The sequence below is a fragment of the Cellulosilyticum ruminicola JCM 14822 genome (assembly GCF_001311925.1).
Taxonomy (GTDB): Bacteria; Bacillota; Clostridia; order Lachnospirales; family Cellulosilyticaceae; genus Cellulosilyticum; species Cellulosilyticum ruminicola.
The window spans coordinates 1-57,671 of the sequence record NZ_BBCG01000011.1 but is presented as its reverse complement, the minus strand read 5'-3'; the positions used below and the strand labels follow the sequence as shown (position 1 = coordinate 57,671).

General features: G+C 32.9%; 57 protein-coding genes and 6 pseudogenes (1 of these 63 running past the window's edge). 59 read left to right on the top strand and 4 right to left on the bottom strand.

The features are described from left to right. The 12 genes and pseudogenes from JCM14822_RS06065 to nrdR form a co-directional block, all read left to right on the top strand. Nucleotides 1–975: the 3' portion of a UDP-N-acetylmuramoyl-L-alanyl-D-glutamate--2,6-diaminopimelate ligase gene (locus JCM14822_RS06065; protein ID WP_054740590.1), read on the top strand. Its footprint begins 477 nt before the window's first position; only the last 975 of its 1,452 coding nucleotides appear in the window; its start codon lies beyond the left edge, outside the window; its stop codon occupies nucleotides 973–975. Further along, on the top strand, nucleotides 975–2,327 hold the full coding sequence (locus tag JCM14822_RS06060) for a UDP-N-acetylmuramoyl-tripeptide--D-alanyl-D-alanine ligase (RefSeq protein WP_054740587.1): 1,353 nt from the start codon (nucleotides 975–977) through the stop codon (nucleotides 2,325–2,327). Before JCM14822_RS06065 ends, JCM14822_RS06060 begins: the two co-directional genes overlap by 1 nt. A 24-nt stretch (nucleotides 2,328–2,351) precedes the next feature. Continuing rightward, nucleotides 2,352–3,305: a phospho-N-acetylmuramoyl-pentapeptide-transferase gene (gene mraY / locus JCM14822_RS06055; RefSeq protein ID WP_054740586.1), complete on the top strand. Its 954-nt coding sequence runs from the start codon at nucleotides 2,352–2,354 to the stop codon at nucleotides 3,303–3,305. Nucleotides 3,306–3,348: 43 nt separating this feature from the next. Then, complete coding sequence (gene murD, locus JCM14822_RS06050; protein WP_172674776.1) at nucleotides 3,349–4,716, top strand: UDP-N-acetylmuramoyl-L-alanine--D-glutamate ligase; 1,368 nt, start codon at nucleotides 3,349–3,351, stop codon at nucleotides 4,714–4,716. 5 nt (nucleotides 4,717–4,721) lie between these two features. Then, nucleotides 4,722–5,930 (top strand): FtsW/RodA/SpoVE family cell cycle protein, encoded by a 1,209-nt coding sequence (locus JCM14822_RS06045; RefSeq protein WP_054740583.1) that lies wholly within the window; start codon nucleotides 4,722–4,724, stop codon nucleotides 5,928–5,930. 73 nt (nucleotides 5,931–6,003) lie between these two features. Further along, nucleotides 6,004–7,269 carry a UDP-N-acetylglucosamine 1-carboxyvinyltransferase gene (murA, locus tag JCM14822_RS06040; RefSeq protein WP_054740582.1) on the top strand — a complete coding sequence of 422 codons (1,266 nt, stop codon included), beginning with the start codon at nucleotides 6,004–6,006 and terminating at the stop codon, nucleotides 7,267–7,269. A gap of 6 nt (nucleotides 7,270–7,275) precedes the next feature. Beyond that, on the top strand, nucleotides 7,276–7,995 hold the full coding sequence (locus JCM14822_RS06035) for a cell division protein FtsQ/DivIB (RefSeq protein ID WP_054740581.1): 720 nt from the start codon (nucleotides 7,276–7,278) through the stop codon (nucleotides 7,993–7,995). A gap of 48 nt (nucleotides 7,996–8,043) precedes the next feature. Then, nucleotides 8,044–9,171 (top strand): cell division protein FtsZ, encoded by a 1,128-nt coding sequence (ftsZ, locus tag JCM14822_RS06030; RefSeq protein WP_054740578.1) that lies wholly within the window; start codon nucleotides 8,044–8,046, stop codon nucleotides 9,169–9,171. A gap of 139 nt (nucleotides 9,172–9,310) precedes the next feature. Beyond that, nucleotides 9,311–10,159: a sigma-E processing peptidase SpoIIGA gene (locus tag JCM14822_RS06025; protein WP_306307301.1), complete on the top strand. Its 849-nt coding sequence runs from the start codon at nucleotides 9,311–9,313 to the stop codon at nucleotides 10,157–10,159. A 3-nt stretch (nucleotides 10,160–10,162) separates the two neighbouring features. Further along, nucleotides 10,163–10,906, top strand: a complete 744-nt coding sequence (gene sigE / locus JCM14822_RS06020; RefSeq protein ID WP_083461299.1) for an RNA polymerase sporulation sigma factor SigE — start codon at nucleotides 10,163–10,165, stop codon at nucleotides 10,904–10,906. 83 nt (nucleotides 10,907–10,989) lie between these two features. Next, nucleotides 10,990–11,764, top strand: a pseudogene (gene sigG / locus JCM14822_RS24445) (RNA polymerase sporulation sigma factor SigG). 108 nt (nucleotides 11,765–11,872) lie between these two features. Then, complete coding sequence (gene nrdR, locus JCM14822_RS06010; RefSeq protein ID WP_054740573.1) at nucleotides 11,873–12,331, top strand: transcriptional regulator NrdR; 459 nt, start codon at nucleotides 11,873–11,875, stop codon at nucleotides 12,329–12,331. A 41-nt stretch (nucleotides 12,332–12,372) separates the two neighbouring features. Here nrdR and JCM14822_RS06005 read toward each other — a convergent pair whose 3' ends face one another. Beyond that, nucleotides 12,373–13,884 carry a YifB family Mg chelatase-like AAA ATPase gene (locus tag JCM14822_RS06005; protein WP_054740572.1) on the bottom strand — a complete coding sequence of 504 codons (1,512 nt, stop codon included), beginning with the start codon at nucleotides 13,882–13,884 and terminating at the stop codon, nucleotides 12,373–12,375. 114 nt (nucleotides 13,885–13,998) lie between these two features. Between JCM14822_RS06005 and dprA the strand changes: the two genes are divergently transcribed. From dprA to codY, 3 genes and pseudogenes are all read left to right on the top strand, one after another. Continuing rightward, nucleotides 13,999–15,078, top strand: a complete 1,080-nt coding sequence (dprA, locus tag JCM14822_RS06000) for a DNA-processing protein DprA (protein ID WP_054740569.1) — start codon at nucleotides 13,999–14,001, stop codon at nucleotides 15,076–15,078. A gap of 14 nt (nucleotides 15,079–15,092) precedes the next feature. Continuing rightward, nucleotides 15,093–17,167 (top strand): annotated as a pseudogene (gene topA / locus JCM14822_RS05995) (type I DNA topoisomerase). A gap of 228 nt (nucleotides 17,168–17,395) precedes the next feature. After that, nucleotides 17,396–18,152: pseudogene (gene codY, locus JCM14822_RS24440) on the top strand (GTP-sensing pleiotropic transcriptional regulator CodY). A 342-nt stretch (nucleotides 18,153–18,494) separates the two neighbouring features. Here the strand turns inward: codY and JCM14822_RS05985 are convergent. Together JCM14822_RS05985 and JCM14822_RS05975 are read right to left on the bottom strand one after the other, a co-directional pair. Next, nucleotides 18,495–19,613: a hypothetical protein gene (locus tag JCM14822_RS05985; RefSeq protein WP_157047650.1), complete on the bottom strand. Its 1,119-nt coding sequence runs from the start codon at nucleotides 19,611–19,613 to the stop codon at nucleotides 18,495–18,497. Between the two features lie 187 nt (nucleotides 19,614–19,800). Next, complete coding sequence (locus JCM14822_RS05975) at nucleotides 19,801–21,033, bottom strand: nucleotidyltransferase (RefSeq protein ID WP_054740563.1); 1,233 nt, start codon at nucleotides 21,031–21,033, stop codon at nucleotides 19,801–19,803. Between the two features lie 182 nt (nucleotides 21,034–21,215). Between JCM14822_RS05975 and pta the strand changes: the two genes are divergently transcribed. The 44 genes and pseudogenes from pta (at nucleotide 21,216) to JCM14822_RS05755 (ending at nucleotide 57,015) form a co-directional block, all read left to right on the top strand. Then, complete coding sequence (pta, locus tag JCM14822_RS05970) at nucleotides 21,216–22,211, top strand: phosphate acetyltransferase (RefSeq protein WP_054740561.1); 996 nt, start codon at nucleotides 21,216–21,218, stop codon at nucleotides 22,209–22,211. 36 nt (nucleotides 22,212–22,247) lie between these two features. After that, nucleotides 22,248–23,444 carry an acetate/propionate family kinase gene (locus tag JCM14822_RS05965; protein WP_054740559.1) on the top strand — a complete coding sequence of 399 codons (1,197 nt, stop codon included), beginning with the start codon at nucleotides 22,248–22,250 and terminating at the stop codon, nucleotides 23,442–23,444. Nucleotides 23,445–23,508: 64 nt separating this feature from the next. Then, the gene (locus tag JCM14822_RS05960) at nucleotides 23,509–24,012 is read left to right on the top strand and encodes a YceD family protein (protein ID WP_054740558.1); all 504 of its coding nucleotides are present in this window, start codon (nucleotides 23,509–23,511) and stop codon (nucleotides 24,010–24,012) included. Nucleotides 24,013–24,032: 20 nt separating this feature from the next. Further along, nucleotides 24,033–24,209 (top strand): 50S ribosomal protein L32, encoded by a 177-nt coding sequence (gene rpmF, locus JCM14822_RS05955; protein WP_054740556.1) that lies wholly within the window; start codon nucleotides 24,033–24,035, stop codon nucleotides 24,207–24,209. A 76-nt stretch (nucleotides 24,210–24,285) separates the two neighbouring features. Next, complete coding sequence (gene plsX, locus JCM14822_RS05950) at nucleotides 24,286–25,287, top strand: phosphate acyltransferase PlsX (RefSeq protein WP_054740554.1); 1,002 nt, start codon at nucleotides 24,286–24,288, stop codon at nucleotides 25,285–25,287. Nucleotides 25,288–25,351: 64 nt separating this feature from the next. Next, on the top strand, nucleotides 25,352–25,588 hold the full coding sequence (acpP, locus tag JCM14822_RS05945) for an acyl carrier protein (protein ID WP_054740552.1): 237 nt from the start codon (nucleotides 25,352–25,354) through the stop codon (nucleotides 25,586–25,588). A gap of 71 nt (nucleotides 25,589–25,659) precedes the next feature. Next, entirely contained in the window at nucleotides 25,660–26,382 is a 723-nt protein-coding gene (gene rnc, locus JCM14822_RS05940; RefSeq protein ID WP_054740550.1) for a ribonuclease III, read from the top strand. An 8-nt stretch (nucleotides 26,383–26,390) separates the two neighbouring features. After that, nucleotides 26,391–27,584 carry a chromosome segregation SMC family protein gene (locus tag JCM14822_RS05935; RefSeq protein ID WP_054740548.1) on the top strand — a complete coding sequence of 398 codons (1,194 nt, stop codon included), beginning with the start codon at nucleotides 26,391–26,393 and terminating at the stop codon, nucleotides 27,582–27,584. Further along, complete coding sequence (locus tag JCM14822_RS05930) at nucleotides 27,581–28,675, top strand: coiled-coil domain-containing protein (RefSeq protein WP_054740546.1); 1,095 nt, start codon at nucleotides 27,581–27,583, stop codon at nucleotides 28,673–28,675. Before JCM14822_RS05935 ends, JCM14822_RS05930 begins: the two co-directional genes overlap by 4 nt. A 202-nt stretch (nucleotides 28,676–28,877) precedes the next feature. Then, the gene (locus tag JCM14822_RS05925; protein WP_408606182.1) at nucleotides 28,878–29,978 is read left to right on the top strand and encodes a coiled-coil domain-containing protein; all 1,101 of its coding nucleotides are present in this window, start codon (nucleotides 28,878–28,880) and stop codon (nucleotides 29,976–29,978) included. Between the two features lie 79 nt (nucleotides 29,979–30,057). Then, nucleotides 30,058–31,245 carry a signal recognition particle-docking protein FtsY gene (ftsY, locus tag JCM14822_RS05920; RefSeq protein ID WP_306307298.1) on the top strand — a complete coding sequence of 396 codons (1,188 nt, stop codon included), beginning with the start codon at nucleotides 30,058–30,060 and terminating at the stop codon, nucleotides 31,243–31,245. A gap of 152 nt (nucleotides 31,246–31,397) precedes the next feature. After that, nucleotides 31,398–31,751: a YlxM family DNA-binding protein gene (gene ylxM, locus JCM14822_RS05915; protein WP_054740542.1), complete on the top strand. Its 354-nt coding sequence runs from the start codon at nucleotides 31,398–31,400 to the stop codon at nucleotides 31,749–31,751. A 12-nt stretch (nucleotides 31,752–31,763) separates the two neighbouring features. Next, nucleotides 31,764–33,101, top strand: coding sequence for a signal recognition particle protein (ffh, locus tag JCM14822_RS05910; protein WP_054740540.1), 1,338 nt, complete (start codon nucleotides 31,764–31,766; stop codon nucleotides 33,099–33,101). A gap of 34 nt (nucleotides 33,102–33,135) precedes the next feature. Then, a complete protein-coding gene (gene rpsP, locus JCM14822_RS05905; RefSeq protein ID WP_054740538.1) occupies nucleotides 33,136–33,381 on the top strand; it encodes a 30S ribosomal protein S16 in 246 nt (81 codons plus the stop codon). Nucleotides 33,382–33,405: 24 nt separating this feature from the next. After that, on the top strand, nucleotides 33,406–33,636 hold the full coding sequence (locus JCM14822_RS05900) for a KH domain-containing protein (protein WP_054740536.1): 231 nt from the start codon (nucleotides 33,406–33,408) through the stop codon (nucleotides 33,634–33,636). A gap of 213 nt (nucleotides 33,637–33,849) precedes the next feature. Continuing rightward, nucleotides 33,850–34,365 (top strand): ribosome maturation factor RimM, encoded by a 516-nt coding sequence (rimM, locus tag JCM14822_RS05895; protein ID WP_054740534.1) that lies wholly within the window; start codon nucleotides 33,850–33,852, stop codon nucleotides 34,363–34,365. Continuing rightward, nucleotides 34,362–35,105: a tRNA (guanosine(37)-N1)-methyltransferase TrmD gene (gene trmD / locus JCM14822_RS05890; RefSeq protein ID WP_054740532.1), complete on the top strand. Its 744-nt coding sequence runs from the start codon at nucleotides 34,362–34,364 to the stop codon at nucleotides 35,103–35,105. The genes rimM and trmD overlap by 4 nt, the downstream gene beginning before the upstream one ends. 93 nt (nucleotides 35,106–35,198) lie before the next feature. Continuing rightward, nucleotides 35,199–35,546: a 50S ribosomal protein L19 gene (gene rplS, locus JCM14822_RS05885; RefSeq protein ID WP_054740530.1), complete on the top strand. Its 348-nt coding sequence runs from the start codon at nucleotides 35,199–35,201 to the stop codon at nucleotides 35,544–35,546. A gap of 104 nt (nucleotides 35,547–35,650) precedes the next feature. Continuing rightward, nucleotides 35,651–36,500: pseudogene (ylqF, locus tag JCM14822_RS05880) on the top strand (ribosome biogenesis GTPase YlqF). A gap of 44 nt (nucleotides 36,501–36,544) precedes the next feature. Continuing rightward, nucleotides 36,545–37,099, top strand: a complete 555-nt coding sequence (gene lepB, locus JCM14822_RS05875) for a signal peptidase I (RefSeq protein WP_054740528.1) — start codon at nucleotides 36,545–36,547, stop codon at nucleotides 37,097–37,099. 22 nt (nucleotides 37,100–37,121) lie between these two features. Beyond that, nucleotides 37,122–37,676, top strand: a complete 555-nt coding sequence (lepB, locus tag JCM14822_RS05870; protein WP_054740526.1) for a signal peptidase I — start codon at nucleotides 37,122–37,124, stop codon at nucleotides 37,674–37,676. Nucleotides 37,677–37,709: 33 nt separating this feature from the next. After that, nucleotides 37,710–38,246: a signal peptidase I gene (gene lepB / locus JCM14822_RS05865; protein ID WP_054740524.1), complete on the top strand. Its 537-nt coding sequence runs from the start codon at nucleotides 37,710–37,712 to the stop codon at nucleotides 38,244–38,246. A gap of 9 nt (nucleotides 38,247–38,255) precedes the next feature. Beyond that, entirely contained in the window at nucleotides 38,256–39,014 is a 759-nt protein-coding gene (locus tag JCM14822_RS05860) for a ribonuclease HII (RefSeq protein ID WP_054740522.1), read from the top strand. 14 nt (nucleotides 39,015–39,028) lie between these two features. Continuing rightward, a complete protein-coding gene (locus JCM14822_RS05855; RefSeq protein WP_054740520.1) occupies nucleotides 39,029–39,676 on the top strand; it encodes a hypothetical protein in 648 nt (215 codons plus the stop codon). Nucleotides 39,677–39,867: 191 nt separating this feature from the next. After that, on the top strand, nucleotides 39,868–40,536 hold the full coding sequence (gene fliK / locus JCM14822_RS05850) for a flagellar hook-length control protein FliK (RefSeq protein WP_054740518.1): 669 nt from the start codon (nucleotides 39,868–39,870) through the stop codon (nucleotides 40,534–40,536). Between the two features lie 9 nt (nucleotides 40,537–40,545). Beyond that, nucleotides 40,546–40,827, top strand: coding sequence for an EscU/YscU/HrcU family type III secretion system export apparatus switch protein (locus JCM14822_RS05845; RefSeq protein ID WP_054740515.1), 282 nt, complete (start codon nucleotides 40,546–40,548; stop codon nucleotides 40,825–40,827). Beyond that, a complete protein-coding gene (locus tag JCM14822_RS05840) occupies nucleotides 40,811–41,158 on the top strand; it encodes a YraN family protein (protein WP_242861418.1) in 348 nt (115 codons plus the stop codon). The genes JCM14822_RS05845 and JCM14822_RS05840 overlap by 17 nt, the downstream gene beginning before the upstream one ends. A 12-nt stretch (nucleotides 41,159–41,170) precedes the next feature. Continuing rightward, nucleotides 41,171–41,992: a peptidoglycan editing factor PgeF gene (gene pgeF, locus JCM14822_RS05835; RefSeq protein ID WP_054740509.1), complete on the top strand. Its 822-nt coding sequence runs from the start codon at nucleotides 41,171–41,173 to the stop codon at nucleotides 41,990–41,992. Nucleotides 41,993–42,005: 13 nt separating this feature from the next. Then, nucleotides 42,006–43,334 (top strand): DUF512 domain-containing protein, encoded by a 1,329-nt coding sequence (locus JCM14822_RS05830; protein WP_054740508.1) that lies wholly within the window; start codon nucleotides 42,006–42,008, stop codon nucleotides 43,332–43,334. After that, nucleotides 43,334–44,659: a ribosome biogenesis GTPase Der gene (gene der, locus JCM14822_RS05825; RefSeq protein WP_054740506.1), complete on the top strand. Its 1,326-nt coding sequence runs from the start codon at nucleotides 43,334–43,336 to the stop codon at nucleotides 44,657–44,659. The genes JCM14822_RS05830 and der overlap by 1 nt, the downstream gene beginning before the upstream one ends. A gap of 2 nt (nucleotides 44,660–44,661) precedes the next feature. Further along, entirely contained in the window at nucleotides 44,662–45,282 is a 621-nt protein-coding gene (plsY, locus tag JCM14822_RS05820) for a glycerol-3-phosphate 1-O-acyltransferase PlsY (RefSeq protein WP_054740504.1), read from the top strand. Nucleotides 45,283–45,299: 17 nt separating this feature from the next. Then, nucleotides 45,300–46,286, top strand: a complete 987-nt coding sequence (locus JCM14822_RS05815; RefSeq protein ID WP_054740502.1) for an NAD(P)H-dependent glycerol-3-phosphate dehydrogenase — start codon at nucleotides 45,300–45,302, stop codon at nucleotides 46,284–46,286. Nucleotides 46,287–46,420: 134 nt separating this feature from the next. Continuing rightward, complete coding sequence (spoIVA, locus tag JCM14822_RS05810) at nucleotides 46,421–47,899, top strand: stage IV sporulation protein A (RefSeq protein WP_054740500.1); 1,479 nt, start codon at nucleotides 46,421–46,423, stop codon at nucleotides 47,897–47,899. Nucleotides 47,900–48,060: 161 nt separating this feature from the next. After that, on the top strand, nucleotides 48,061–49,845 hold the full coding sequence (locus tag JCM14822_RS05805) for an HlyD family efflux transporter periplasmic adaptor subunit (protein WP_054740498.1): 1,785 nt from the start codon (nucleotides 48,061–48,063) through the stop codon (nucleotides 49,843–49,845). 9 nt (nucleotides 49,846–49,854) lie between these two features. Continuing rightward, a pseudogene (locus tag JCM14822_RS05800) lies at nucleotides 49,855–50,549 on the top strand (YggS family pyridoxal phosphate-dependent enzyme). Nucleotides 50,550–50,569: 20 nt separating this feature from the next. Further along, complete coding sequence (locus JCM14822_RS05795) at nucleotides 50,570–51,016, top strand: cell division protein SepF (protein ID WP_054740496.1); 447 nt, start codon at nucleotides 50,570–50,572, stop codon at nucleotides 51,014–51,016. An 18-nt stretch (nucleotides 51,017–51,034) separates the two neighbouring features. Next, nucleotides 51,035–51,796, top strand: a complete 762-nt coding sequence (locus JCM14822_RS05790; RefSeq protein ID WP_054740493.1) for a YlmH family RNA-binding protein — start codon at nucleotides 51,035–51,037, stop codon at nucleotides 51,794–51,796. A 13-nt stretch (nucleotides 51,797–51,809) separates the two neighbouring features. Beyond that, entirely contained in the window at nucleotides 51,810–52,433 is a 624-nt protein-coding gene (locus JCM14822_RS05785) for a DivIVA domain-containing protein (protein ID WP_054740491.1), read from the top strand. Continuing rightward, nucleotides 52,430–52,657 (top strand): hypothetical protein, encoded by a 228-nt coding sequence (locus JCM14822_RS21640; protein ID WP_054740489.1) that lies wholly within the window; start codon nucleotides 52,430–52,432, stop codon nucleotides 52,655–52,657. The genes JCM14822_RS05785 and JCM14822_RS21640 overlap by 4 nt, the downstream gene beginning before the upstream one ends. Continuing rightward, nucleotides 52,567–53,511 carry a 3-dehydroquinate synthase gene (gene aroB / locus JCM14822_RS05775; RefSeq protein WP_242861423.1) on the top strand — a complete coding sequence of 315 codons (945 nt, stop codon included), beginning with the start codon at nucleotides 52,567–52,569 and terminating at the stop codon, nucleotides 53,509–53,511. The genes JCM14822_RS21640 and aroB overlap by 91 nt, the downstream gene beginning before the upstream one ends. Before the next feature lie 39 nt (nucleotides 53,512–53,550). After that, nucleotides 53,551–54,033 carry a signal peptidase II gene (gene lspA, locus JCM14822_RS05770; RefSeq protein ID WP_054740485.1) on the top strand — a complete coding sequence of 161 codons (483 nt, stop codon included), beginning with the start codon at nucleotides 53,551–53,553 and terminating at the stop codon, nucleotides 54,031–54,033. 3 nt (nucleotides 54,034–54,036) lie between these two features. Next, nucleotides 54,037–54,948: an RluA family pseudouridine synthase gene (locus JCM14822_RS05765; protein WP_054740483.1), complete on the top strand. Its 912-nt coding sequence runs from the start codon at nucleotides 54,037–54,039 to the stop codon at nucleotides 54,946–54,948. 199 nt (nucleotides 54,949–55,147) lie between these two features. Continuing rightward, nucleotides 55,148–55,693 (top strand): bifunctional pyr operon transcriptional regulator/uracil phosphoribosyltransferase PyrR, encoded by a 546-nt coding sequence (pyrR, locus tag JCM14822_RS05760; RefSeq protein ID WP_054740642.1) that lies wholly within the window; start codon nucleotides 55,148–55,150, stop codon nucleotides 55,691–55,693. Further along, nucleotides 55,694–57,015 (top strand): annotated as a pseudogene (locus JCM14822_RS05755) (uracil-xanthine permease family protein). Between the two features lie 256 nt (nucleotides 57,016–57,271). Here the strand turns inward: JCM14822_RS05755 and JCM14822_RS05750 are convergent. Continuing rightward, on the bottom strand, nucleotides 57,272–57,544 hold the full coding sequence (locus JCM14822_RS05750) for a hypothetical protein (protein WP_157047648.1): 273 nt from the start codon (nucleotides 57,542–57,544) through the stop codon (nucleotides 57,272–57,274). Nucleotides 57,545–57,671 lie beyond the last annotated feature (127 nt).

The window sequence follows — 57,671 nt, the reverse complement described above, 5'->3', positions numbered from 1 at the left end:
CTTCAAGCACTTTTCCAAAAGATGGTTGAAAGTAATGTGGATTGTGCATTAATGGAAGTCTCATCTCATGCTTTAGAATTAAACCGTGTAGATGGTTCAAGCTTTGGTGTTGGTATTTTTACAAACCTTACACAAGATCACTTAGATTTCCATATTACAATGGAAAACTATGCAAAAGCAAAAGCAAAATTATTTAAAAAGTGTAAAGTTGGTATTATTAATAAAGATGCAGATTATGTAGATGTTATCAGTGAGGGGGCAACTTGCCAGGTTGTAACTTATGGCATTGATCATGAGGCAGATTACCATGCTACTAATATTCACATACATGCTGCTGGCGTAGAATATACTTTAACATGCTCACAAGGAACATTTGAGATAGAAGTACCTATTCCAGGGAAATTTACAGTATATAATACACTAGCTGTCATTGCAGCAGCGGTAAACCTAAATATTCCAATGACACATATTATTGAAACATTAAAAACAGTAAAAGGTGTACCAGGACGTGTGCAAGCATTTAAATCAACACATGGTTATAGTGTACTTGTAGATTATGCACATACACCAGATGGACTTGAAAATGTACTTGAAACAATCAAAGAATTTGTAAAAGGTAAAGTTATTACTGTATTTGGTTGTGGTGGAGACAGAGATAAAACAAAACGTCCAATAATGGGAAGTATTGCTGCAAAATATTCAGATGATGTAATTATTACATCTGATAATCCAAGAACAGAAAATCCACTTCAGATTTTAGATGAAGTAGAAGTTGGTGTAAAAGACACTGGCGTAGACTATGTAAAAATTGAAGATCGTAAAGAAGCAATTTTAACTGCTTTAAAGAAAGCACAAAAAGACGATGTTGTTTTAATTGCTGGTAAAGGCCATGAAAATTATCAAATATTAAAAGACCGCATTATTCACTTCGATGATTCAGAAGTTGTAGCGGCTTATTTACAGGGGGAAGTTTAATGAAGCTCTGTTTAGAAGATATTTTAAAAGCGGTTAAAGGAAAATGCTTAAATCAAGAAGCATTTGATACCAATAAACAAATACTAGATATTGTGACAGACTCAAGAGCAATTACAGATTCCAGTTTATTTGTACCACTTAAAGGTGAGAATTTTGATGGGCATGTGTTTATCAAAGATGTTTATGATAAAGGTAGCATTGTAACACTTACGATGAATGAAGAAGTAGTGGATTCACGTCTTTGTACTATTTTAGTAGAAGATACAGGAAAGGCACTATTAGAACTTGGACACTATTATCGTAATTTATTTAGCATTCCTGTTATTGGTATTACAGGTAGTGTTGGTAAAACAAGCACAAAAGAGATTGTGGCAGCTATTCTAAGTGGACGTTATAACGTGCATAAGACACAAGGAAACTATAATAATGAGATTGGTGTACCTTTAACATTATTTAAATTGAAATCAGAACATGAGATTGCAGTTGTTGAAATGGGAATGAACCATTTTGGTGAAATTCATAATTTAAGTTATGTAGCAATGCCTAATATGGGAATCATTACAAATATCGGGACATCTCATATTGAAAACTTAGGTAGTCGTGAAGGTATTTTAAAAGCTAAACTTGAAATTCTTGATGGCATGGCAGAAGGCGGCAAATTAATCGTATGTGGTGATAATGATTTACTAGGTAGTATGCCAGCACAAAATATAGAAGTTATTCAGTATGGTTTTGCAGAAGGTAAGCCTTATAGAGCAACGAACATTGTAACAAATGGAGAATATACAAGTGCACATATTCAAACACCAAGTGAAAGTTATGATATCGAAATCAAAGCATTAGGCGAACATATGATTTATAACGTGCTTGCAGGAATTGCTGTAGCTGAAGCTTGTGGACTTACAGAAGAAGAAATCAAACGTGGTCTTAAAAACTATGCACCAGCTAAAATGCGTATGCATATTACAAAAGGTATCAATAATATGACATTAATTGATGATACTTATAATGCAAGTCCTGAATCAATGAAAGCTGCCTTAAAAGTCTTAAAAGACTATGAAAGCAAGGGTAGAAAAGTCGCTGTTTTAGGGGATATGTTAGAACAAGGTGAATTTGCCCCAGCTCTTCATGCAAGTGTTGGAGAAGCAGCAGTAGCTTTAGAGATTGATCTTTTATGTGCTGTAGGGCCACTTGCGCGTCATATTTATGAAGGTGCTAAAAAAGCAGGCAATATTCAAGTCGTTTATTATGAAACAAAAGAAGCTTGGATGCAAAACAAGGAGCAATTTTTACAAGATGAGGACACCTTATTATTCAAAGCTTCTAGAGGTATGCATTTCGAAGAATGGTAGAAGAGTTAGGAAAGGTGAAATCAGATGGAAAATAACGCGTTATATGCAGTTTTAATTGCATTCTTCTTAAGTATATTATTAAGCCCATTTGTAATCCCAATGTTACAACGTCTTAAGTTTGGGCAAAACGTAAGAGATGATGGGCCAAACAGTCATTTAAAAAAAGCAGGAACACCAACAATGGGTGGTGTAATCATTTTAGCAAGTATGGTCATTACGAGTTTATTCTTTATGAAAGGAAATCGTGAAGTGCACCTTATCTTATTAGTAACAGTAGGATTTGGAATCATTGGTTTCTTAGATGACTATATCAAAGTAGTTAAAAAACGTTCACTAGGACTTACAGCAATGCAAAAAATTGTAGGTCAATTAGTGGTAACAATTATTTTTGCTTATTTATTAAAGTCTTACTTAGGGCTTAATACAGAAATTATTGTACCATTTACAGGTGGAGAAGCATGGGATATGGGTATCCTTTATTGGCCATTCTTAGTATTTGCAGTACTTGCTGTAGTAAATGCTGTTAATTTAACAGATGGTCTTGATGGTTTAGCTTCAAGCATTACTGTATTAGTAGCAACTTATTTCGCAGCAATTGCATTAGGTGTAGGTAGTGGGGCATTCCCAATTGCAGCAGCAGCAGTAGGGAGTTTATTAGGATTCTTACTCTTTAATACTTATCCAGCAAAAGTATTCATGGGAGACACAGGTTCTCTTGCCCTTGGTGGGTTTGTTATTGCTACAGCATTTGTAATGAAAATGCCATTATTTATTTTAATTGTTGGTTTAATTTATGTTATTGAAAATGTATCTGTTATTTTACAGGTATTTTATTTCAAAAAAACAAAGAAAAGATTATTTAGAATGGCACCTATTCATCATCACTTTGAACTTGGTGGATGGCCAGAAACAAAAGTTGTTGCAGTATTTAGCATTGTAACAGCTATTATGTGTTTAATCGGACTTATTGCAAGATAAACATAAAGCATCATAAAAGAACTAGGAGGAAGAACTCATGAGCATGAATGGAAAAAAAGTTTTAGTTGTAGGAAATGCACGTAGTGGAATTGGTGCAGCAAAGCTAGCATATGATCACCATGCAGATGTTTGTATTTATGATAGTAAACCATATGAAAAATGGGATGAAAAAGCACAGGCACAAATTGAAGCACTTAAAGCCAGTGGGATTAAGTATATTTTAGGTGGCGAAGTAAAAGTAGAAGAATATAATTTATTCATTACAAGTCCAGGAATTTCATTAGAGATTGAACTTATTCAAGATGCTTTAAAAGCAGGTGTGGAGGTAACAGGTGAATTTGAATTTGCTTCTACATTTTGTAAGGCACCTATTGTAGCCATTACAGGTACAAATGGTAAAACAACAACGACTACATTAGTCGGTGAAATAATGAAAGCTTACAATGAAAATACTTTCGTAGTAGGTAATATTGGTCGTGCATTTAGTGAAGAAGTAGGGCATATTCCAGCAGATGGCATCGTTGTAGCTGAAGTAAGTAGTTTCCAACTTGAAACGGCTAAAACATTCCATCCTAAAGTAAGTAGTTTATTAAATATTACACCAGATCATTTAAATAGACATCATACAATGGAAAATTACTGTGATTGTAAATACAATATCTTTAAAAATCAAACAGCTGATGAATACTGTGTATTAAATACAAGAGATACTTATTATGAAGAAGCTAAAAAACTTTTATCTTGTAAAGAAATTGCATTCTCATTAACAGAAGTACCTGCATGTGGTGCTTATTTAAAAGATGGCATGTTAATGGAAAATATTAAAGGTGAAGAAACAGTTATTTGTAATAGTGATAATCTTTATATCAAAGGTTCACACAATATTGAAAATGCATTAGCAGCTACAGCAATGTGTCGTGCATTTGGTGTACCAGTAGATATTATTAAAAACGTACTTACAAGTTTTAAAGGTGTAGAACACCGTACAGAGTATGTAACAAATAAAGGTGGCGTAGATTTCTTTAATGATTCTAAAGCAACAAATACAGATGCAGCAAGAGCTGGCCTTGTAGGGCTTAGTGTGCTTAAGAAGCCTATTCGTCTTATTGCTGGAGGAATGGATAAACAAATTAGCTTCAAAGAATGGATTGCATTATTTGAAGGTCTAGTAGCTAAAGTATATATCATTGGTGAAACAAAAGCACAAATTGTTAAAGAATGTGCTGAGCAAAGCTACTATAATGTAGCAACATTTGAAACATTTGAAGATGCTATAAAAATGGCTTATGCTGAAAGTCATGAAGGTGATTGTATTTTATTATCACCTGCATGCGCAAGCTGGGATATGTTTGAAAGCTATGAACGAAGGGGAGAAATCTTTAAGGAAATCGTACACAATTTGGAAGGGTGAAATAAATGGGAGTAGAACAATCATCAAACCAAGTACGAAAGAAGAAAAAAGCAAACATGGCAACACCTGATTACATTATGATGGCAGTTATACTTTTGATATTTGCTTTTGGTGTTGTTATGGTATACAGTGCAAGTTTCTATTTTTGCGTGAACAATGGTAAGGCACCTGCAAACTTTGCTTTAAAGCAATTGGGAATTGGTGGAGTAGGTGTTGTAGTTATGTTATGGCTGACTTATAGATTTGATTATCATATCTTTTCAGTGCCAATTATTAACTGGGCGATTTATTTGGGTAGCATTACACTTTCTATTTTAGTTATGTTTATAGGAAAAGAAGTAAATGGTGCAAAAAGATGGATTGCTATTGGTCCTATTCAATTTCAACCGTCAGAAGTTGCTAAAGTAGCTGTTATTATTATGTTAGCTTCATATATTGTACGAAATAGGAAGAATTTTAATAATATCAAATATCGTTTAGGTGCTTGGGGAATATTTCTTATACCAGCAGGAATAGTTATGGTTGAGAATTTAAGTTCAGCTATTGTTATTGGTGGAATTGGATTTGTAATGTGCTTTATTTCTATGCCTAAAATAAAAATATACATAGTAATTGTTATATTAGGAGCTTGTGCTGTGTTTGGTGCCTATTCATTAGCAATGTCTACGCCAGAAGGTCAAGATCCTGCTAACCCTATTTTAAAAGTTGTATTACCAGCCTATAGACTGGAACGTATTCAAGTATGGCTAGATCCATGGATTGATCCAAAAGATTCAGGATATCAACCAATACAAGCATTATATGCAGTGGGATCTGGTGGATTGTTTGGTAAAGGTCTTGGTAATTCAGTTCAAAAGCAAAGCTTTTTACCAGAGCCGTATAATGATATTATCTTTGCAGTTATATGTGAAGAGTTAGGTCTTGTAGGGGCACTTGTATTAATTTCAGGTTATGCTATTTTAATTATACGGGGACTAAGTGTAGCTATGCGGTCAATAGACTACTTTGGCTCATTGATTGCGACAGGAATATCTTCAATGATAGCTATTCAAGTTATCATCAATATGGCAGTAAACACAAATACAATTCCTACAACAGGAATGCAACTTTCTCTTGTAAGCTATGGTGGTACAGCAGTTGCGGTATTACTTGCAACATTAGGTATATTACTTAACGTGTCTAAATCAGCGAATATTCAAAAAGTAAAAAAATAAATTGGTACCTTTTTACAGTTTGAGGCATAAATTGGTTGTATAGAAGCTTACCTATTTTAGGAGGTGCTCTTTAATGAGTGAAATTATGATCCAAGGAGGTAGGCGTCTAGAAGGTGAATTGCATATTGCAGGCAGCAAAAATGCAATTCTTCCTATTATTGCAGCAACTTTACTTTGTAGAGACACAGTATATCTTTATAATTGCCCTAAAATTTCTGATGTAGTATTAATGATACAGATTCTTAGGCAATTAGGTTGTAGAGTAATATGGGATGACAAAGTTTTAATGATTGATACAAGTACTTTAAATAGTAGTGATGTACCGGCTCATTTAGTTAGTCAAATGCGTTCATCAATTATATTATTAGGTGCGATTATAGGCCGTTGTAAAGAAGCTAGAATTGGCATGCCAGGTGGTTGTCAACTTGGCAAAAGGCCTATAGATATGCACTTAGATGGATTACGTAAAATGCAGGTAGAAATCACAGAATATGAAGACTTTATTCAGTGCATGACTTTAAACCTTCAAGGCGCTCAAATTCACCTTAATATGCCAAGTGTTGGAGCAACAGAAAATATTATGCTAGCAGCAGCTTGTGCACAGGGAACAACGACTATTCATAATGCTGCAAAGGAAGCTGAGATTGTTGATTTACAGGACTTTTTAAATGCATGTGGTGCAAATATAACTGGTGCAGGAACCAAAAAGATTATTATTCATGGTGTAAGTGAATTAAAAGGTATAACTTATCGGATTATTCCAGATCGTATTGTAGCTGGGACATATTTAGTAGCAGGTGCAATTACTAGGGGAAATATCATACTAAATGATGTATATAACAGACATATGCAAGCAACTATTAATAAGCTACGTGCTATAGGCTGTCATATTAATGAAGAACAAAATAAAGTAATCTTATCTGTTGCTAAACCACTTAAAGGAATAGGCTTAAAAACTGAAGTTTATCCAGGATTTGCAACAGATATGCAATCACAATTTTTGGCCTTACTTACAACGTGTAATAGTATTAGTCATGTAAAAGAGAATATATTTGATGCTAGATTTAAAACAGCAAAGGAACTTTGTAAGTTAGGCGCACACATTATTGTAGATGAGCGAAAACAAATAGCAACAGTTCATCCAACACCTCATTTAATAGGAACTAGTGTAGAAGCAATGGATTTAAGAGGTGGAGCTGCATTAGTTTTAGCAGGTCTTGTGGCTAAAGGGTGTACTAATGTTAAGAATATCTATCATATTCAAAGGGGATATGAAGATATTGTAAGAGATTTAAGTAAACTGGGCGCAAATATATGGTATACAGAGGAGAGGAAGTAGTTATATTTGAATAAATATAATATAAAAAAACCAAAGAAAAAAATATATATTGGTATGATAATAGGGTTGATTTTAATTGCCCTATTATCAATGCCAATTTGGAATATTAAAGACATTAAAGTTGAAAATAATGGTTACTACTCAAAAGAAGAAATTATTGAGGCTTCTGGTATAAAAACACATTCTATATGGGACTTATCTTTTTCTCATGCGAGAAAGGAAATTATGAAGTTGTCATATATTAAAAATGTAGACATAAAATATAATTTTCCAGGAAATGTCATTATTAAAGTGGTTGAGAATGCACCCTTTATGTATGTTCCTTTTTCTGGAAGTTATTTATGTCTAAATGAACAGGGACAAGTTGTTTCACAAACAAACAATCTAAGTAATCCTATTCCACTTGTAAGTGGACTTAATTTCTCAGAATTTAAAATAGGAGAAATATTAGCAATACAAAATGATGACGCATTTTTAGCAAGTAAGGAACTTATTAACACTTTACATGAGTATACCTATGAGGATAAGGTAAAAGAAATAGATGTTTATAACCTTGAAGAAATTCACTTGTATGTTGATAATTTAGATGTTATAATGGGTGGGATAGGAGATTTTGATAAAAAGCTTCAATGGCTCATTGCAACGCATAAAAACTACGACATGGGAATATTAGATTTATCTCAAGTAGTTAAAAGTGGACAAGCGTCGCTTAGGCCCATTACATAGAAAACTACACAATAAATAAATATACTTCAGATGAAGGGGGAGTCTACTTTGCTCGAAATATGGGAAAATGAATTACAAGGCGCACAAATAAAAGTTATCGGTGTAGGCGGTGGGGGTAATAACGCTGTAGATCGAATGATTGAAAAAGGATTAGATGGGGTAGAGTTTATTACAGTTAACACAGACCACCAAGCACTTGCACGTTCAGGTGCGCCAAGTAAAATTCAAATTGGTGAAAAGATGACACGTGGATTAGGTGCAGGTGCTAATCCAGAAATTGGAACAAAATCAGCAGAAGAAAGCCGTGAAGAGATTCTTCAAGCGATTAAAGGCGCTGACATGTTATTTATTACTGCCGGTATGGGTGGTGGAACAGGAACAGGTGCTGCTCCTGTTATTGCAAGTATTGCAAAAGAACAAGGTATTTTAACGGTAGGCGTTGTAACAAAACCTTTCAGTTTTGAAGGTAGAAAACGTATGTTAAATGCAGAAAAAGGAATTAATGAATTAAAACAAAATGTGGATACACTTGTAGTAATTCCAAATGATAAAATTTTACAAGTGATTGATAAGAAAACAACTATGGTAGATGCTTTCAGTAAAGCAGATGATGTCCTTCAACAAGGTGTACAAGGTATTACAGACCTTATCTCTAATCCAGGGATTATAAACCTTGACTTTGCCGATGTAAGAACAATTATGAATAATAAAGGTGTTGCACACATGGGTATTGGCCGTGCGACAGGTGAAAATCGTGCTGAAGAAGCTGTTAAATACGCAATTAGTAGTCCACTTCTTGATACAAGCATTAATGGTGCACGTTGTGTACTTGTTAACATGTGCGGTGGAGAAACTCTTGGACTTATGGAGGCAAATGTAGGTATGGGACTTATCAGAGAAGCAGTTGATCCAGATGCTGAAATCATCTTCGGTACATCTATTAATGAAGATTTAGGAGAAGAAATCATCATTACTGTTATAGCAACAGATTTTCAAAATCAAGATGTGAGTTTAAATACTTTTAAGCCTGTGCAAGCTATGAAAGAAGAACTACCAAGACAAACGCAAACAGCACCTTCTAGACCAGTAGTACAGCAAACAATTGAAGAAGAGAGATTTACACCTATTAAAGAAATTCAAGTGGAAATACCACAATTCTTAAGAAGAAATAGATAGTAAAGAAAAAAGATACGATGATGTCGTATCTTTTTTAATGTGCAACTTTGTTTTTACAAAATTTGTATGTAAGTTTAGATACAATAATAAGGCAAGTGAGAGGAAGAGGTGACAAAGTGCAAGTTATTTATATAGATGTATTGTTTTTAATAAACTTTATAATGGACATTATTATATTTTTATAACAACTATGATACTGAATAAACCACTGTATATTAAAAAACATTTAATAGGTGGAGGGATTGCAGCTTTGTTATATTGTATGCTACTTTTGTTGCCGGTATTACAGCATTTACCTTACAGCATATGTACGTTAATTGTACCTGTTATTTCTATTTTATACTTGTATAAACCCATTAAATTAAAGAGCTTTATAAAATACTATATGATAAGTATGGGAGTGGCAGCATTAATAGGAGGTATGAGCTTTACAATATTATATCAATTGCAGTATTATATACCTACTTACAAAGGTTCAACTGGCTATATACTTATGATAGGCGTATGTATAGGTGGTATTATATATTTTGCTTTTTATGCTTTAAGAAAGCGGCTTGTGATGCCACATTTTGAGTACGATTTGGAGATACACTATTGCGGAAAAATAGGCCATGTTTTAGGGCTTTTAGATACAGGAAATATGTTATATACACCAATAGGTCATAGACCTGTACTTGTTGTAACATATGACGCAATTAAAGAAATGTTGACAGAAGAAGAATGTAAGAATATAGAGAGTTGTTATAATGATATGGGAAAGTTACTACAAATGGAGAATGGACCTAAATATATTATACCTTTTCATAGCATGGGATGTGAGGAGGGATTATTATGGGGAATTGTGAGTGAATGTATTATTTTGCATAAAGGAACATTAGACAAAGAAATACCCAAATGTGTCATAGGCATTGCATTTGAAAAAATATGTGGAGATCGAATGTATAAGGCGTTGATTCATCCGGATTTTATAATAAGAGAGGGGGAGTAAGTGATGAAAAAAATCTGGCAGTATTTAAGAGTATTCATTCAGAAGATTATATATCATTACATAAGAAGGAATGGGCAGGCAATAGATTATATAGGTGGTAGTGAAGTATTACCACCGCCACTTACAAAAGAAGAAGAAGAAGTATTAATTACACAAATGGCAGAGGCAGAAGGAAATGAAGAGATTTTAAAAGGTATAAAGACAACACTTATTGAACGTAACTTAAGACTAGTTGTATATATTGCGAGAAAATTTGAAAATACAGGGATTCATATGGAAGATTTGATTTCTATAGGGACAATTGGACTTATTAAATCTATTAATACATTTAATCCGAGTAAAAAGATAAAACTTGCCACCTATGCTTCTAGGTGCATAGAAAATGAAATTTTAATGTTTTTAAGACGTACTAATAAATTAAAGACAGAAGTATCTATTGATGAGCCTCTTAATGTTGATTGGGATGGTAATGAGCTATTATTATCAGATATATTAGGAACAGAACCAGATATTATTTCTAGAAATATAGAAGAAGAGGTGGATAAAAAACTTCTTAAGCAAGCACTGTTAAAGCTTACTGACAGAGAGAGAGAAATTGTAGAACTTCGCTTTGGGTTTAGAGCACAAGGAAAAGAAAAAACTCAAAAAGAAGTAGCTGATCTTTTGGGAATTTCACAATCTTATATTTCAAGACTTGAAAAGAAAATTATACTTAGACTTAAAAAGGAAATTAATAGAATGAGCTAAAGTTTTGAATAAATAATGGTATTATGGAAAAGCTTATTTATAGACTTAACTTATGCTGGAATAGTATGCTAGGAGGCAAGGATATGGCTATAAATAAGGTGGAAATATGTGGGGTAAATACAGCAAAACTTCCCATTTTAACAAATGAACAAAAAGAGATTTTATTTAAACTTATTGAACAAGGTGATAATGCAGCGAGAGAAGAGTATATAAGAGGAAATTTAAGGCTTGTACTTAGTGTTATTCAGCGATTTAATAACCGTGGAGAGCATGTAGATGACTTGTTTCAAGTAGGATGTATAGGGCTTATTAAAGCAATTGATAATTTTGACATAACACAAAAATGTAAAATTTTCTACGTATGCAGTGCCAATGATTATTGGTGAGATTAGAAGATATTTGCGTGATAATAATGCCATTCGTGTAAGTCGATCATTAAGAGATACAGCTTATAAGGCGTTACAGGCAAAAGAGCAGCTCACACGAAAAAATGCAAAAGAACCTACGATTCAAGAAATAGCAGATGAATTAGGTGTAAAAAAAGAAGATGTTGTATTTGCGTTGGATGCAATTCAAGACCCTATTTCTTTATTTGAACCAGTATATCATGATGAAAGTGATACTTTGTACATTATGGATCAAGTAAGTGATGAAAAGAGTCAGGATGACATTTGGCTTGAGAATATTGCGCTAAAAGAAGCTATGAAACGTATTAATGAAAGAGAAAAGCAAATATTAATGCTTAGATTCTTTGCAGGGAAAACGCAAATGGAAGTAGCCAATGAGATAGGTATTTCACAAGCTCAAGTCTCTAGATTAGAGAAAACAGCACTTAAGCATATGAAAAAATATATTTAAATAAAAGTGAAAAGGTACAATGGTCAAGCGTTGTACCTTTTATAGGTATTGACTTTTATTAAAGCTGTATGATACGCTTAATCATAATAAAACTTAGGAGGATATGCCATGAAATGCCCTTACTGTGGGTATAGTACATCAAAGGTACTGAACTCTAGACCTGTTAATGAAAATGAAATGATTCGTAGAAGAAGACAATGTGAAAAATGTGATAAACGTTTTACTACATATGAAAAAATAGAAAGCATTCCAATAATTGTAATTAAACGTAATATGACGCGTGAACCATTTGATCGTGAAAAGTTATTTAAGGGAGTTTTACGCTCTTGTAATAAGAGAAGTATTAGTATTGAACAAATTGAAGAACTTGTAGATGGAATTGAAAATTATATTAGTAGTTTAGAGACAAAAGAAATTTCCTCAACTACATTAGGTGAGATTACAATGCAAAGATTAAAAGCATTAGATGAGGTTTCATATATTCGTTTTGCTTCTGTGTATAAACAGTTTACTTCTATAGATGAATTTATTGTAGAACTTGAGAATATAAAAAAATGTAAAAAATAAAAGACGTTGTCACTTTTAAAGTGAGACGTCTTTTATTTTTATCAATGCCATAAATTACGGTCTAATAGTCTGTATTGAATGGCTTCAGTAATATGAACAGTATCGATTATTGCACTATCATCTAAGTCTGCGATTGTGCGTGCAATGCGCAAAATCTTATCGTAAGAACGGACACTAGAAGAAGTAGTTGTGAACCAGTGGTCTAGCATATTTTTGGCATCAGTTGTAAGTGGGCAATATTTTTTGAGGTCACAAGTGGGGATTTGACTATTGTAATGTAATGAAGTACCTTTAAAACGTTGTTGCTGGTATTTAAGTGCTTTGAGTACATTGGCATACATCTCTTCGGATGAAAGTGATTTGGAAGTGTTTAAATCTTTTAATGTAGGAGTAACAGTTTCTAGCTGTAAATCGATACGATCTAAAAGTGGACCTGAGAGTTTAGACATATAGTTTTTGATACTATTTAAGCTACAAGTACATCTATGTGTATCTGGATAATAACCACAAGGACAAGGGTTAGTTGAAGCAATAAGGAGAAAATCAGCAGGATAAGTAAAAGTAAAATTAGCACGTGATAAAGTGATTTTATGTTCTTCAATTGGTTGTCGTAAAATTTCTAATGTAGAACGTTTAAACTCTAAAAGTTCATCTAAAAAAAGAATACCCAAATGTGCAAGGCTGATTTCGCCAGGTTTAGGGTGTAAACCACCACCAGCAAGACCTAGAGGAGTAATGGTATGATGAGGTGCACGAAATGGCCTTGTACGTATGATGGCATCAGTAGGGAGTTTGTCTGCTAAACTATAAATTTTTGTTATGTCAATACATTCATTTTCTGCAAGAGGTGGTAATATTGTGACGAGACGTTTGGCGAGCATAGTTTTACCTGATCCAGGAGGACCAATTAATAAAACGTTATGAAAACCAGAAGCTGCAATAATAAGCCCACGTTTAGCGGCTTCCTGCCCTTTTACATCGGAAAAATTTAAGGTGAGTGAGGGAGATTTTATACAAGTAGCAGGTGCACATTGGGTTAAATAACTTTTTTGATGAATAAAAGAAATAACTTCTGATAAATTACTAGCAAGTCTTATATCTAATCCTTGAATAAGGCTTGCTTCTTTTTCATTGCTTGATGGTACAATACAGATTGTGTGCTTTTGTGGAATTGAACATAAAAGTGGTAATAAACCTCGTACACTGCGTAAGGAACCATCAAGAGCAAGCTCACCAATAAAAAGGGTTTGTCTTAGGTATTCTAAAGGAAGTTCGCCTGCACAACATAAAATACCTAAAGCAATGGGTAAGTCGTAAAGGCTACCTTCTTTTTTGAGATCAGCAGGAGCAAGATTAACTGTAATACGACGAGCTGGAAATTTAAAACCACTATTTTTTATAGCACTTTTGACACGGTCTCTAGCTTCTTTAACAGAACTATCAGGAAGTCCAACAATATCAAATCCTGGAAGACCATCATTAATATCAATTTCTACTTCAATAGGAATGGCTTCTATGCCATTTATAGAATAACTGTTTAATTTACAAAACATTAGGCTATCCTTTCTTAATAAATAAATTTATTTTGTTTGAGTATAGTCATTTCAAAGAAGAAATAAACAATTATGTATAAAGAGTTTATAAAATCCATAAAATGAGGTGTAGAAATGCAAAAGGTATATTATTTATGGTTTCATCATGTACAATTAAGAGAGGTTATTAAACTAGAATTGTTAGAAAGGTATAAAACACCTAAACAAATTTATGAAATGAAAGAATATCCAGGGATTGCAGTTGATATTGTAGAAAAGTTAAATAAAGCAAAAGAATATTTTGATTGGGCTAAAATTGAATATGAAAAATGTGAAAAAGAGCAGATTAATTTAGTTGCAATTACAGATGAAGAGTATCCTAAATTATTAAAGAATATTCCGGATGCACCTATTATGCTTTATGTAAAAGGTGATATAGATGTACTAAATACACCTACTTTTGCTATAGTAGGTGCAAGAGATTGTTTAGAATATGGCTATGATGTGACTATACGAATTGCTGAAGAATTAGGAAGTATGGGAATTACTGTTGTAAGTGGTATGGCTAAAGGAATAGATGGTGCTGCACATGAAGGTGCTTTAAGATATGGTCAAACGATAGCGGTACTTGGAACAAGTGTGGACGTATGTTATCCGGCTTGCAATCGCAATTTATATCATCAGATTCCCAAACAAGGTGCTATTATATCAGAATATCCATTAAATACACTAGCAAGGCCTTATCAATTTCCTAAAAGAAATCGTATTATTAGTGGATTATCTTGGGGAGTATTGGTAAGTGAAGCAGATCGCAAAAGTGGATCACTTATTACAGCTAATTTAGCTCTTGAATATAATAGAGATGTTTTTGCAATTCCAGGAGATTTAAGGCGTCGTATGAGTTTAGGAACTAATGAACTTATAAAAAAAGGTGCAAAATGTGTAACTGATGTAAAGGATATTTTAGAGGAACTTCCTTTAGAAATACAAGCAAAATTAGCGAGGTCAGATAAAAATACTTTAAAAAATAATAATAATGAACTTGCACAAGAAGAAAGGATGGTATATGCTTATGTAAGTTGGAATCCTATTTTTTTAAATGAATTACTAACAAGTACCAAGCTTTCCTATAAAGCTATTTATAGAGATCTAACTCAATTAGAGCTGAAAGGATATATAAGAAAATTACCAGGGGAAAGATATGTACGTTCTTAAATGAGGAGGTAAATATGGCTGATAATTTAGTGATTGTGGAATCAGCAGCTAAAGTAAATACAATTAGTAGATTTTTGGGTAAAAATTACAAGGTAGAAGCATCTATAGGACATGTACGAGATTTACCTAAAAGTCAAATGGGTATTGATATAGAGAATAATTATGAACCCAAATACATTACGATTCGTGGTAAGGGTGAGTTATTACAAAAAATGCGTAAGGATGTAAAAGGTGCAAAATGTGTTTATCTTGCAACTGACCCTGATAGGAAGGTGAAGCAATTTCTTGGCATTTGTATCACTCACTAAAATTACAAGACAAAAAAGTTTGTCGTATTACATTTAATGAGATTACAGAACAAGCTGTAAAAGAAGCAATTAAACATCCGAGAGACATTAATATGAATCTTGTAGATGCACAACAAGCAAGACGTGTACTTGATCGTCTTGTGGGGTATAAAATTAGTCCAATTCTTTGGAAAAAAATTCGTAAAGGATTAAGTGCAGGTCGTGTACAATCTGTAACCTTACGATTAATTAGTGATCGTGATAAACAAATTAAAGAATTTATAGAAGAAGAATATTGGACAATTGAAGTTAATTTACGTTATGGTAAAAGTAAGGCATTCGAAGCTAGATTAGACAGCAAAGATGATGTAAAGATAGAAATAAGAAGTGAAGAAGAAGCACAAAGAATTATAAAAGAGTGTGAAGGAAATCCATTTACAGTTATTGAAACTAAAAAAGGAACACGTATAAAAAATACAGTTTTACCTTTTACAACAAGTACATTACAACAAGAAGCAGCTAAACATATTGGATTTTCAACACAAAAAACAATGAATATAGCACAACAACTTTATGAAGGGATTAAGGTTGGGAAAAAAGAGGTAGGTATTGTAACCTATATACGTACGGACTCTGTACGTATTGCGGATAAAGCAAAAGAGGAAGCTGTAGAATATATTAAAACAAAATATGGTGAAAATTATTTAGGTGAAGTAAAACCTACTTCTGGAAAAGCCAAAAAAGCAAATATACAAGATGCCCATGAGGCGATTAGACCAACTTATATGGAATATGAACCACAAGAAATAAAAGAATATTTATCACGAGACCAATATAAACTGTATAATATGATTTGGAATAGATTTGTTGCAAGTCAAATGGCAGCAGCACAATATGAAACATATAGTATGAAGATTAAAAATGGGGCCTATTTATTTAGGGCATCTTATTCAAACCAGCTTTTTGATGGTTTTACAAAAGTTTATAATTTAGGCGAGGAAAAAAATAAAAAGACAAATGCATTTGATGTAGCTAAAGATGAAGTATTAGATATGGCAAGTATTATCCCAAGTCAACACTTTACACAAGCACCTGCACATTTTTCAGAGGCGACTTTAGTAAAAGCGCTTGAAGAAAATGGCGTAGGTAGACCTAGTACTTATGCACCAACTATTACAACTCTTCTTGCAAGAGGATATATTGTAAAAGAAAATAAAAACTTATATGTTACAGAGCTTGGAGAAGTTGTAAATCAAATTATGATACAGTACTTTGATGAAATTGTAGACGTAGAATTTACAGCTAATATGGAAAGAATATTAGATGAGATTGCATCAGGTAATGTAGAGTGGAAGGAGATTATTAAATCGTTCTATCCTAATTTTGCACATACAATTGAAATTGCAGAAAATGAGATTGAGAATATAGACCTTACAGAAACAACAGATATACCATGTGAAAAATGTGGAGCGCATATGATTGTACGCTATGGTAAATATGGTAAATTCTTAGGATGTCCAAATTTTCCGGAATGTAATGGAACAAAAGCATGGTATGAAGAAATTGGTGTGAAGTGTCCGCAGTGTGGAGGCAAAGTGCTTCTTAAAAAGACTAAAAAAGGTAGAACTTATTATGGTTGTGAACATAATGGAGACAGTTGCGAATTCATGTCATGGGACAAACCAACTGGTGAGAAGTGTCCTGCATGTGGTGATGCTCTTGTGGAAAAAGGGAGTAATAAAAACAAAAAAGTAGTTTGTCGTAATTCAAAGTGTAACTATGGCAAACAAAATAAGCGATAGTTTACAATTTGTTAAAAATTTCAGGCATTAATGTTTACATTTATATATTGAGTTTTTTGTCAAATCATGTTAAGATTTGTTTGTACAAGACAAAGTTGTATATCAACTTTGTCTTTTTAAATGATAAAGTGTATATTTTAAAATTTTTAGAACATACTAAAGTATATAAAACCTTTAGATTATAAAAGTACAAACTAACTTAACAAAATTATTTAAGGAGGACATATCATGTCTCAAGAATTATTACTCAAAATGCGTAAAGTAAATAGATTATTACAAAGATTTGGTTCAGACCGTGTAATCTTTTCAGATATCTGTGAAGTGATTAGCGATGTTGTAAAGGCTAATGCAGTAGTTGTAAGTACAAAAAGTAAAGTATTAGGTGTAAATAGCTCAATCCCACACAACTTTGCAAATGAAGATAACTACATTGAATACTCAGTAAACGATGAGTTTTATCAATCATGGATATCAAAGAAAACATTTCTTTAGATACAATTTTTGCTGAAGTACCAAATAGTGCAAATTATACAACATGCATTATTCCAATCATTGCAGCTGGTCAAAGATTAGTACATTCTTACTTTATAAAGAAAAAAGCATTGGTAACTTCACAACAGAAGACTTTATCTTAGCGGAATACGGTGCAACAATCGTAGCAGTAGAAATTTTAGGATCATTAAAAGAAGAAAGTGATGAAGAAGAGCGTCGTATTGCAATCGTTAAATCTGCTATTGCAACATTATCTTACTCAGAACTTGAAGCTATCTTCCACATCTTCGAAAAATTAGATGGTAGTGAAGGTTTATTAATCGCAAGTAAAATTGCTGATAAAGTAGGTATTACACGTTCAGTAATCGTTAATGCACTTCGTAAATTTGAGAGTGCTGGTGTAATTGAATCAAGATCATTAGGTATGAAAGGAACTTATATTAAAGTTCTTAATAGTGCTTTATTAGAAGAACTTGATAAATTACGTAAATAGTTATTAGTAATTAAGTGATTTTATTTGATACGGAAATAAAAAGATGGTAGTATGCCAATGTCATTAAGTTAACATTGTGTTAGAAACGTACTCTTTAATAGAAAAGAAGTTGAAGATTTATTTCTTCAACTTCTTTTTCTATTAATTACAAGGGCTTCTCTCACTACGTTTATATTCAGTCAGTAGGAGAGTGCCACACATTTTTTAGACTTGTCAATATTTTTTTAAAAAAGGTCCCTATACTATTTGATTAGTATAGAGATCCTTTTTTGTCATATTAACTTAATGATATTGTATAGCATACTACCATCTTTTTATTATGTTAAAAATAGAAACAACTTATTATGATTTGTTTAAATGAGTTTTTTGAGATTTACAAATTGGAGATGAAAAATTATTGATAACAGTATAAAAAATAGAAAGTGAAATAAGCATAATGAATCCCCAAATTAGTGAATAATACAAAGTTGTTTTTGATGTATACATAAAAAACATAGGATAAAATACACAGGTTAATAAAAAACTTAAAATACCTTCAAATAATTTACAAAGTAAATAAGGTTTTGTTGAAAATGGAATATCACCAAGTACAAAGAGTGTTTGAAAATAAACACAGAATCCACCAAAGCTTATAGATGCGGCAAGAAATGCTAATGTATAAATCGAAGGAGTATTCATGAAAGCTTTAGAAAATGAACCAACACCGTTAGAAAGTTCTAATATTCCAGTGAATATTCCTTGCACAAGAGCTGGTGAAAGTGTTTTGATAAGTGGAAAGTTTAAGTAGACTTTAAATACAATAGAATCCATAAAGATGTGAGTTAAAACAGAGAAGAAGATAATATAACCGCCAACACATACAATAGTATCCATGCCATCTTCTACGGCTTTAGTAAAAGCAGGTGCAAAGTGAAAATCTGAATTAAGGGTATTATGACTTGATTTTTGTACGTAAAATGGAATTTTATAAGCAGTTAAAAGGAAACTCATGATAATTGCTGAAAGTATATGTATGAATAATAAAAAATAACCAAGTTGTGTATTTTGAAGCAAAATAGTCCCTACAGTACCAATAATAAAAAGAGGACCACAATTATTGCAAAAACATAATGCTTTTTCACCTTGCGCAAGTGTAAGAGTTTTTTGTTTAACTAAACCAGTAATAATTTTAGCACCCATAGGATAACCAGCCATAAGTCCCATTAAAAAGGCAAAACCAACTGCGCCGGGCATATGCCAGAATTTCTGAGTGATAGGAGAAAGATGTTTGCTAAGAGGTTCTAACATATTTAAGCCAACCAGTAGATTGATTAGGATAATAAAAGGAAGCAAGGAAGGCAAAACCTTATTAAACCATAATAAAAGTCCTTCTGTAGCTGCAGAGATACAAGGAGATGGTGTAATTAAAAGTGTTATAATGATTAAGGCAATGCCAAGTAAAATTAGCCGTTTATGTATCATTTGATCAATTCACCTCTTTTAAAATATATGATATTATATGAACTTGTCTTAGAAATAATAACAAGAATTGTATAGAAAGTAGAAAGATAACATAAGAGAAGTTTAGCTTGAGAAAACTAAACCTCTCTCATATTATTAGGAGATGCCTTGTGAAGAACTAGAATATATTTAATCGTATAAAGTAACTTTAGAGCTTAATAAAAGACTGTGTAAAGTCCTGTTTGTAATTTTGGCCACTGCAACTTAAACTATGATAAAGCGCTGTGGCTTTTAGCTCATAATCCATTAAGCATTTTTGTGCCTTGTTTAGTGAAACGTAACTTTTGCCTACATTTGTAATAACTGGACAGGTTGCTTTTTTGGAAAGCTTGCCTAGAAGTGATAGTGCAGAACGTTTGCAACCTAGAATACGAATGTAAGGTGTCCAGGCTAATGATTCTAGTGTAGAGATATCTTCTTTAGTAATGTGTAATAGAATGCGGAGTAAACTCCGCTGAACTGTAGCACGTGTATAAGTTTTTGAGCTGACCATATCAATAAGTTTTTCTAAAGTGTCACAATAAGGAAAATGATTTAAGATAGAGTGGATAAGCTCTTTAGGAATGTCCCATAAGGCATATAAATCTTCTTTATTGGACATTATAAGTTTGTAGTTTAAGAAAGTATAAAGCTTCTCATAACTAGGTATATGGTTAAGCGTTTCGTTTAGATAGTTAAACGAAGTAGGGGGCATACAAGTCTTTATGGTGTCAAAATCCTTTTTGAGTGCTAAGTGACGGATAGCAGTAGCTGAAGTAATGGAACCGGTAATATGGAGATCATGATAACCAGCATGAATCCTTGTAATAGTAAAAGGCTTAATGTTTGAATTATATTTATGAAGTGCCTTGATATATTCGATGCCTAAAATATTATTAGGATTATTGATAATAGGACTATAAAGGCCTATAGATGCAGAATCCACTTCTAACGTATCTATTAAGGCTTGTTCGCGTGCGCGAGGAAAACTAAGTCCACTACGTAAATAAGCTTTAAGTTTAGTAGAAAATACGGGCGGTGGATTGATAAGTGTTGTAGCAACTAAATCTAAGGCTTCTAAATTTCCACATTCACTACCAAAACAAAGTGTATCAACTATGCCTGTTTGATGTAAAAGAGAAATAGCAGCTTCTGAAAAACGTTCAGCACTAGAAGTTGCAAATGGTGTGGGTAATTCAATAACTATATCTATGCCCGAGTCTAATGCCATTTTCGTACGTGTAAACTTATCAGCAATAGTGGGAAGACCACGTTGTGAGAAATGACCGCTCATTACGGCAATCACGAAATCTATATGTTTTTCTTTTTTTAATGTTTGTATTTGATAAGCATGTCCATTGTGGAATGGATTATACTCAGCGACAATACCTGCAATATGCATTATAAATCTCCAATCTTTTGTGATAATACGTGCTTATTGTAGCCTAAAGTTAGATGAAAATAAAGGGAGCAAAAAAATAAATTAGAATAAATTGCTAATCAGGGCTTGTATACACGAGATACATTGCATATAATAGTATGTGAGGGCGAATTAAAAGTATAAATTGAAAGGGGTTCTTTTAAATGTCTTTTATTGAAAATATTAAAGCAAGAGCAAAAAGCGATAAAAAAACTATCGTTTTACCAGAAACATCTGATATCAGAACACTTAAAGCAGCTCATCAAGTATTAGCAGAAGGTATTGCTGATGTTATCTTAATTGGTGATGAAGCAGCTATTAATGATAAAGCAGAAGGTTTAGATTTAAGCAGTGCTAAAATCGTAAATCCAGCAACATTCGAACAAATGGATGAATATGTTGCAGAACTTGTTAGACTTCGTGAGAAAAAAGGTATGACTACAGAAAAAGCTAATCAATTACTTCTTAACGACGGATTATTCTTAGGTGTAATGATGGTTAAACAAGGTTTAGCAGACGGTATGGTAGCTGGTGCTATCAATGCAACTGCTGATGTACTTAGACCATCACTTCAAATCTTAAAAACAGCACCTGGAACAAAACTTGTTTCAGCATTCTTCGTAATGGTAGTGCCAAACTGTGAATACGGTGCAAACGGTACATTCGTATTCTCTGATGCAGGTCTTAACCAAAATCCAACATCAGAAGAACTTGCTGCAATTGCTCAAAGCTCAGCAAAAAGCTTCGAACAATTAGTAGGAGAAGAACCAATCGTTGCAATGCTTTCACACTCTACATATGGTAGTGCGAAACATGCAGATGTAGATAAAGTTGTTGAAGCAACACGTATCGCTAAAGAAGAAGCACCAGCACTTAAAGTTGATGGTGAGTTACAATTAGATGCTGCAATCGTACCATCTGTAGGTTCAGCAAAGGCGCCTGCAAGTGCAGTAGCTGGTAAAGCTAACACACTTATCTTCCCAGACTTAGATGCTGGTAACATTGGATACAAACTTGTTCAAAGACTTGCTAAAGCAGAAGCTTACGGTCCAATAACACAAGGTATTGCAAAACCAGTTAACGACTTATCAAGAGGTTGTAGTGCAGAAGATATCGTAGGTGTAGTTGCAATTACAGCTGTTCAAGCTCAAAATAATTAAGAGACAAAGAATTAATCTAAGGAGTGTAAAAATATAATGAACGTATTAGTAGTAAACTGCGGTAGTTCTTCATTAAAATACCAATTATTAAACATGGAGACAGAAACTGAAATCGCAAAAGGTATTTGCGAGAGAATTGGAATTGATGGATCATTCATCAAACATACAACAACAGGACAAGATTCAGTTAAAGTTATGGTTGATTTCCCAGATCACAAAGTAGCTTTAGCAAAAATGCTTTCTATGCTTACAGAAGGTGAAACAGCTTGCGTTAAACCTGAAGAAATCAATGCAGTAGGTCACCGTGTTGTTCATGGTGGAGAAAAATTCAATGAATCTGTAGTTATTACAGAAGAAGTAGAAGCAGCTATCAAAGAATGTTGCGAACTTGCGCCACTTCACAACCCAGCTAACTTACTTGGTATCGATGCATGTCGTGAACTTATGCCAAATGTACCAGCAGTAGCAGTATTTGATACAGCATTCCATCAAACAATGCCAAAATCAGCTTATATGTATGCTATTCCACAAGAATACTACAATAAATATGGTATTCGTAAATATGGTTTCCATGGGACATCACATAAATATGTATCTCAAAGAGCAGCAGAAATGCTTGGTAAACCAGTAGAAGAAACAAAAGTTATCGTTTGTCACTTAGGAAACGGTGCAAGTGTTTGTGCTGTAGATGGAGGTAAATCAGTAGAAACATCTATGGGATTCACACCACTTGCAGGTCTTATCATGGGTACACGTTCAGGCGATATCGATCCAGCTATCGTAACATTCTTAATGGAAAAAGAAGGTTTATCAGTTAAAGAAATCGATACTATCTTAAATAAAAAATCAGGTGTAGATGCATTATCTGGTTTATCAAGTGACTTCCGTGAAATAGAAGACGGTGTAGTTGCAGGTGATCCAGCTTGTAGATTTACAATGGATGCTTACCAACATAGAGTAGTATCTTACATTGGTGCTTATGCAACAATTATGAATGGATGTGACGCTATTTGCTTCGCTGGTGGTCTTGGTGAAAACAATGCAATTATGCGTGAAGAAATTGCTAACATGTTAACATGGTTAGGCGTTGAAATCGATCCAGAGAAAAACAAATGCCGTGGTGTTGAAAGAGACTTAACAAAAGAATCTTCAAAAATCAAAATGCTTTTAATTCCTACAAATGAGGAACTTATGATTGCAAGAGATGCTGTAAGATTAGTATCTGCAAAATAAATGATTGACAAATACATGCGAAATATGTATACTTAAAGAAGTGTTACTTAATGGAGTGAAAAAAATGAAACTTAATATCCTGGAACTTAAAAAAAAGTCCGAAGTAACTTTCAAAGGAAAACAGCAAGTATCACTTAAAGGAATTAGTGGTATACGTAAAATGCAAGTTTGTGAAGCTGATGTAGAGGGAAATTTGCAAAAAGTTGATAATCTCTATTTAGTAGAAGGACATGTATCTGTAACAGTAAGACGTTTATGTGATCGCTGTGGTGAAGAATTTGACTGTTTTGTTGAAGGAGAACTTTTTCAAGAGTACTCAGCTTTACCGGTAGGTGAAGAGCAAGAAGACATTATTCAAATTTCTGATACAATTGATTTAGAAGATGCTGTAACAGAGGCAATCTATTTGAATCTACCTATGCACTGGGTACATGATGAAGATTGTAAAGGCATCTGTAAAGTTTGTGGTCAAAATCTAAATTTGAAGCAATGTAATTGTGGACATGAAGAAATTGATCCACGACTTGAAGGTTTAAAGAATATTTTTCACCCTCAAAGTGAAGAGTAGTAATAAGAGGAGGTGTAGAAATGGCAGTACCAAAAAGAAAGACTTCTAAAGCCAGAAGAAACCAAAGACAAGCGAATTGGAAACTTTCTCCACTTAACTTAGTGAAATGTCAAAAATGTGGTGAATTAATGATGCCACATAGAGTATGTAAAGCTTGCGGTTCTTATGCAAACCGTGTTGTAGTAAAAGTAGATTAATACTATAAAAAAGACAGCTTTTAGCTGTCTTTTTGTATATTTAATTTCAATATAGAGAAAGATAGAGGTGATGCATATGTCAAAAATAGCAATCGATGTAATGGGTGGAGACAATGCACCTGATGAAATTATAAAAGGCTGTATACAAGCAAGTAAAAAAGCTGACTTTACACTAGTCTTAGTAGGTCCAGAAGCACTCATCAAAGAAAAATTAGCTGCGTTTACATATGAACCATCCAAAATAGAAATTGTAGATGCAGAAGAAGTAATTGAAATGGAAGAGTCCCCAACTTTAGCAATTAGGCAAAAGAAAAAATCTTCTATGGTAATAGGACTTAAGCTTCTTAAAGAGGGAAAAGTAGATGGCTTCATGAGTGCAGGAAGTACAGGTGCACTTTTAACAGGAGCAACATTAATTGTAGGACGTATAAAAGGTGTTGAACGGCCAGCCTTAGCTCCATTTATTCCGACACAAAAAGGGTGTTCCCTCCTTATAGATTGTGGTGCTAATGTTGATGCAAAACCAAGCTATCTAGCACAATTTGCACGTATGGGAACAGTATATATGCAACAGTGTATGGCAGTTCCTAATCCAAAAGTAGGACTTATTAATATTGGAGTTGAAGCTGAAAAAGGTAATCAACTTGTAAAAGATGCCCATAAATTACTTTTAGTAGATGAAAGTATCAACTTCTTAGGAAATATAGAAGCAAGAGATATTCCAAAAGGTGAAGCAGACATTTTAGTGTGTGATGGCTTTGTGGGAAATATTGTATTAAAATTTATGGAAGGCTTTGCAAAATGGATTTTAGGTATGCTGAAAATAGAATTCCTAAGAAATTTAAAAACTAAATTAGCAGCATTTTTACTTAAAAAAGGGATTCATGAAATCAAAGGTAAATTTGATTATGCTACCAAAGGTGGGGCACCATTCTTAGGTGTAAATGGGCTTGTAGTAAAGACTCATGGTAGTTCAAAAGCAGAAGAAGTTTGTGTCACAATTCTTCAGACAGAAGGTTTTATTAAAAATCAATTAGTTGAAAAGATTAAGATGAACTTTACAGAATCTGCAAATTAATATTGACTATCAATGAGGTATATAATATCATCAAAATATAAATCTTTATATGAGGTGTAGAAATATGGTATTTGATAAAGTAAGACAGATTATTAGTGAGCAATTTAACATTTCAGAGGATGAAATTACTTTATTAACATCATTTGTTGATGATTTAAATGCAGATTCATTAGATGTCTTTCAAGTAATTATGGCAATTGAAGAAGAGTTTGAAATGGAAATTTCAAACGATGAAGCAGAGAAGGTATCTACTGTGGGTGATGTTGTCGATTATATCAAAGAACAAAAAGGATTAGAGTAAATATTAGGCCTCGCTTTGCGGGGCTTTTCCTATATATAGCAAAGTGTAGGAATGATAAAGGAGATAAACAAATGGCTAAAAAGACAGATAAAGCTTCAAGAGCAATGAAAGTAGAAGCTATGCAGAAAGTAATTGGCTATGAATTTAAAAAACCACTTATTTTAGAAGAAGCACTAACACATAGTTCTTATGCCAATGAACATAGAAATATTCAAACAAAAGACAATGAAAGATTAGAATTTTTAGGAGATGCGATTTTAGATTTAGTAATTAGTGAATATTTATTTAAAAAACATCCAGAAATGCCTGAAGGGGATTTATCTAAGTTACGTGCAAGTATTGTATGTGAAGGGTCTTTAGCAAAAACAGCTAAGACAATCCAGTTAGGCGAATATGTTTTCCTTGGCAAAGGAGAAGAAATGACTGGTGGTAGAGAACGTGCATCAATACTTGCAGATGGTTTTGAAGCTGTTACAGGTGCATTATTCTTAGAAGGAAGTTTTGAACTTGCTAAAGACTTTTTAACAAAGACTTTAATTTGTCAAGTAGAAGGCATGACTTCTTTAGAAGCACTTTATACAGATTATAAAACGCTTTTACAAGAGAATATTCAAAAAGAAAGTAATGTGCCAATTCATTATGAAGTTGTTGGTGAAGAAGGTCCAGATCATGATAAAAAATTTTATGTAGAAGTGTATCATGGAGAAAATATTCTTGGTAGAGGCTGCGGTAAGAGCAAAAAAGAAGCTGAACAAGATGCGGCTAAAAAGGCTTTAGAGAAATTAGAAAATTGAGGTGAATTATGTATCTAGATAAAGTTGAGATACATGGCTTTAAATCATTTGGAGATGCAGTGAAATTAAGTATCCCGCAAGGTATTACAGGTGTTATAGGACCAAATGGTAGTGGTAAAAGTAATGTTTCTGATGCTATTAGATGGGTACTCGGTGAGCAAAGTGCCAAAAGTTTACGTGGAAGTAATATGCAAGATATTATTTTTGCAGGAACAGAAAAGCGAAAATCTTTAGGGTATGCTGAGGTTGCTTTAACTATTAAAAACCCAGATCAAGCGGTGCCTATTGCATATACTGAAATTGTGGTAAAAAGACGTGTATATCGTTCTGGAGAAAGTGAGTACTTTATTAATGGAAGTACTTGTAGATTAAAAGACGTTCAAGAACTCTTTATGGATACAGGAATTGGTAAAGATGGTTACTCAATCATTGGACAAGGTCAAATTGACCGAGTACTTAGTTCTAAACCAGAAGAGCGAAGAACATTATTTGAGGAAGCAGCTGGAATTTATAAATATAAAGTAAGACGTCAAGAGGCAGAACGTAAGCTTGAAAAGCAGCGTGATAACTTAGTACGTATACAAGATATTATTTTAGAAATTGAAGGGCGTTTAGAACCACTTTCTATAGAAGCTAAAAAGACAACACAATTCTTGAAGCTTAAAGAGCGTTTAAAAGAAGTTGATATAAATATATTTATCTTTGAAATTGAATGCATTGAAAAAGAAATTGCAGCATTAAATGAACTTATTACTTCAATAGAACTGCAAATCAAAGATGCACAAGAAGAAGAAAATGCACTTAAAAAGAGACAAGAAAAGTCTAAACAAAAGAAAGATGCATTATATACAAATATTGAGACTTTAATTAGTGAGATTTCTAACTTAGAGAAACAACAAGAAAAAAGACAAAGTCAAATTACAATTAATGAAGAAAAGATTATCAATATTGAAACCCTTTTAGGACAAGTTGTAGAAGATCAAAAAGCTCAAGTTTTAGATCATCAAAATAAAAAAGAACGTCTTTCACTTCTTGAAACAAAGCGTACAGCTTTAGAAATTGAACATGCATCTAAAATGACAATTATTGAACAAGAGGAAACAAGAGTCAATGCACTAATTAAGGCCTTAAGTGATTTAGAAGGCACTATTGATAGTTCTAAAGAGGAATTACATCAGAAGATGCGTGAGATTGACTTTTGAAGCAGAGCTTCAAAAACGATGGGATGGAAGCACAGCTTGACTATCGTCTTTCTCAAATTAGTGAGCAAATTGCATTATTAAATAGTGATATTCAGCATCAAGAAGTCAAAGGCAAATTACTTGAAAAACAAAAAAGTGAAGCTTCAACTAAACTTGAGAGCTTAAGAGAATGTTTAGAAAAAGTTGAAACAAGTAGACAAGAAATAGAAAAAGAGAAGTTTACAAAAGAAAAAGCACTCAATCAAATGACACAGAATATGATTCAAACAGAACGTCAGATGAAATGGCTTGAACAGATTAAAGAAGAACATGAAGGCTACTATGGAAGCGTTAAGCAAGTATTAAAACTGGCTAAAAGTGATAGTACAAAATGGCAAGGCATTGTGGGTGTAGTTGGTGAACTTGTAGAAGTACCAAGAGAATATGAGACAGCTATTGTAACAGCTCTTGGTGGGGTGATTCAAAATATTGTGACACGCAGTGAAAAAGATGCCAAAGATATGATTACAGTTATGAAACAACGTGGTATTTCAAGAGTAACTTTCTTGCCACAAGATACAGTACGTAGTAGTCAGCCAATTAATGAGAATGGCTTAAAATCAGAAAAAGGATTTTTAGGTTTTGGAAATGAACTTATTAAGTATCCAGCAGAGTACAGCAATATTATTTCTTCATTATTAGGTCGTATACTTATTATTGATAATATGGATAATGCTTCACATATTGCACGTAAATATCAATATAAATACAAGTTGGTAACTTTAGAAGGTGAAGTATTTAATAGTGGTGGTTCATTAAGTGGGGGAAGTACAAAAAATCAAAGTAATAACATTTTCTCACGTGCCAGGGAATTAAAAGAAGCTAATGAAAAATTTGTATACTATCAATCAGAAGTTCAAAAGGAAAAGACAATTTTAGAAACATTAAATACATCATTAGTTGAAGAAAAAAGAGAAGTAGAGGCACTTACTCTAGAAATTAATGCATTAGATACAAGAATAAAAGGGCACGCTTTAGAGTGGGATAAAACAGAACATGCTTTAAAAACTTACAAAGACAAATCAATTACAGCTTTTAGCAGAACGAAATAATATCGAAGATAACCTAGAACAAATTAAATTGGGTAGAGAAGATGTTAAAGAACATGCTCAGGAGTTAAAATCTACTATTGGCGATTATGAAGAAGCATTAGAAGCATTAGAGAAAAAGTTAACTCAGTTAAAACAAGAAAAAGATGAAGCAAATAATGCATTAACTGAAAAGAAGATCAGCTTATCAAGTACAGAGCAAAATATGAAGTATATGCTTGAACAAATCCGTGAAATCGAAGAAGCACTAAATGGACAAGGTGAAAAACAAGAACAGTTAGTAGAAAAAATGGCTAAGTTTGAGCAAGAGAAACAAGTTTTATTAGAAGAAAATACGCATATTGAATCATTAATTCAAGAAGATAAAGCAAGTATTGTGGCAGCTCTTGAAAGAAGGAAACAATATGATGAGGAAAAAGTAACTTTGGAACAAGAAGAAGTGAAACTTGCTGAAATTATTAATAAAGCTAGTGAAAAACTTAGTAATCTGAAAGAAGAACGCTATCGTCTAGAAAATAAAAAAGAAAATAGCGCGATTCAGAAACAAAACTGGGGAAATACTATGTGGGAACAATATGAACTCACTTATAATAGAGCCCTAGAATACAAAATTGAAGATTGCTCTATTACAGAACTTAAAAAACATTCAGTAGAGATGCGTGGCCAAATCAAGCAGATTGGAAACGTTAATGTAAACGCTGTAGAAGAGTATAAAGAAACTAAAACCCGTTATGAATTTTTAACAGGTCAAAAAGAAGATATGGAAAAAGCCGAAGCAACATTAATTGAAATGATTGATGAACTCATGAATCAAATGAAAGAAATCTTTAAAGTACAGTTTGCAATTATTGCACAGAACTTTACAGAAGTATTTAAAGAGTTATTTGGTGGAGGAGAGGCATACTTACAACTTCTTGATGAAGAAAATATTTTAGAATCAGGTATAGAAATTATTGCTAAACCACCAGGTAAAAAACTGCAAAACATGACACTTTTATCAGGGGGAGAAAGAACACTAACAGCGATTTCTCTAATCTTTGGAATCTTAAAGCTTAAACCATCTCCATTCTGTGTACTGGATGAGATTGAGGCTGCTTTGGATGATGCCAATGTATTAAGATTTGCAAATTATCTTGAGAAACTCTCAAAAGAAACACAATTCATTGTTATTACTCATAGAAAAGGAACAATGGAACGCGCCCATACATTATATGGGGTAACAATGCAAGAACGAGGAGTTTCAACAGTTCTTTCAATTGAACTTGAAGATGCAAGTAATTATATGGATCAAAAGAAAAATAATTAGGAGGCTAGAGAATGGGACTTTTTAAAAGATTATTTGGGAAAAAGGAAGCACAGGCTGTAGAAGAAGTTAAACAAGAAGTATGCTTCAAGAAGAAAAAGTAGATACTATAAATGAAACACTTCCTAGTGAAAAAGTAGAAGAAGATTCAGATGAACAAGAAGAAGCACCTGTAGACGAGAAAAGCTTATCAGGTGAGCAAGGAAAAGTGAAGGTAACAGAAACTGAGGGAGCACCAAAAGTTGAAGAAGTAAATGCTGCCGTAGAAGCAATTTTACAAGATAAAACTACAGAAGAAGCAGTACAAACTGAAGAAAATCCAGAAGTAGTAGAAGAGATTCAAGTAGAAGAAGTGGAAGCAAAGCAAGAAAACACTCAAGTAGAAGAAGTTGTAGCACCAGTAGAAAAGAAAAAAGGCTTTATGAAACGTTTAATTAGTGGGCTTACTAAGACAAGGGATAACTTTTTAAAAGGTGTAGAAGATGTTTTAAGTAATTTCAAACACATTGATGAAGATTTATATGAAGAGTTAGAAGAAGCACTTATTATGGCAGACTTCGGTGTAGATACAACACTTAAAATTATGGATGAATTACGTCAAAAAGTTAAATCAGACAAAATTACAGATCCACAAGCTTTAAAAGTAGCACTTCAAGAAATCATTACAACAATCTTAACAAAAACACCAACAGAAAGTATTTTAAATCCAGATGGGCCAACTGTTATTTTAGTAATTGGGGTAAATGGAGTAGGTAAAACAACTTCTATTGGAAAAATGTCACATCTTTATAAATCAGAAGGTAAAAAAGTACTTGTAGCAGCAGCAGATACATTTAGAGCAGCAGCTATTGAACAACTTCAAGTATGGTGTGAACGTGCAGGTGTAGAAATCATTAAACATGATGAAGGTACAGATGCTGCCGCAGTTGTATTTGATGCGATTGCAGCTGCAAAAGCGCGTAACAGTGATGTGCTTATTTGTGATACAGCAGGGCGTCTTCAAAATAAAACAAACCTAATGAAGGAATTAGAAAAAATTTCACGTATTATTGCAAGAGAATATCCAGAAGCTAAAAAGGAAATTCTAATTGCATTAGATGCAACAACAGGACAAAATGCAATTCAACAAGTTAAACTGTTCAAAGAAGTAGCAGAAATTAGTGGTATTATTTTAACTAAGTTAGATGGTACTGCTAAAGGTGGAGCTATTGTAGGAATCTATGAAAACTTCGAAGTACCAGTAAATTTATTGGGGTTGGTGAAAAAATAGATGATCTACAACCTTTTGATGCTCAAGCGTTTGCCACAGCACTTTTTCAGACAGAACAATAAGTTTTAAATTTATAGTTGACAAATAACAAGGTTTTCATTATAATCATCTAGTGTAAAGCAAAAAGGACTGACAGTAAGTCGGGGTGTAACATGGAAAAGTTTGTTGTGATAACCTATTTATTTGACTTTTATCAGGAATTGCTCACTGATAAACAACGAGATTTATTACGTGAATATTATTTTGAAGATTTATCTCTAGGAGAGCTTTCTGAACAACATCAAATTAGTAGACAAAGTGTCTTTGACACGATTAAAAAAGCTGAGGGTAAACTCCTAGATTACGAAAATAAGTTGCAGCTCTTTGCAAAATTCCAAAAGCAGCAACAAGTACTCATCAAAATAAAAAGTCATTGTAATGACGTGAGTGAAAGTCTAGAGGGTGAACAGGCAAATTGCATACAAGAGGTCATTGCTCTAGTAGATGAATTAATAAATAAAATATAGGAGGACTCATGTATGCCTTTTGATCAATTATCAACCAAATTACAAGATGTTTTTAAACAGCTTAAGGGTAAGGGTAAGTTAACAGACAAAGATGTTAAAGTAGCACTTCGTGAAGTTAAGCTTGCACTTTTGGAAGCTGATGTTAACTTTAAAGTTGTTAAAAACTTTATCAAGACTATTGAAGAACGTGCAGTTGGACAAGAAGTCATGGAAAGTTTAACACCAGGACAACATGTTATAAAAATAGTAAATGAAGAACTTGTTAATTTAATGGGTTCTACACAAAGTAAAATCACATTTGCACCAAGAGGAATTACAGTCATTATGATGGTAGGTCTTCAAGGGGCTGGTAAAACAACAACAAGTGCTAAACTTAGTAGTCTTATAAAATCTCAAGGAAAGAGACCATTACTTGTAGCCTGTGACATTTACAGACCAGCAGCGATTGATCAATTAATAAAAGTAGGAAAGCAAGTTAATGTACCTGTCTTTTCTATGGGGAATCAGGTAAATCCAGTAGACATTGCAAAAGTAGGTCTTGAATATGCTAAAGAGAATAATAATGATGTTGTAATCATAGATACAGCGGGTCGTTTACATATTGACGAAGTGCTTATGGATGAGCTTAAAAACATCAAGGCAGCTCTTAAACCACAAGAAATTTTACTTGTAGTAGATGCAATGACAGGACAAGATGCCGTGAATGTAGCTGAATCTTTTGATAATACTTTAGGACTTGACGGTGTAGTCATGACTAAGTTAGATGGTGACAGTAGAGGTGGGGCAGCCTTATCTGTAAAAGCTGTAACAAATAAGCCAATTAAATATGTTGGTATGGGTGAAAAAATGGCAGATTTACAGCCATTCCATCCAGAACGTATTGCTTCTCGTATCTTAGGGATGGGGGACGTTTTAACACTTATTGAAAAGGCTCAACAAAACATTGACGAGCAAAAAGCTAAAGAATTAGAAGCTAAATTTAGAAAAGCAGAGTTTAACTTTGAGGATTTCCTAGATCAAATGCAACAAGTTAAAAATATGGGACCAATTAGTCAGCTTATTGGAATGATTCCAGGTATGAATACAGCAAAACTTGGGGATATTCAAATTGATGACAAACAAATGGCTCATATCGAGGCAATTATTCTTTCTATGACTAAAGAAGAACGTCTTAATCCAAGCATTTTAAATATGCAACGTAAGAAACGTATTGCAAAAGGTTCTGGGCGTGACCTACAAGAGGTTAACAGACTGATTAAACAGTTTGAGCAAATGCAGGTCATGATGAAACAATTCTCAGGTATGATGAAAGGCAAAAAAGGTAGTAAATTCAAATTACCTTTTATGTAAATATATAGCATACTTACAAGGAGGTGAAATTAAGATGGCAGTTAAAATTCGTTTAAAAAGAATGGGACAAAAGAAAGCTCCTTTCTATAGAATCGTTGTTGCTGATTCACGTTCTCCAAGAGATGGTAGATTTATCGAAGAAATCGGTTACTACAATCCTTGTCAAGAACCAAATGAATTAAGCATTAACACAGAAGCAGCTCAAAAATGGCTTGCTGATGGTGCTCAACCAACAGATACAGTTAAAGATTTACTTAAAAAATCAGGTGTTGAAATGTAATTTGTTTCAGGGGAGGAATTTCCAATGAAAGATTTATTACAGATGTTAGCAACACAACTTGTCGGTAATCCCGAACAAGTTTCTGTGTCACAAAAAGAGGATGACGAGAAAATTGTTTTAGAGTTACATGTAGCCCCAGAAGATATGGGTAAAATAATTGGAAAGCAAGGTAGAATTGCTAAGTCAATCCGCACAATAGTGAAAGCTGCAACAGCCGATGTGCATAAAAAAGTTGTAGTTGAAATAGTAGAGTAGGTTAGGGAATCCCTAACCTACTTGTGCTATATAATGATTTATGTATTGCAAAGCTTTATTTTGTCATACTATAATAAAGTGAGTGACATTTGTCATAAACTAGGGAAAATAATTATATATTTTCACAAGGGATAATAAATAAGTTTATTATCTTTCACAAAGTTATTGTTATCCTTTATGAAAGGATATAAATTTAAACAAAGGATGATTCATATGGAAACAATGTTTACAGTAGGAAAAATCGTTAATACACATGGTGTAAAAGGGGAACTTAAGATTGTACCAACAACTGATGACCCTAAGCGTTTCAAAAAATTAAAAGAGATTTATGTAGAGAGAAGAGAACTTAAAAGATATAATATTGAAGCTGTACGCTTTCATAAAGACTTTGTACTTCTTAAATTAGAAGGTATTGATGATATGAATGACGCTGAAATTTTAAAAGGAAGTACACTTAAAATTGACCGTAAAGATAGCTTACCACTTAAAAAAGATGAATACTACATCAGTGATTTATATGATTTAGGTGTTTACACAGAAGAAGATAATCGTTATTTAGGTGATATCGTTGATATTATTTACACAGGTAGCAATGATGTTTATGTTGTAAAAAATCCAGAAACTAAGAAAGAAATTTTATTACCAGCTATTAAACAAGTTGTTAAAGTAGTAGATATCGAAGCAGGTAAAATGACTGTACACCTTTTAGAAGGGCTTGAAGAACTATGAAAATAACAATTATGACCTTATTTAAGGAAACAATTGATCAAATTTTAAACTATAGTATCATGGGACGTGCTAAAAAAAGCAATCAAATAGAATTGGAAGCTATCGATATTCGTCCATTTGCAGCTAATAAACATCATCAGGTAGATGACTACCCTTATGGTGGTGGTGCAGGGATGCTGATGATGGCACAGCCTATTTGTGATTGCTTTGAACATGTAAAAGAAACTATGCCTGGTGTGAAGCCTCGTGTGCTTTATATGACACCACAAGGCAAGGTGTGGAATCAACAAATGGCAGAGGAGTTCGCAAAAGAAGAACATATTGTCATTTTATGTGGACACTATGAAGGTGTAGATCAGCGTGTTATTGATGAAATTGTAACAGATGAAATTTCTATTGGTGACTATGTATTAACGGGCGGGGAATTACCTGCTGTTATTATTGCTGATAGCATTATGCGTTTGAAACCAGGTGTACTTGGTAAACAGGAATCTTTTGAAGAAGAGTCATTTAGTGATGGACTTCTAGAATATCCACATTATACAAGACCAGCTGAGTTTAGAGGACGCAAAGTACCAGCGGAACTACTTTCTGGAAATCACAAGAAAATTGAGGAATTTAGAAGAGAGCAATCCCTTATAAATACGTATAATAAACGTCCAGATTTGCTAAAAAAAGCTAATTTAAGCATAAAAGACAAGAGGTTCCTTGAAAATTACGCAAAAAATCATTGCAAATAAAAACAAGACATGCTATACTATGTACTGTTATTACGGATGTTCCGCTGGCAGTATTTTATGTTAAGAACGTCTTAGAAAAAAGGAGAATTTATTATGAACCCAATTATTAGAGAAATCGAAAACGCTCAACTTAAAGCAGAAGTACCAGCATTCAACGTTGGTGATACAATCCGCGTATATGCAAAAATCAAAGAAGGTCAAAGAGAACGTGTACAAATGTTCGAAGGGATTGTATTAAAAAGACAAAATGGTGGAATTCGTGAAACATTCACAGTAAGAAGAATTTCTTACGGTGTAGGTGTAGAAAAAACTTGGGCACTTCACTCACCAAACATTGAAAAAATCGAAGTTGTTCGTTTAGGTAAAGTTAGAAGAGCTAAACTTAACTACTTACGTGAACGTGTTGGTAAAAACGCTAAAGTTAAAGAATTAATTAAATAATAAAAAAGGACTTTTTAAGTCCTTTTTTATTATACTCATTGAGTATTTTAAGACTTTTATCATATAATAAAGCTATAAAAATTATAAATACAGGTGACTAGAAAATGAATATACAATGGTATCCAGGTCATATGACCAAAACAAAACGATTAATAGAGGAAAATATCAAGTTAGTTGATATTGTTATTGAACTTTTAGATGCACGTGCACCTTATAGTACAAAAAATCCAGACATCGATAAAATTAGCTAATAATAAAATGCGTATTATCATTTTAAATAAAGCTGACTTAGCTGATGAGGCAGTAACAAAAGCTTGGATTGACTGGTACAGTGCACATAATGTAAAAGTCGTACCAATCATTGCGACAAGTGGCAAAGGCATCAAAGAAGTTGTTAAAATTGCAGAAGATCTTTTAAGAGAAAAGATTGAAAGAGATAAAGCAAGAGGACGTATTTATCGTCCAATTCGTGCAATGATTGTAGGTATTCCAAACGTAGGTAAATCTACATTTATTAATGCGTTAGTTGGTAAAAAATCAGCTAAGACAGGTGATAAACCAGGTGTTACAAGAGGTAAACAATGGGTTAAAATTAGAAAAGGATTTGAACTCCTTGATATGCCAGGTATCTTATGGCCTAAATTTGAAGATCAAACAGTAGCACAACATTTAGCATTTATCGGATCTATTAATGATAATATTTTAGATAATAGACAGCTTGCAATTAACTTATTAGATCTTGGCCTTAAAGAATTTAAAGATAAAATAGAAGATAGATATAAAGTAGAATTACCTGATGATGGATATGAGGCATTCAAAACAATTGCAGTAAAACGTGGGCTTATTATAGCTGGTGGTGAAATTGATGAACTTCGTACAGCACAGATCATTTTAGATGAATTTAGAGGCGGTAAATGGGGGCATATTACAGTAGAACACCCAAAAAATATATAATAAATAGTATTGGATAAATAATAAATATAGAAAGAAGTGAAAATATGGGACAGGGCGTAAATTTTATTAAGCGTAGTATTGAATTTAGTAAGGAACTTATTTTAGCAGTATTAATGGCTTTACTATTTACATTTTTTATTGTGAGTCATAATAAGATACCTACATCTTCTATGGTAAGTACAATTAATGTGAATGACCATATTTTAACGACAATGATACCATACTATTATCGTGATCCTGCATATGGTGAAATTGTTGTATTTAAACATGAAGGTCCCGATAAATTAGAAAGTTGGGTAAAACGTGTCATAGGACTTCCAGGAGATGAGATTGACATTCGTGAAGGTAATGTCTATGTCAATGATGTAAAAATTGATGAATCAAGGTATTTAGCTAGAGAAGGTATTTCAGATCCTTATACAGGAAGTAATCACGTAGAATTTCCATATACAGTACCAGAGAATAGTTATTTCCTAATGGGGGATAATCGTACTCAAAGTCAAGATTGCCGTTATATTGGTGCAGTAAGTCGTGATAAAATTTATGGTAAGGGATGGATAAAGATATATCCATTTAATCAAATCAGCGTTTTAAAATAAATTGTTATGGGGTGGCTATGGGATGAGTGCAGAACAAAATAGGTTAAAAGCATTTTTAGAGTATTTAAAGAGTATGGTGTTATTAGCTTTAGCAATTATACTTTTCTTTACATTTGGAATGAGTCATAATCGTATTCCATCTGGATCTATGATTAGTACAATTAATATTGGAGACCATATTATTGTGAATAACCTTCCTTTTTATTATAGATTACCTAAAAAAGGTGAAATAATTGTATTCCATAAAGGAAAAGAATTATGGGTAAAACGTCTTATAGGTTATCCAGGGGATGAGATTGATATTCGTGAAGGCAATGTTTATGTCAATGGAGAGCGTATAGATGAAACAAGTTATTTAGAAAGTGAAGGAATTTCAACACCGATTATGCAACCAGGTGCTACGCCTATTGCGTTTCCTATGACAGTGCCAGACGATTATTATTTCTTAATGGGTGATAATCGCTTAGGCAGTTTAGATTGCCGTTTTGAAGAAGTAGGGATGATTCCTTGCAAGGATATTGTAGGTAAAGCATGGGTAAAAATATATCCATTTAATCAAATAGGCTTACTTCATTAATCAAAGAACAATAGATAGAAATGAGTGAGAAAAATGGGCAAAGCAAATAATAAATTAAAACGCCTAATTGAAAGAACAAAAGAGCTCATTTTAGCAGTATTAAGTGCAGTATTGATTTCTAGTTTTATTATTAGTCATACAAAAGTACCAACGGCTTCTATGGTGAGTACAATTAATCCTGGTGATCATTTAATTGTAAACCGTATTCCTTATTATTATCGTGATCCGATACGAGGTGAAATTGCAGTATTTCATTTTGAGGAAGACCACCTTATTAAACGTATTATAGGTGTACCTGGAGATGAAATTAATATTGAATCAGGACAGGTCTATATCAATGGTAAGGCGCTTAAAGAAGCATATTTAAATCATAAAGAAAATACCTATTTATATGCAGGTTCAAAAGTTAAATTTCCTTATATTGTACCAGATGGCTATTATTTTATGATGGGTGATAACCGAAGTAATAGTAAAGATAGTAGGGTGTTTGGTCCAATTGCAAGAAAGGAAATTTTAGCAAAAGCAGGTCTGTGTATTTATCCTTTTGATAGAGTAGGTATATTAAAATAAGGTGAAGAAATGAATATAAAAGAAATTGATGCATATTTAAAAACAGTTCCTAAAAAACAATTACCAGAAGCATTAAAATCATTTGAATCAGATGAGCGTAATGGTGTTAAAAAGCTTATTGCAAAGTATATGAAGCAATACGAAGCTTATGAGAATACTATTCATGAATGGCAATTAAAATGTGAATTTGATGCCGTATTTCATGATTATGAAAAAGTGCTTGTGGGTATTGATGAAGTAGGTAGAGGGCCATTGGCAGGGCCGGTAGTAGCTACAGCAGTTATTTTACCTTATGAGACCAATTTATTAGGCTTAAAAGACTCTAAGAAGCTTACAGAAGCTAAACGTGAAGCTTTATATGATGAAATTAAAAAAGTGGCATTAGGTATTGGTGTAGGAATTGTAGAAGCACCTGTAATTGATGAGATTAATATTTTACAAGCTACTTTTAAGGCAATGAGTGAAGCACTTGCGCAGTTAAATAAGCCAGTAGATATTATTTTAGTAGATGGGAATCATACAATTCCCATGGTTCAAGAGATACAGCATGCTGTTATTGGAGGAGATGATAAAAGCGCTAGTATTGCAGCAGCTAGTGTTATAGCTAAAGTAACAAGAGATCGTATGATGATTGAGTATGCAAAAGAGTATCCAGATTATGATTGGGCAAGCAATAAGGGATATGGTAGCCAAAGTCATTATGATGGAATTCATGCAAAAGGACTTACACCGTTACATCGCAGAAGTTTTTTAAAAAATTTAATTTAAAGTGAGGGATTTGTGTGATTGAATCCATAGGTGTAAGTTTTAAACAAATAAAAGGTGAACAAAAGCTGACAGCAAAAAGTGGTCAGCTTCTTTCTGATATAAAAATTGGTGATATATTAAAAGGGTCATTGACTAAGCTTGGAAATGGACAGATTGTGCTTGTACAAGAGGATGGAAAGTCTATACCTGTTAAGCTTCATGATATGACCATTTTTAATGAATTGTTAACTTTAGAAGTTGTGCAAAAGGATGAGGGACAAATACTACTTAAGCTTTTACAAAGTGGTATTCAGGCTGATATTTCTTTGCAAGATAAAATTATGAATGAATTAAGTTTACCTAAAACAGATAGTATGAGACAGCTTATAGAGGCTTTTTTAGCAAAGCAAATGTCGCTTCAAAGAGAAGGACTTTTAAGAAACTATCATATGTCTCAAAAATTTCAAATTCCAGCAGAAGTAATATCTAATTTAAGTGATAAATCTGGTACTATTAGCTTACAAGAAGTTAAGAATTTTTATGAAATGAAGCAGGATAATTTAGAGCAAGTAACAACTACGGTAGCAGATCTTATAAGTGAAGCTCAAGATTCAGAGCTTGTGCAAAATGTGAGTCAAAGATTAGATACCTATTTAACTGAAAAAGATATATTAGACTGGTAGAGCAAAGTGGACTTCAAAAAGTATTTATAGGAGAAGAAGCACCTTTACAGGAGTATATTACTGATAAAGAAAGTAGACTGGGAAATATAGAGGAAAATTTACTAATAAAGGAAAGTGCTAAGCCTAGACAAGATAATTTGGAAGACAGTAAAATAACTCTGAAATTGCTAGTAGAGACGATTGTTAATGATATGACTAAAGTAAAAGAAGACTTAGACGGCAGAAGAGGCATATCTAGAGCGATATTTTATAATGAGTGGGAAAAAATAAATAAGCTTATTAAATCAGCAATTTCAAAGGCATTAACAGTTAATATAGAACAGTTAGAGAAGTCAGGAGAAGTTGTTAAAAATATTGAAAATGGTTATAAAGTCTTAAATGAGATATTAAAAGAATTAGAATTGATGAGACTACCTCAAAAGTATGAAGGACATTTAAATCAAATAGCGGAAAATGTTCAAGTACTTAATAAGTTTAATATGCAGGGTGAATATTACTTTTTTCCATTAAAGCTACCTCAAGGAGAGGGAAAAGGAGAACTCTATTTTTTTAAGCCTAAGAAAAAATCAAATGAAGAAAAACGGCATCTATATGTTGTTTTAGTATTAGATTTACCTAAATTAAAAAATATAGAAGTACATATTAGACAAGAGAAAGAAGACTTATTGTTGCATTTTAAAGTTAAAGAAGAAAGAATCTTAAATCTTGTGGAGACTCATTTAGAGCAGCTGAAGAAGTTAATGAGAAATACCAAATTTAATGTGGATGAGATGGCAGTTTCTTTAATTGAAACAAAAGAATTAGATAATAAATTAGCAGGAGAAATACTACATTTAAGTCAAATGGATTTTAAAGTATAGGAGGTTTATATGACAAATAAAAAACAACCTATAAAGAAAGCTGTGGCCTTATCTTATAATACAGAAATGACGGCACCTACAATTATTGCTAGTGGACAAGGAAAAGTAGCAGAACGTATTATTGAAGAAGCAGAAAAAAATAAACTACCTGTTTATGAAGATGAAAAGATGGCTACAATCTTAACAAAGTTAGAAGTTGGTGATCAGATTCCAGAGGAATTATATGAAGCCATTGCAAGAATACTATTATTTGTTAAAGATATGGATGAGCTATATGGAAAAACAAAATAAAAAAGCAGTAGGAAAAGCATATGAAGACTTGGCTACTGCATATCTCATAGAAAAAGGTTATAAAATTTTAGAACGTAATTATCGCTGCAGAGTAGGTGAAATTGATATTATTGCCAAGGAGCAAGAAATAGTAGTTTTTATTGAAGTGAAATATCGTAAGACAACAGCATTCGGTTCACCAGCAGAAGCAGTTAATTATTATAAGAGGCAACGTATTTTACGTATTGCAAAATGGTATCTACATGCTCATTATAATATTGAAATTAATTGTAGATTTGATGTGATTGAAATATTAGATAAAAAGCTTTCACACATAGAAGCAGCTTTTTAGGAGGAAAGATAGATGGAAAGTCCAATTAAATTTATTACAAAAGGGGATTTGACTTATTTAGTATTTACAAATTGGGAAAATGATGCACATTTAGAGCATTGTTTTACAACTAAATTCGGTGGTGTGAGTGAAGGGCATTTAGCAACACTTAATCTTGGATTTAATCGTGGAGACAAAGAAGCAAACGTGATTCAAAATTATAAAAACGTTTGTGAAGGATTAGGCGTGTCTTTAGACAGCATTGTTTTATCAAAACAGGTACATGAAACGAATATTGCAAAGGTAACTGAGAAAGATAAAGGTAATGGCATTATTACACCAAATCAGTGGAAAAGTATAGATGGTATTTATACAAATGAGAAAGATATTACACTTGTTACACATTATGCAGATTGTGTTCCTCTGTTTTTTTATGCTCCTAAATATGGTATGATAGGAATGGCACATGCAGGATGGCGTGGTACAGTAGCTAAAATTGGACACAAAATGGTCAAAATTTGGCATGAAGAAGAAAATATTCCATTAGAAGAGATACAAGTTGGGATTGGACCATCTATTGGTGCATGTTGTTTTGAAGTAGGATCTGAGGTGGCAGAAGTTTTCCTTGAGACATTTGGTCAAACATCTTATATTCGTAAAGATGAGAGAGGTGAAAAATATCATATTGATTTATGGGCATGTAATAAGGCGGTTTTAATAGAAAGTGGTATTTTAGAAGAAAATATTAGTATATCTGGTATATGTACTTGCTGCCATAGTCAAATATTCTTTTCACATCGTAAGACACAGGGAAATAGAGGAACATTAGGTGCTTTTATGACATTAAAAGACTAAGGAGTTGTAGACATTGAAATATAAAGAGCATAAAATTGTGGAGGTAGAGCCTGGCAGCATAGCAGAAGAATTAGAAATTGAAGCTGGGGATACTCTCCTTTGGATTAATGAAGAAAATATACAAGATGTATTTGATTATCGCTATTTAATGGCGGATGAAGCAATTGATATATGTATACGTAAACAAAATGGTGAAGAATGGGTTATAGAGATTGATAAAGAGTATGGTGAGGATTTAGGTTTAGTATTTGAAACGAGCTTAATGGATGATTTGATTAGATGTCGTAATAAATGTAAGTTCTGTTTTATTGACCAACTTCCTCCAAACATGCGTGAAACTGTATATTTTAAAGATGATGATTGGCGTATGTCGTTCTTAAACGGGAATTATATTACACTTACTAATATGAGTCAAGCAGATATTAATAGGCTCATTAAATATCGTTTATCACCGCTGAATGTATCTATTCATGCAACAGACCCAGAAGTACGTAAAGCATTATTAAGCAATCGCCATGCAGGTAAGATTTTAGAACAGCTTAAAGTGCTTGTAGATGCAGGTATTGAAATTAATGGACAGATTGTACTTTGTAAAGGATTAAATGATGGGGATGTACTTGATCAAACAGTTAGAGACTTAAGTCAATTTATACCACATATTTTATCTTTAACAGTTGTACCAGTTGGTATTTCTAAATTTAGAGAAGGACTTGCAGAACTTGAAGGCTTTGATGAAGAGTCAGCAAGAGTTGTTGTTGAAGTAGTTGAAAAATGGCAGAAGTTTTATTTAGAGAGAATGGGTACTCGTTTCATTTTTGCGGCAGATGAATTTTATATAACAGGTAAAAAGCCACTTCTCACATATGATGAATATGAAAATTTTCCAGTATTAGATAATGGGGTAGGAATGCTTACAAAATTCAAGTGGGAATTAGAAAAAGAACTTGAAAAAATAGAAAGTAGTGAAGAAAGTTTTGAACTTTCCTTAGTAACAGGATGTATTACTAAAGGGTATATGGAAGAGTGTGTAGCCCTTGTAAATAAAAAGCTTCCGAACTATAAAATACATGTTTATCCAGTCGTTAACCACTTCTTTGGTGAAAATATTACTGTAACAGGACTCTTGACAGGACAGGATATTATCAGTACATTAAAACAAGACATACCTTTAGGTAAGGTACTATGCTTTGCTGAAAATATGCTAAAAAGCGGTGAACCTGTTTTATTAGATGACTATACTGTAGAACAAATTTCTAAAGAATTAGATATTCCAATTGAAGTATTACCAAATGAAGGCAATGAATGGGTTCAAAAAATTATTGAATTAAAGGAGAAATATTAATGAGTAAACCAATCGTGGCGGTAATAGGGAGACCTAATGTAGGTAAGTCTACCTTATTTAATAGATTAACAAAAACAAAAACGTCAATCGTAGATGATACACCGGGTGTAACAAGAGACCGTATTTATGGAGATGTTGAGTGGCTTAATCATAAATTTACATTAATCGATACAGGTGGGATTGAGCCAGATAGTAAAGATGTTATCTTAAGTCAAATGAGAAGACAAGCTGAAGCGGCAATTGAATCAGCAGATGTTATTATTTTCCTTGTAGATGTAAAAACAGGTCTTACAGATGCAGATACACATGTTGCAAATATGCTTCGTAAATCACATAAACCAGTAGTACTTGTTGTAAATAAAGTAGACGATATGTTACATCAAAGCATGGGAGTTTATGAATTTTATAACTTAGGACTTGGTGAGCCTATTCCAATTTCATCAGGACAAGCATTAAACATGGGTGATATGTTAGATGAAGTTGTTAGTCATTTCCCACAAACAAGCGAAGAGGAAGAAGAGGAGGATAAAATCCGTGTTGCAATCATTGGTAAACCAAATGTAGGTAAATCTTCATTAGTTAATAGAATTGTTGGTGAAGAACGTGTTATTGTAAGTGATATTGCAGGAACAACACGTGATAGTGTTGATACAGAAGTAACAATTAATGGTCAAGACTACGTATTAATTGATACAGCTGGTATTAGAAGAAAAAGCAAAGTAAAAGAAAACATTGAACGTTATAGTGTTATTCGTACACTTGCAGCTATTGAACGTGCGGATGTTGTACTTATTGTAATTAGTGCAGAAGAAGGAGTAACAGAGCAAGATACAAAAATCGCAGGTATGGCTCATGAAGCTGGTAAAGGATGTATTATCGTTGTTAATAAATGGGATGCTATTGAGAAAAATGATAAAACTATGAATCAATATTCAAAAGATCTTACAAATGAACTTGCATATATGCAATATGCACCACAAATGTTCATTTCAGCTTTAACTGGTCAACGTGTACCAAAATTATTTGAAACAATTTTTGCAATTCATCAAAATCAAAGCCAACGTATTAGTACAGGTATTTTAAATGATGTACTTTATGAGGCAATGGCAATGAATCAGCCACCAAGTGATAAAGGTAAACCACTTAAAATTTTCTACATGACACAAGTAAGTATTAAACCACCTACTTTTGTTATCTTTGTAAATGATAAAGAATTAATGCACTTCTCTTACCAACGTTACATTGAGAACCAAATGCGTGAAGCCTTTGGATTTAAAGGAACACCTGTTAGATTTATTGTTAGAGAAAAAGGGGCGAAAGAATAAAAATGTATCGATTAGGGGCGTTAGTAATTGGATATTTTTTAGGAAATGTACAATCAGCCATATTATTGGGCCGATTAAAGGGTATTGATATTCGTACACAAGGTAGTGGTAATGCAGGGACAACTAATACAGTACGTGTACTAGGCAAAAAATCAGGAGCAATTGTATTGTTAATGGATATTGCTAAAACATTAATTGCAATTCTTATTTCTAGATTATTATTTAAATCTGTAGCGCCAGGTATTGTAGTTACATTATATGCAGGATTAGGCGTTATTTTAGGGCATAGCTATCCAGCTTTCTTTGGATTTAAAGGAGGTAAAGGTATTGCTGCTACAGCAGGTTTAATTATAGGAATTGGTAGTCCAATTTTATTTTTAATCTTAGCAGCTTTATTTTTCACTTGCTTTGGAATTACACACATTGTTTCTTTAAGTTCACTATTAGTGACAGGCAGCTTGCCATTTGTATTGATTTTATTTTACTGTAATCAACCAGGTGGTTTAGAGGCTATGTTTCTTGGATTTGTAATCATGGGGATTACTTATTATAGACATAAAGACAACATTAAACGCTTACTAACAGGAACAGAGTCCAAATTAAATCTAACAAGTAAAAAGTAAAGTTGGAGGTATAGCACATGAAAAAGATTACTGTAATTGGTGCAGGTGGATGGGGGCTTGCATTAGGACTTTTACTAAATGAACAAGGTAACCATATCACATTTTGGTGCTATGATGAAAAAGAAAAAAATGATATTTTACAACATCGTGAAAACAAGCGTTGTTTACCAGGTATAAAAATACCACTTGAAATAACATTTACAACAGATATGCAGCAAGCTTTAAATGATGCAGATGTAGCGATTGTGGCAGTACCATCAAAAGCTATTCGTAGTACAGCAAAAATGATGCAGCCATTTATACCAGCTAAGACAATTGTTGTTAATGTTTCAAAAGGAATTGAAGATGAAACTTTAATGCGTCTTTCACAGGTACTTGAAGATGTACTTCCGAATGATGTGGTAGTGCTTTCAGGGCCAAGTCATGCAGAAGAAGTTGCAAGACATGTCCCTACAACTGTTGTTGTAAGCAGTAATAATATGGAGAGTGCAGCTAAGATTCAAGATTTATTTATGAATAAGTATTTCCGAGTTTATACAAACGAAGATTTAGTAGGTATTGAACTTGGCGGCGCCTTAAAAAATGTTATTGCTTTAGCTGCAGGAATTGTAGAAGGTATAGGTTATGGTGATAATACAATGGCAGCTTTAATTACAAGAGGAATCACTGAAATTTCACGCTTAGGTATTGCTATGGGTGGTAAGCCTAGTACGTTCGCTGGACTTACGGGTATTGGTGATCTTATTGTAACTTGTACAAGTGGTCATAGTCGTAACCGTCGTGCGGGAGAACTTCTTGGTCAGGGTTTCACAATTGAAGAAGCTATGGAAAAAGTGAATATGGTTGTTGAAGGTGTACCAACAACTAAAGGTGGATATGCATTAATGAAAAAATATAATGTAGATATGCCAATTCTTAGTGCAATTTATGCAGCTTTATTTGATAAAGTACCTGTAGCAGAAACAATTGATACATTAATGATGCGCGATAAAAAAGATGAATAAGAAATTATGGATAATGCAAGGCATTGGTCTTGCATTATTTTTTTGTGAAAAATAATATTCTCTACGCATATATATTCTCTCTACACAATATATATAAATGTACCCATACATTAAGGGAAGAGGAGGGCGTTAGGATGGAGTATTTCGATATTTACAAAGATATTTCAGAGAGAACCAACGGGGACATCTACATAGGTGTTGTAGGTCCAGTTCGAACAGGTAAGTCCACATTTATTAAACGTTTTATGGAGACGCTGGTTATTCCTAATATTAAGAATGAACATAATAAGGAACGTACACAAGACGAATTGCCACAAAGTGGTGATGGCAAAATGATTACAACAACAGAACCTAAGTTTATTCCTAATGAAGCGGCACTTATTACTGTGGGTGGAGACTTTGAAGTGAAAGTAAGAATGATAGACTGTGTAGGGTATATCATTCCAGAAGCAGAGGGACATTTTTACAATAATGCACCACGTATGGTTAAAACACCTTGGTTTGATGAAGAAATTCCATTTTCACAAGCAGCAGAAGTTGGAACTAAAAAAGTTATTACGGATCATTCTACAATTGGAATAGTAGTGACTACAGATGGTTCAATTACGGGAATTTCACGTAGTAGTTATATAGAAGGTGAAACTAGGGCGGTTAATGAACTTAAAAGATTAGGTAAACCTTTTGTTGTGGTTTATAATACAAAGAAGCCATTTGATAGTGATGTGATAGAAGAAACAAATAATCTTTCAAGAGAGTATGATGTGCCAGTTATACCAATGGATGTCGCACAGATGAAGACAGAAGATATTCACACTTTACTTGAAAAAATTCTTTATGAATTCCCAGTTAATGAAATTCAATTTATGTTACCTAAATGGGTAGAAACATTAGATAATGAACACTGGGTAAAAAAGGCTTGGATTGATTGTGTGAAAGAACATGTTTATAACCTTGAAAATATCAGACAGGTAAAGGATATTATCAGTGATTTTAAAGAATTAGATTTTGTAAAGAATGTTTACCTTGAAAAGATTCAATTAGGTGAAGGCGTTGTAAAAGTTGATGTTGCTACAACAGATGAGTTATTCTATCGCGTTCTTTCAGAAGCAACTGGTATTGAGATTCATGGTGATTATGAACTTATGAGTCTCATTAAAGAACTTGCAAGTACCAAGAAAGAATATGATAAAGTAGCTTATGCTATGAATGAAGTAAAAGAAAAAGGTTATGGTGTAGTAAGTCCAATTTTTGAAGAACTCACATTAGAAGAACCAGAGATTATTAAACAAGGTAATCGATTTGGTGTGAAACTCAAAGCAAGTGCACCAAGCTATCATATTATCCGTGCAAATATCCAAACAGAGGTTTCACCTATTGTAGGGACAGAGAAACAAAGTGAAGATTTAATTACTAATTTACTCAATGATTTTGAAACCGATCCAATTAAACTTTGGGAATCTAATATATTTGGTAAATCACTTCATGAATTAGTTAATGAAGGCTTACAGAATAAGTTATATCGCATGCCAGAAGATGCACAGCAAAAGTTACAAGAAACACTTCAAAAGATTATTAATGAGGGTAATGGTGGTTTGATTTGTATTCTTCTTTAAAATAAAAAAGGCACTTTAAGTGCCTTTTATTTTAAAGAAGAAATTTATAAGGCTTATGCTTGCAAGATTATTTATTCCATTATATGATAAGGATAACAATAACAAACTTAAATAAGTAATCTTAAGATAAGAGCTTTGAGGAAAGAGTTGGAAGTGACAATATGAAAAAATCTAAAGTTACAAAATCAAGAAACCGAACTTCTACTTATTTGAATCCATATGAAGTAAAAACTGGGACAAAAAAGAAAGCAGGAACGGCAAATAATAAGTGTAAACCTATAACAACTCAAAAGAAAGTTTCTAAGAATAAGCAGACAAGCTCAAAAACAAATAGTAAAAGAAATGTATCTAGGATGCAGCAAGATTATACTGCATACACAAGTAATTACATAGGCTCTCCAGATGAACGCAGAAAAGATATACAAAAACGTAATAAGCTTTTAAAAGCACAAATTGAGAGAAATCGTAGGAGAAGAGCAAAGCGTTTTAGAAAGAAACTAATTATGGTTGTTATTATAACAACATTATGTGTATGGGGAATTTTGAAAGTAAAAGAAATACTTACAAAACCAGAAGTTTCAACACAGGTTGTTAATACAGGAACCTTAGATATGTCAGAGATATATGAGGGAATCATTGTACGTAATGAAAAAGTTTATACAAGTGAAGTGACTGGAACAATTCAGTATAATGTGACAGAAGGAGAAAAGGTAAAAAAAGAAGGTATTGCTTATGCTGTTGTTTCTGATGAAAAAAATTTAGTAATGGCAGAAAAAGAAAAGGTAAAAGCCGATACAGAATTATATAATACAGCAGATAAACGTAAAGAGATTTCATATTATCAAGATGAAGTATCTGTACTTGCAAATGATTTTGATACCAAAATGCAAGAATATTACAAGAATATCAATGCAATCAATACTGATTATATTTATATATTACGTGGGCAGTTAGATGATAATGTAAAAGATTTAACTGATATTTATACTAAAGAACAAGAAGCATTAAATACAAGTGTAGGGGAAAAGGTAAATAATATTACAAATAACTTGGAAAAATATAAGAGTGTGCAGAAAACAGCATCTTCAGGAATTATTTCTTATAATATAGATGGACAAGAAAAATTAAATTATGAGAATATTTCTAAGTTAGATTACAATACATATCATAAAATCTTTAAAAAGACAGCATCTCAAAATATTATTAAGTCTTATGTAGAAAAAGATGAACCGGTTTATAAGCTTGTCTTAGATAATACGTGGTATATTGTAACTTATGTATCTAATGAAAAAGATGATATCTTTACAAAAGGAACTAGTTATCCACTAAATTTTGATACATTAAATGGTTCTGAAATAAATTGTAAATTAGTTTCTAAGGAGCAAGAAAATAATCGTTTACGTTTAGTATTTAAAACGCAAGAACAAATCGATGAGTTTTTAACAGTACGCCAAGTGCATTTTAGTATTGGAAATAAAAATGAAAGTGGTTTGAAGATTCCAGTACAAGCAATTGTAGAACAACGTTTATTAAAAATACCGGTAGAATATAAGATTGAAAAAGATAATAAAATAGGTGTACAGCGTAAAAATGGTGAAGTTATAGAATTTGTGGAGATTAGGCCACAAAGTGAAAAACAAGATATGATGTATATTTTACAAGATGTAGGTAATTTAAGAGGGCTTACAGTAGGAACTAAGCTAGTTAACCCAGTTAGTGGTGGAACTTATACAATAGATGAGTTCGAAACCGCTCAAGGGGTATATGTTATTAATGGTCAAATTGCACAATTTAAGAAAATTGATATTTATGTTCAAAGTGAAGACTATGCCCTTATAAAAAATAATGGAAGTAGTCAACTTAAAGAAAAGGATAAGATTATCTCAAATCCTAAGAACATTAAAATAAATCAGCTTTTAGAAGATATGACAATTAAAAATGAGTAGGTGGTTAAAATGATGAAAGAAAACTTAGAACAAATTAAGGAACGCATCGCATTAGCTGCAAAACGTGCTGGAAGAAATCCAGAAGAGATTCAGCTTATTGCAGTATCAAAGACTTATCCAGCAAGTGATATTGAAAAAGCCATAAGCTATGGCTGCACTGATTTTGGTGAAAATAAGGTACAAGAATTAGTAGGAAAAATTGAAGCTATTGAAACACCAGTGAATTGGCACTTAATAGGTCACCTACAAACTAATAAAGTTAAATATATTGTAGGTAAAACTAAGCTTATTCATTCAGTAGATAGCTTAAAACTTGCTAAAGAAATTGAAAAACAGTCAGCTAAACATAATGTCGTGACAAAAATTTTAATTGAAGTGAATGTGGGAGAAGAAGATTCAAAAGATGGAATATTATTAAATGAAGTTATACCACTTGTTAAGGAAATTTCAGCATTACTACATGTAAAAGTAGAAGGTCTAATGACTGTTGCACCTTTTGTGGAAGATGCTGAAAAAATAGAACCATATTTAGGAAACTTTATGATTTATCAGTTGACATACAAAAGCAAAAGTTTGATAATATAAGTATGAACGTCTTATCAATGGGCATGAGTAACGACTTCGAGGTAGCAGTTGAAGAGGGTGCAACACATGTACGTATCGGGACAGCTATTTTTGGTTATAGAGACTATACAAAAAGATAAAAGTTAGAGGAGGCAATTTTATGAGTAATTTTATGTCCAAATTTAAAAACATGTTTTCACCGGAAGATGAATATGATGAGGAAGAAATGGAGGAAATGGAAGAGGTAGTAGAAAGAAAACACGAACCTATAAGACCAGTTGCACATCCAACACCACTTCCACAACCTAAAGTTGTAAGTTTAGGGGCAGTTAATAAAATGGAATTATTGAATTTTACAATGTTAAGCTATGATATGACAGGTGAAATATGCGGTTATATAAAAAATAAAAAACCTATTATTGTAAATATGGAAAAATTAGTACCACATGAAATGCAAAGAGCAGTAGACTTTTTAACAGGGGCTTGCTGTGCATTAAATGGGACAGTTGAAAAAGTAACAGATAACATTTTTATTTTTGCACCAGAACACGTTAATGTAAATCCAGAAAAAATCAAACAAAGAAGTGTATTCCCACCTACAATTTAAGATATGAGTAGGAATATAGTGATTTCAGATATGCAAGAAAAGCTTTTTATGAAAAGTTATATTGAATATTTGAAGAAGGCAGAGTACCAAAATAGAGCTTTTTTTACAGATTTTTACAATAGAGATTGGATGGCACAAATGCTCAAACAATATGGAGGGTTTGTGCCAAGCCATATGATTTTTTACTTTGGGGGTTATGAAGGGGCTGAAAGACAAATGATGGGCATTTCACCTTATGAATTAGGTGAAGATGAATGGCCTATGGTTTGTTTAAAAATAGAGGTAAAAACTGGTATTGGAAAAGCGTTGACACATCGCGATTTTTTAGGTGCACTTCTAGGACTAGGTATAGTAAGAGAAGCTATTGGAGATATTATTTTAGCCCCTTTTGGGGCTTATGTAATTTTAGAGGCACAGATGGCAGATTATGTAAGTTATAGTTTGGCTAGTGTAGGCCGTTATCAAAATATTAGTTTGTCATCAATAAGCTTTAATGAGATTGAGCCTTTAAAGCCAAATACAAAAACAATGCAAGTTACAGTTGCTTCTTTAAGAATGGATGCTATTATTGCAGCTGCCTTTGGAATTTCTAGAACAACAGCAGCTAAGCTAATAGCAGCAGATAAAGCCAAATGCAATGGCGTAAGCATGCAGGTAAGTTATCAGGTAAAAGAAGGTGACACTGTTACTTTAAGAGGATATGGAAAAATTAAAATAGGTCCTATGCTTGGAATGAGCAAAAAGGAAAAGCTACGCATTGTTATAGATAAATATATATAAGGGGGGATTTGAAATGCTATCACCAGTAGATATTCAAAATAAAGAATTTAAGAAGAGTAAATTAGGTGGATATAATGTTGATGAAGTAAATGAGTTTTTAGATCTTATTTTGCAATCGTATCAAGAACTCATTAATGAAAATTATACATTAAAAGATAAAGTAAATGTACTTAATGAAAGTGTGCAGTATTATCGTACAATGGAATCTACTATTCAAAATGTTCTTGTACTTGCAGATAAAACAGCACAAGAGACAAAAGCAAATGCTTATGAAAAAGCAGAACAGATGAAGCATGATGCAGAAATACGTGCAGATAAAATGACAACACTTGCAGAAGAGCGTGTGGCACGTATTTTAGAACAAGGCAAACAAGAAGCTTTTGAGCTAAGTCAGAAAGGTGACGATTTAAGAAGACAATATTTAGCTTATAAAGGTCAATTCAAACAATTACTTCAAGCACAAATGGAGCTTTTAGAACAAGGAGATACACAAATGAGTCCTTTAAATGAAGAAATGCTTAAAGCATTTGATCATATTGAGGATGAACCTGAAGAGTTCAAGTCAATTGAAGGTGAAGAAAAAGACCAATACTATACTAAAGAATATGTGCCAGTCACAGAAGAGGAGCTTGCATGAGAGAAATAGATGCTGTTACAACTAGACCTTATAAAATCTTACTCCATCAGAATTTTGAGTTACTTGAAGATGAAATAAAAGCAGTTTGTAAACCAAGTCAAATTTGTATTATTACAGATACAAATTTAGAAGCATTATATTTAAAAGAAGTAGAAGTATTTGTAGTGAAATTGCAAATACATTTGTTCATATATATGAAGCTGGTGAAGCTTCTAAAAATTTAACAACTATTACACAGATTTATGATACATTAGTGGCACACAATATGGATCGTAGTGGACTTATTGTGGCATTAGGTGGCGGTGTTGCAGGTGATATGGCAGGATTTGTTGCTTCAAGTTATATGAGGGGTATTAAATTTGTACAAGTACCTACAACAACAGTTGCACAAAATGATAGTAGCATGGGTGGTAAAACAGGTGTGGATTACCTAGCACATAAAAACATGGTAGGTGCTTTTTATAATCCATTACTTGTATATAGTAATTTATCTACTTTAAAATCTCTCCCAGAAAGAGAATTTACAGGTGGCTTAGCGGAAGTTATTAAACATGGGTTAATACGTGATGCAAAGTTGTTTGCTACGTTAGAACAGAACGCTAATAGCATTTTAGATAATGAGGATGTAATGATTGAAGAAATGACATATGCGTCTTGTCTTGTAAAATGTAGTGTGATTGAAGAGGACTTAAAAGAGTTAGGTCTTAGAAAGATTTTAAATTTTGGACATACTATTGGACATAGTATTGAAACTTTAAGCAACTTTGCATTATCTCATGGACAATGTGTAGCTTATGGCTCATGTATGGCGGCATACATTAGTGCACAAAGGGGTTATATAAATTCTGAAGATGTAACACGTATTGTAAATGTATTTAGAAATTATAAGCTTTTAGCACCTATTAATCATTTTGGCCATGATGCAGTATGGGAACAAATGAGTTATGATAAAAAAATGGCATATGGCAAGATATCATTTATTTTATTAAATGCCATTGGTGAGGCTACAATTGTAACTGATGTTACAAAAGAAGAAATTATAAATGCTATATTATTTATAGAAAAAACGTGCCAATAGTAGCACGTTTTCTAAGTTTAAGCATAAAGGAGTATAAAGATGGATTATATAGTTATTGGGCTTATTATTGTCGGACTTGTTGGAGTTGATCAGATTACAAAAGTATGGGCAACAAATACTTTAGCAGATGGAAGAAGCATTCCTATCTGGGATGGTGTTTTTCATTTACAATATGTTAAAAATACAGGTGCAGCATTTGGTATGTTAGGCGGTAGACAAACATTTCTTATTATTATCACAACTCTTATTATTATTGGAATGTTCATTTATTATCATAAATTACCAACAACAGTTTTAGGAAAATGGACTAAGATTGCCTTTATTATGATTATAAGTGGTGCAATTGGGAATCTTATAGATAGGGTGTTTTTGAACTATGTAAGAGACTTCCTATATTTTAAACTTATTAATTTCCCTGTATTTAATGTAGCGGATATTTTAGTTGTAGTGGGTGTAGGATTATTGGTGGTAACAATGTTACTAAGCGAAGTAGAAGAAGAAAGAAGAAAAGAGAAGGCATAATAAATGGAAGAACAAATGACAGTAGTCGTGCAGGAAAGCGGCACACGTTTAGATAAATATTTAGCGACAAATTTAACGGAGTATACAAGATCATTTATACAAAAGCAAATTGAAGCAGGTAGTGTTCTTGTAAATGATAAAGTAGTAAATAGTAAATATCAGGTAAAAGCAGGTGATGAGATTGTTATTACAATTTCTGAACCAGTGGAAGTAGATATTGTGGCAGAAAATATTCCTATTGATATTGTATATGAAGACAATGATGTACTTATTGTTAATAAGCCACAAAACATGGTTGTTCATCCAGCGCCAGGCAATTATACAGGTACGCTTGTGAATGCATTATTATATCACTGTAAAGATGGACTTTCAGGAATTAATGGTGAGATTAGACCGGGGATTGTTCATCGTATTGATAAAGATACATCAGGTCTTTTAATGATTGCTAAAAATGACCGTGCACATTTAGGATTATCTGAGCTTCTAAAAAATCATAATATTACAAGAAAATATCAAGCTATTGTATATGGTAAGCTGAAATCAGAACATGGCATCATTGAAGGACCAATTGCAAGATCACCACAAGACCGCAAAAAAATGGCCATTGTACAAGGTGGACGTTATGCAAAAACTGAATATCGTGTATTAGAAACATTTAAAAACTTTTCACTTGTAGAGTTAACACTTTATACAGGCCGTACACATCAAATTCGTGTACATATGAAACATATAGGTCATCCTCTATTAGGTGATCCAGTTTATGGACCATCTAAAACAATGTTTGGGCTTACAGGACAAATGTTACATGCAAAAGTATTAGGGTTTAAACACCCTATTACAGGTGAAGAAATGTATTTTGAAAGTGAATTACCAAGCTATTTTAAGACAGTAATTGACAAACTTCACAAGATATGAGATAATTAATAAAATTATGTTCCTTTAAAATAGTCCGAGAGGCTAATAAGGATATACACATAGCGTATAAAGTAGCATGTTGTTTATAGCTTATAGTTTTATTGGTTAGATAAATGGCGCTCTATTATGTATATCTAATGCTTCTGTATTACAGAAGCATTTTATTTTCAGGAATAAAATAAAAATGGAAGGTGAAAAAATGAGTGAAAAAAAGATTTTATTAGATGAAGCAGCGATTAATCGTGCCTTAACACGCATTGCGCATGAAATTATTGAAACAAACAAAGGGGCAATGGATATGGTACTTGTAGGTATTGAGACAAGAGGGGTACCACTTGCACATCGTTTAGCAGAAAAAATTAAGATGATTGAAAATGTAGAAGTACCAGTAGAGGAGCTTAATATTACATTTTATCGTGACGATTTAGAAAAGAAATTTGAGCAACCAGTCATGGAAGAGTCTAAATTGAATACAATTATTAATGGTAAAAGTATAGTTTTAGTAGACGATGTTATTTACACGGGACGTACAGTACGTGCGGCAATGGATGCGCTTATGGACAGTGGCAGACCTAGTCATATTAAACTTGCTTGTCTCATTGACCGTGGTCATCGTGAAGTGCCTATTCGTCCAGATTTTGTAGGTAAAAATATTCCAACTTCAAAGAAGGAAATAGTACGTGTGCATATTGCAGAAATAGATGGAGATAACGTTGTATTACTAGAAATGAAAGAGGGAAAATAGATGAAAGATATTACTATGGGGAAAAAGCTTATTTTAGGTTTGCAACATGTGCTTGCAATGTTTGGGGCAACAGTACTCGTACCATTGTTAACAGGAATGGATCCTGGGATTGCATTACTTTGTGCAGGAGTTGGAACACTATTATTTCATAGTGTCACAAAAGGAATTGTACCAGTGTTTTTAGGTTCAAGTTTTGCATTTATTACAGCGATAAGTATGGCTTTAAGTGCCCATGGTATAGGGGCTGTAAAAGGTGGGATTATTGCAACAGGTATTGTCTATATGTGTATTGCAGTACTTATTAGATTTCTAGGTGTAGAGGTAATCCAATCGTTCTTTCCACCTATCATTGTAGGACCTATTATCATGGTAATTGGTTTACGCTTAAGTCCTACAGCATTAACGATGATAGGTTATGCACCAGTTATGAATGAAAATCCAAGGGCAGCTGAAATGGTAAATATCTTAAAGAACAATGGATTTGATGTGAGTGTAGAGACATTCCAAGTAGCATCAAAAATGCATAATATTAATTTGAAAGGGCTTTTAATTGCTAGTGTTGTTGTAATTACAATGATTGCGGTATCTATTTTTGCTAAAGGCTTTTTCAAAATGGTACCTATTTTAATAGCTGTATTTGTGGGGTATGTTGTAGCGTTTATACTTGGTGAAGTGGATACAACTAAAATTCATGAGGCAGCATGGATTGGTCTTTCGCCATTAGGGAAAGAAACACTTTTTACAATGCCAAGTTTTTCATGGGAGGCCATTATAGGAATTGCACCAATAGCCTTAGTTGTATTTATTGAGCATATTGGTGATATTACAACTAATGGTGCGGTTGTAGGTAAGAATTTCTTTGAAAATCCAGGAGTACATCGCACATTATTAGGAGATGGACTGGCAACTGCAGTAGCAGGATTAATTGGTGGACCGGCCAATACCACTTATGGTGAGAATACAGGGGTATTAGCTGTTACAAAGGTATATGATCCACAGATTTTACATATTGCAGCAGTTTTTGCAATTATACTTAGTTTATGTGGCAAATTTACAGCGACTATTCAAACTATTCCAGACCCTATTAAAGGGGGGTAAGTATTATCTTATTTGGGATGATTTCTAGTGTAGGTGTAAGAACATTAGTAGATGCTAAATTAGATTTTTCACATAGTCGTAATTTAATTATTGCTGCAATTATACTTGTTATAGGCATTGGCGTAGATAGTATTGCTATAGTTGGTAGCATTACTATTTCGGGGCTTGCAATTGCAGCAGCAATTGGCATTATACTTAATAAGGCTTTACCGAAGGATATATAGATATAAAAAGCTAAAACCTTTTTGAGAGGGTTTTAGCTTTTTTTGAGTTTAAAATATTAAGTATATCAAATAAATTATTAATAAATCATAGTCGTTAACTTAAGACTAAGTTTTTCCAGCAATAATAAGTTGTTCTAAATAACCTTCTATTTTAGAATAAGTAGTTTGTCTTAAGCGTTTTTTCATGCAAAGCCAACTTTCCTATTCTTTGAACTAAGTTAGAAAACGTCTCGTAAGTATGTAGTGTGATTCTTTGTCATCTTATACGATAAAGTTCTGTAATAATAGATGTATTAAGGTTTTTTTTGCTGATGTTAGTAATCATAAGATTCCAATGTAAAAGCTGACGATTATGTGAGTCAATATCTTCACCATTATTTTGGATAAGTGCCTTTTTGATACGCTTAGTTGCAATTTCATCAGAAAGCTTATTGCCTACTAAACGAACTTTTAACTTATTACAACTTTCTGCACCAATATAAACTTGTTGATCAATAGATTCACTGTCAGAGATCATTTTAGCAAACAATTTAGAAATATTTCATCTTTCAGTAAGTTTATTGAGTATTGTAGGTAAAGTATTTGTGTCATGGGTAACCCCTGAGGTAATATCAAACGCAGTAATAGAATAAGAAATGACACTATAAAGGGTTTGG

What these genes read in the sequence shown, in the direction of transcription:
- JCM14822_RS06060 (WP_054740587.1), top strand. Translation starts at nt 975, where the DNA reads ATGAAGCTCTGTTTAGAAGATATTTTAAAAGCGGTTAAAGGAAAATGC.
- mraY (WP_054740586.1), top strand. Translation starts at nt 2,352, where the DNA reads ATGGAAAATAACGCGTTATATGCAGTTTTAATTGCATTCTTCTTAAGT.
- murD (WP_172674776.1), top strand. Translation starts at nt 3,349, where the DNA reads ATGAATGGAAAAAAAGTTTTAGTTGTAGGAAATGCACGTAGTGGAATT.
- JCM14822_RS06045 (WP_054740583.1), top strand. Translation starts at nt 4,722, where the DNA reads ATGGGAGTAGAACAATCATCAAACCAAGTACGAAAGAAGAAAAAAGCA.
- murA (WP_054740582.1), top strand. Translation starts at nt 6,004, where the DNA reads ATGAGTGAAATTATGATCCAAGGAGGTAGGCGTCTAGAAGGTGAATTG.
- sigE (WP_083461299.1), top strand. Translation starts at nt 10,163, where the DNA reads ATGAAAAAAATCTGGCAGTATTTAAGAGTATTCATTCAGAAGATTATA.
- nrdR (WP_054740573.1), top strand. Translation starts at nt 11,873, where the DNA reads ATGAAATGCCCTTACTGTGGGTATAGTACATCAAAGGTACTGAACTCT.
- JCM14822_RS06005 (WP_054740572.1), bottom strand. Translation starts at nt 13,884, where the DNA reads ATGTTTTGTAAATTAAACAGTTATTCTATAAATGGCATAGAAGCCATT.
- dprA (WP_054740569.1), top strand. Translation starts at nt 13,999, where the DNA reads ATGCAAAAGGTATATTATTTATGGTTTCATCATGTACAATTAAGAGAG.
- JCM14822_RS05985 (WP_157047650.1), bottom strand. Translation starts at nt 19,613, where the DNA reads ATGATACATAAACGGCTAATTTTACTTGGCATTGCCTTAATCATTATA.
- JCM14822_RS05975 (WP_054740563.1), bottom strand. Translation starts at nt 21,033, where the DNA reads ATGCATATTGCAGGTATTGTCGCTGAGTATAATCCATTCCACAATGGA.
- pta (WP_054740561.1), top strand. Translation starts at nt 21,216, where the DNA reads ATGTCTTTTATTGAAAATATTAAAGCAAGAGCAAAAAGCGATAAAAAA.
- JCM14822_RS05965 (WP_054740559.1), top strand. Translation starts at nt 22,248, where the DNA reads ATGAACGTATTAGTAGTAAACTGCGGTAGTTCTTCATTAAAATACCAA.
- JCM14822_RS05960 (WP_054740558.1), top strand. Translation starts at nt 23,509, where the DNA reads ATGAAACTTAATATCCTGGAACTTAAAAAAAAGTCCGAAGTAACTTTC.
- rpmF (WP_054740556.1), top strand. Translation starts at nt 24,033, where the DNA reads ATGGCAGTACCAAAAAGAAAGACTTCTAAAGCCAGAAGAAACCAAAGA.
- plsX (WP_054740554.1), top strand. Translation starts at nt 24,286, where the DNA reads ATGTCAAAAATAGCAATCGATGTAATGGGTGGAGACAATGCACCTGAT.
- acpP (WP_054740552.1), top strand. Translation starts at nt 25,352, where the DNA reads ATGGTATTTGATAAAGTAAGACAGATTATTAGTGAGCAATTTAACATT.
- rnc (WP_054740550.1), top strand. Translation starts at nt 25,660, where the DNA reads ATGGCTAAAAAGACAGATAAAGCTTCAAGAGCAATGAAAGTAGAAGCT.
- JCM14822_RS05935 (WP_054740548.1), top strand. Translation starts at nt 26,391, where the DNA reads ATGTATCTAGATAAAGTTGAGATACATGGCTTTAAATCATTTGGAGAT.
- JCM14822_RS05925 (WP_408606182.1), top strand. Translation starts at nt 28,878, where the DNA reads ATGAAGTATATGCTTGAACAAATCCGTGAAATCGAAGAAGCACTAAAT.
- ftsY (WP_306307298.1), top strand. Translation starts at nt 30,058, where the DNA reads ATGCTTCAAGAAGAAAAAGTAGATACTATAAATGAAACACTTCCTAGT.
- ylxM (WP_054740542.1), top strand. Translation starts at nt 31,398, where the DNA reads ATGGAAAAGTTTGTTGTGATAACCTATTTATTTGACTTTTATCAGGAA.
- ffh (WP_054740540.1), top strand. Translation starts at nt 31,764, where the DNA reads ATGCCTTTTGATCAATTATCAACCAAATTACAAGATGTTTTTAAACAG.
- rpsP (WP_054740538.1), top strand. Translation starts at nt 33,136, where the DNA reads ATGGCAGTTAAAATTCGTTTAAAAAGAATGGGACAAAAGAAAGCTCCT.
- JCM14822_RS05900 (WP_054740536.1), top strand. Translation starts at nt 33,406, where the DNA reads ATGAAAGATTTATTACAGATGTTAGCAACACAACTTGTCGGTAATCCC.
- rimM (WP_054740534.1), top strand. Translation starts at nt 33,850, where the DNA reads ATGGAAACAATGTTTACAGTAGGAAAAATCGTTAATACACATGGTGTA.
- trmD (WP_054740532.1), top strand. Translation starts at nt 34,362, where the DNA reads ATGAAAATAACAATTATGACCTTATTTAAGGAAACAATTGATCAAATT.
- rplS (WP_054740530.1), top strand. Translation starts at nt 35,199, where the DNA reads ATGAACCCAATTATTAGAGAAATCGAAAACGCTCAACTTAAAGCAGAA.
- lepB (WP_054740528.1), top strand. Translation starts at nt 36,545, where the DNA reads ATGGGACAGGGCGTAAATTTTATTAAGCGTAGTATTGAATTTAGTAAG.
- lepB (WP_054740526.1), top strand. Translation starts at nt 37,122, where the DNA reads ATGAGTGCAGAACAAAATAGGTTAAAAGCATTTTTAGAGTATTTAAAG.
- lepB (WP_054740524.1), top strand. Translation starts at nt 37,710, where the DNA reads ATGGGCAAAGCAAATAATAAATTAAAACGCCTAATTGAAAGAACAAAA.
- JCM14822_RS05860 (WP_054740522.1), top strand. Translation starts at nt 38,256, where the DNA reads ATGAATATAAAAGAAATTGATGCATATTTAAAAACAGTTCCTAAAAAA.
- fliK (WP_054740518.1), top strand. Translation starts at nt 39,868, where the DNA reads ATGACTAAAGTAAAAGAAGACTTAGACGGCAGAAGAGGCATATCTAGA.
- JCM14822_RS05845 (WP_054740515.1), top strand. Translation starts at nt 40,546, where the DNA reads ATGACAAATAAAAAACAACCTATAAAGAAAGCTGTGGCCTTATCTTAT.
- JCM14822_RS05840 (WP_242861418.1), top strand. Translation starts at nt 40,811, where the DNA reads ATGGAAAAACAAAATAAAAAAGCAGTAGGAAAAGCATATGAAGACTTG.
- pgeF (WP_054740509.1), top strand. Translation starts at nt 41,171, where the DNA reads ATGGAAAGTCCAATTAAATTTATTACAAAAGGGGATTTGACTTATTTA.
- der (WP_054740506.1), top strand. Translation starts at nt 43,334, where the DNA reads ATGAGTAAACCAATCGTGGCGGTAATAGGGAGACCTAATGTAGGTAAG.
- plsY (WP_054740504.1), top strand. Translation starts at nt 44,662, where the DNA reads ATGTATCGATTAGGGGCGTTAGTAATTGGATATTTTTTAGGAAATGTA.
- JCM14822_RS05815 (WP_054740502.1), top strand. Translation starts at nt 45,300, where the DNA reads ATGAAAAAGATTACTGTAATTGGTGCAGGTGGATGGGGGCTTGCATTA.
- spoIVA (WP_054740500.1), top strand. Translation starts at nt 46,421, where the DNA reads ATGGAGTATTTCGATATTTACAAAGATATTTCAGAGAGAACCAACGGG.
- JCM14822_RS05805 (WP_054740498.1), top strand. Translation starts at nt 48,061, where the DNA reads ATGAAAAAATCTAAAGTTACAAAATCAAGAAACCGAACTTCTACTTAT.
- JCM14822_RS05795 (WP_054740496.1), top strand. Translation starts at nt 50,570, where the DNA reads ATGAGTAATTTTATGTCCAAATTTAAAAACATGTTTTCACCGGAAGAT.
- JCM14822_RS05785 (WP_054740491.1), top strand. Translation starts at nt 51,810, where the DNA reads ATGCTATCACCAGTAGATATTCAAAATAAAGAATTTAAGAAGAGTAAA.
- JCM14822_RS21640 (WP_054740489.1), top strand. Translation starts at nt 52,430, where the DNA reads ATGAGAGAAATAGATGCTGTTACAACTAGACCTTATAAAATCTTACTC.
- lspA (WP_054740485.1), top strand. Translation starts at nt 53,551, where the DNA reads ATGGATTATATAGTTATTGGGCTTATTATTGTCGGACTTGTTGGAGTT.
- JCM14822_RS05765 (WP_054740483.1), top strand. Translation starts at nt 54,037, where the DNA reads ATGGAAGAACAAATGACAGTAGTCGTGCAGGAAAGCGGCACACGTTTA.
- pyrR (WP_054740642.1), top strand. Translation starts at nt 55,148, where the DNA reads ATGAGTGAAAAAAAGATTTTATTAGATGAAGCAGCGATTAATCGTGCC.